General features: G+C 62.3%; 51 protein-coding genes and 1 tRNA gene (1 of these 52 running past the window's edge). 18 read left to right on the top strand and 34 right to left on the bottom strand.

The features are described from left to right. The 5 genes from urtE to HV796_RS19960 all read right to left on the bottom strand — a co-directional run. Positions 1 to 214, bottom strand: partial view of an urea ABC transporter ATP-binding subunit UrtE gene (gene urtE / locus HV796_RS19980; RefSeq protein WP_175228232.1) — the beginning only. Its footprint begins 491 nt before the window's first position; the window shows 214 of its 705 coding nt (coding positions 1-214); its start codon is at positions 212 to 214; its stop codon lies off the left edge, out of view. Between the two features lie 2 nt (positions 215 to 216). After that, positions 217 to 969: an urea ABC transporter ATP-binding protein UrtD gene (gene urtD, locus HV796_RS19975; protein WP_175228231.1), complete on the bottom strand. Its 753-nt coding sequence runs from the start codon at positions 967 to 969 to the stop codon at positions 217 to 219. After that, positions 966 to 2,102: an urea ABC transporter permease subunit UrtC gene (gene urtC / locus HV796_RS19970; protein ID WP_175228230.1), complete on the bottom strand. Its 1,137-nt coding sequence runs from the start codon at positions 2,100 to 2,102 to the stop codon at positions 966 to 968. The genes urtD and urtC overlap by 4 nt, the downstream gene beginning before the upstream one ends. Next, positions 2,099 to 3,685 (bottom strand): urea ABC transporter permease subunit UrtB, encoded by a 1,587-nt coding sequence (gene urtB / locus HV796_RS19965; RefSeq protein WP_175228324.1) that lies wholly within the window; start codon positions 3,683 to 3,685, stop codon positions 2,099 to 2,101. The genes urtC and urtB overlap by 4 nt, the downstream gene beginning before the upstream one ends. 127 nt (positions 3,686 to 3,812) lie before the next feature. Beyond that, positions 3,813 to 5,060, bottom strand: coding sequence for an urea ABC transporter substrate-binding protein (locus HV796_RS19960; RefSeq protein ID WP_246355942.1), 1,248 nt, complete (start codon positions 5,058 to 5,060; stop codon positions 3,813 to 3,815). A gap of 386 nt (positions 5,061 to 5,446) precedes the next feature. Between HV796_RS19960 and HV796_RS19955 the strand changes: the two genes are divergently transcribed. Further along, positions 5,447 to 6,634: a transporter substrate-binding domain-containing protein gene (locus HV796_RS19955; RefSeq protein ID WP_175228229.1), complete on the top strand. Its 1,188-nt coding sequence runs from the start codon at positions 5,447 to 5,449 to the stop codon at positions 6,632 to 6,634. Next, positions 6,631 to 7,233: an ANTAR domain-containing response regulator gene (locus HV796_RS19950; RefSeq protein ID WP_175228228.1), complete on the top strand. Its 603-nt coding sequence runs from the start codon at positions 6,631 to 6,633 to the stop codon at positions 7,231 to 7,233. Before HV796_RS19955 ends, HV796_RS19950 begins: the two co-directional genes overlap by 4 nt. A gap of 28 nt (positions 7,234 to 7,261) precedes the next feature. Here HV796_RS19950 and HV796_RS19945 read toward each other — a convergent pair whose 3' ends face one another. From HV796_RS19945 to HV796_RS19910, 8 genes are all read right to left on the bottom strand, one after another. Continuing rightward, positions 7,262 to 8,050, bottom strand: a complete 789-nt coding sequence (locus HV796_RS19945) for an FRG domain-containing protein (protein WP_175228227.1) — start codon at positions 8,048 to 8,050, stop codon at positions 7,262 to 7,264. 265 nt (positions 8,051 to 8,315) lie between these two features. Continuing rightward, on the bottom strand, positions 8,316 to 9,149 hold the full coding sequence (locus tag HV796_RS19940; RefSeq protein ID WP_175228226.1) for a CmcJ/NvfI family oxidoreductase: 834 nt from the start codon (positions 9,147 to 9,149) through the stop codon (positions 8,316 to 8,318). Between the two features lie 114 nt (positions 9,150 to 9,263). Next, positions 9,264 to 9,530 carry a hypothetical protein gene (locus tag HV796_RS19935; protein ID WP_175228225.1) on the bottom strand — a complete coding sequence of 89 codons (267 nt, stop codon included), beginning with the start codon at positions 9,528 to 9,530 and terminating at the stop codon, positions 9,264 to 9,266. Between the two features lie 310 nt (positions 9,531 to 9,840). Then, entirely contained in the window at positions 9,841 to 11,376 is a 1,536-nt protein-coding gene (locus HV796_RS19930) for a class I adenylate-forming enzyme family protein (RefSeq protein ID WP_175228224.1), read from the bottom strand. Positions 11,377 to 11,381: 5 nt separating this feature from the next. Continuing rightward, the gene (locus HV796_RS19925; protein ID WP_175228223.1) at positions 11,382 to 12,116 is read right to left on the bottom strand and encodes a CoA-transferase subunit beta; all 735 of its coding nucleotides are present in this window, start codon (positions 12,114 to 12,116) and stop codon (positions 11,382 to 11,384) included. Continuing rightward, the gene (locus HV796_RS19920; protein WP_175228222.1) at positions 12,109 to 12,942 is read right to left on the bottom strand and encodes a CoA transferase subunit A; all 834 of its coding nucleotides are present in this window, start codon (positions 12,940 to 12,942) and stop codon (positions 12,109 to 12,111) included. The genes HV796_RS19925 and HV796_RS19920 overlap by 8 nt, the downstream gene beginning before the upstream one ends. After that, entirely contained in the window at positions 12,939 to 13,697 is a 759-nt protein-coding gene (locus HV796_RS19915) for an enoyl-CoA hydratase/isomerase family protein (RefSeq protein ID WP_246355941.1), read from the bottom strand. The genes HV796_RS19920 and HV796_RS19915 overlap by 4 nt, the downstream gene beginning before the upstream one ends. Positions 13,698 to 13,705: 8 nt before the next feature. After that, entirely contained in the window at positions 13,706 to 14,860 is a 1,155-nt protein-coding gene (locus HV796_RS19910) for a CaiB/BaiF CoA transferase family protein (protein ID WP_175228220.1), read from the bottom strand. Between the two features lie 222 nt (positions 14,861 to 15,082). Here HV796_RS19910 and tcuC point away from each other — a divergent pair, with 222 nt between their 5' ends. The 3 genes from tcuC (at position 15,083) to HV796_RS19895 (ending at position 18,582) form a co-directional block, all read left to right on the top strand. Then, on the top strand, positions 15,083 to 16,378 hold the full coding sequence (gene tcuC / locus HV796_RS19905) for an MFS transporter (RefSeq protein ID WP_175228219.1): 1,296 nt from the start codon (positions 15,083 to 15,085) through the stop codon (positions 16,376 to 16,378). A gap of 79 nt (positions 16,379 to 16,457) precedes the next feature. Continuing rightward, the gene (locus HV796_RS19900; protein WP_175228218.1) at positions 16,458 to 17,228 is read left to right on the top strand and encodes an IclR family transcriptional regulator; all 771 of its coding nucleotides are present in this window, start codon (positions 16,458 to 16,460) and stop codon (positions 17,226 to 17,228) included. Between the two features lie 151 nt (positions 17,229 to 17,379). Further along, a complete protein-coding gene (locus HV796_RS19895; protein WP_175228217.1) occupies positions 17,380 to 18,582 on the top strand; it encodes a DUF1444 domain-containing protein in 1,203 nt (400 codons plus the stop codon). Between the two features lie 11 nt (positions 18,583 to 18,593). On the opposite strand, the gene HV796_RS19890 is transcribed toward HV796_RS19895, so the two are convergent. From HV796_RS19890 to HV796_RS19865, 6 genes are all read right to left on the bottom strand, one after another. Next, positions 18,594 to 18,681, bottom strand: a tRNA-Ile gene (locus HV796_RS19890). Positions 18,682 to 18,851: 170 nt separating this feature from the next. Next, on the bottom strand, positions 18,852 to 21,248 hold the full coding sequence (gene rpoD / locus HV796_RS19885; RefSeq protein ID WP_175228216.1) for an RNA polymerase sigma factor RpoD: 2,397 nt from the start codon (positions 21,246 to 21,248) through the stop codon (positions 18,852 to 18,854). A 93-nt stretch (positions 21,249 to 21,341) separates the two neighbouring features. Continuing rightward, on the bottom strand, positions 21,342 to 23,222 hold the full coding sequence (dnaG, locus tag HV796_RS19880; RefSeq protein WP_175228215.1) for a DNA primase: 1,881 nt from the start codon (positions 23,220 to 23,222) through the stop codon (positions 21,342 to 21,344). Positions 23,223 to 23,392: 170 nt separating this feature from the next. After that, the gene (locus tag HV796_RS19875; RefSeq protein WP_175228214.1) at positions 23,393 to 23,839 is read right to left on the bottom strand and encodes a GatB/YqeY domain-containing protein; all 447 of its coding nucleotides are present in this window, start codon (positions 23,837 to 23,839) and stop codon (positions 23,393 to 23,395) included. Positions 23,840 to 24,046: 207 nt separating this feature from the next. After that, positions 24,047 to 24,259 carry a 30S ribosomal protein S21 gene (gene rpsU, locus HV796_RS19870; protein WP_075159061.1) on the bottom strand — a complete coding sequence of 71 codons (213 nt, stop codon included), beginning with the start codon at positions 24,257 to 24,259 and terminating at the stop codon, positions 24,047 to 24,049. Positions 24,260 to 24,327: 68 nt separating this feature from the next. After that, positions 24,328 to 25,545 (bottom strand): BaiN/RdsA family NAD(P)/FAD-dependent oxidoreductase, encoded by a 1,218-nt coding sequence (locus HV796_RS19865; protein WP_175228213.1) that lies wholly within the window; start codon positions 25,543 to 25,545, stop codon positions 24,328 to 24,330. 164 nt (positions 25,546 to 25,709) lie between these two features. Between HV796_RS19865 and tsaD the strand changes: the two genes are divergently transcribed. Further along, positions 25,710 to 26,735, top strand: coding sequence for a tRNA (adenosine(37)-N6)-threonylcarbamoyltransferase complex transferase subunit TsaD (gene tsaD, locus HV796_RS19860; protein WP_175228212.1), 1,026 nt, complete (start codon positions 25,710 to 25,712; stop codon positions 26,733 to 26,735). A 110-nt stretch (positions 26,736 to 26,845) separates the two neighbouring features. Here the strand turns inward: tsaD and folE2 are convergent, their stop codons facing one another. The 4 genes from folE2 to HV796_RS19840 all read right to left on the bottom strand — a co-directional run bounded on the left by folE2 (position 26,846) and on the right by HV796_RS19840 (position 31,000). Beyond that, positions 26,846 to 27,655 carry a GTP cyclohydrolase FolE2 gene (folE2, locus tag HV796_RS19855; RefSeq protein ID WP_175228211.1) on the bottom strand — a complete coding sequence of 270 codons (810 nt, stop codon included), beginning with the start codon at positions 27,653 to 27,655 and terminating at the stop codon, positions 26,846 to 26,848. 153 nt (positions 27,656 to 27,808) lie between these two features. Further along, positions 27,809 to 29,719, bottom strand: a complete 1,911-nt coding sequence (gene dxs / locus HV796_RS19850) for a 1-deoxy-D-xylulose-5-phosphate synthase (protein ID WP_175228210.1) — start codon at positions 29,717 to 29,719, stop codon at positions 27,809 to 27,811. A 103-nt stretch (positions 29,720 to 29,822) separates the two neighbouring features. Then, entirely contained in the window at positions 29,823 to 30,707 is an 885-nt protein-coding gene (locus tag HV796_RS19845; RefSeq protein ID WP_175228209.1) for a polyprenyl synthetase family protein, read from the bottom strand. Continuing rightward, positions 30,704 to 31,000: an exodeoxyribonuclease VII small subunit gene (locus tag HV796_RS19840; protein ID WP_175228208.1), complete on the bottom strand. Its 297-nt coding sequence runs from the start codon at positions 30,998 to 31,000 to the stop codon at positions 30,704 to 30,706. Before HV796_RS19840 ends, HV796_RS19845 begins: the two co-directional genes overlap by 4 nt. A 310-nt stretch (positions 31,001 to 31,310) precedes the next feature. Here HV796_RS19840 and HV796_RS19835 point away from each other — a divergent pair, with 310 nt between their 5' ends. Further along, positions 31,311 to 32,417 carry an aromatic ring-hydroxylating oxygenase subunit alpha gene (locus HV796_RS19835; protein WP_175228207.1) on the top strand — a complete coding sequence of 369 codons (1,107 nt, stop codon included), beginning with the start codon at positions 31,311 to 31,313 and terminating at the stop codon, positions 32,415 to 32,417. Between the two features lie 138 nt (positions 32,418 to 32,555). Then, positions 32,556 to 33,440 (top strand): sulfurtransferase, encoded by an 885-nt coding sequence (locus HV796_RS19830; protein ID WP_175228206.1) that lies wholly within the window; start codon positions 32,556 to 32,558, stop codon positions 33,438 to 33,440. Between the two features lie 66 nt (positions 33,441 to 33,506). Here the strand turns inward: HV796_RS19830 and HV796_RS19825 are convergent, their stop codons facing one another. The 3 genes from HV796_RS19825 to polA form a co-directional block, all read right to left on the bottom strand. After that, a complete protein-coding gene (locus HV796_RS19825; protein ID WP_175228205.1) occupies positions 33,507 to 34,376 on the bottom strand; it encodes a dienelactone hydrolase family protein in 870 nt (289 codons plus the stop codon). A gap of 178 nt (positions 34,377 to 34,554) precedes the next feature. Continuing rightward, positions 34,555 to 35,961, bottom strand: coding sequence for an NAD(P)/FAD-dependent oxidoreductase (locus tag HV796_RS19820; RefSeq protein WP_175228204.1), 1,407 nt, complete (start codon positions 35,959 to 35,961; stop codon positions 34,555 to 34,557). Positions 35,962 to 36,104: 143 nt separating this feature from the next. Continuing rightward, a complete protein-coding gene (gene polA / locus HV796_RS19815; protein WP_343052945.1) occupies positions 36,105 to 38,765 on the bottom strand; it encodes a DNA polymerase I in 2,661 nt (886 codons plus the stop codon). 154 nt (positions 38,766 to 38,919) lie between these two features. On the opposite strand from polA, the gene HV796_RS19810 reads away from it, so the two are divergent. Then, a complete protein-coding gene (locus HV796_RS19810; RefSeq protein ID WP_175228202.1) occupies positions 38,920 to 39,663 on the top strand; it encodes an LOG family protein in 744 nt (247 codons plus the stop codon). Between the two features lie 11 nt (positions 39,664 to 39,674). Here HV796_RS19810 and HV796_RS19805 read toward each other — a convergent pair whose 3' ends face one another. Beyond that, the gene (locus HV796_RS19805; protein ID WP_175228201.1) at positions 39,675 to 40,589 is read right to left on the bottom strand and encodes a transcriptional regulator GcvA; all 915 of its coding nucleotides are present in this window, start codon (positions 40,587 to 40,589) and stop codon (positions 39,675 to 39,677) included. A 174-nt stretch (positions 40,590 to 40,763) separates the two neighbouring features. Here HV796_RS19805 and HV796_RS19800 point away from each other — a divergent pair, with 174 nt between their 5' ends. Then, complete coding sequence (locus tag HV796_RS19800; protein WP_217477949.1) at positions 40,764 to 41,369, top strand: chromate transporter; 606 nt, start codon at positions 40,764 to 40,766, stop codon at positions 41,367 to 41,369. Further along, positions 41,366 to 41,896 carry a chromate transporter gene (locus tag HV796_RS19795; RefSeq protein ID WP_175228199.1) on the top strand — a complete coding sequence of 177 codons (531 nt, stop codon included), beginning with the start codon at positions 41,366 to 41,368 and terminating at the stop codon, positions 41,894 to 41,896. Before HV796_RS19800 ends, HV796_RS19795 begins: the two co-directional genes overlap by 4 nt. 147 nt (positions 41,897 to 42,043) lie before the next feature. On the opposite strand, the gene HV796_RS19790 is transcribed toward HV796_RS19795, so the two are convergent. Continuing rightward, positions 42,044 to 43,570 carry an AMP nucleosidase gene (locus HV796_RS19790; RefSeq protein ID WP_175228198.1) on the bottom strand — a complete coding sequence of 509 codons (1,527 nt, stop codon included), beginning with the start codon at positions 43,568 to 43,570 and terminating at the stop codon, positions 42,044 to 42,046. 197 nt (positions 43,571 to 43,767) lie between these two features. Here HV796_RS19790 and HV796_RS19785 point away from each other — a divergent pair, with 197 nt between their 5' ends. The 5 genes from HV796_RS19785 (at position 43,768) to HV796_RS19765 (ending at position 48,387) form a co-directional block, all read left to right on the top strand. Beyond that, positions 43,768 to 44,178 carry a hypothetical protein gene (locus HV796_RS19785; RefSeq protein WP_175228197.1) on the top strand — a complete coding sequence of 137 codons (411 nt, stop codon included), beginning with the start codon at positions 43,768 to 43,770 and terminating at the stop codon, positions 44,176 to 44,178. Positions 44,179 to 44,397: 219 nt separating this feature from the next. Then, entirely contained in the window at positions 44,398 to 45,393 is a 996-nt protein-coding gene (locus HV796_RS19780; protein ID WP_175228322.1) for a homoserine kinase, read from the top strand. Further along, a complete protein-coding gene (locus HV796_RS19775) occupies positions 45,384 to 46,181 on the top strand; it encodes a BPSS1780 family membrane protein (protein ID WP_175228196.1) in 798 nt (265 codons plus the stop codon). Before HV796_RS19780 ends, HV796_RS19775 begins: the two co-directional genes overlap by 10 nt. 185 nt (positions 46,182 to 46,366) lie before the next feature. Next, the gene (locus HV796_RS19770) at positions 46,367 to 46,822 is read left to right on the top strand and encodes a MarR family winged helix-turn-helix transcriptional regulator (protein WP_175228195.1); all 456 of its coding nucleotides are present in this window, start codon (positions 46,367 to 46,369) and stop codon (positions 46,820 to 46,822) included. An 8-nt stretch (positions 46,823 to 46,830) separates the two neighbouring features. Continuing rightward, a complete protein-coding gene (locus HV796_RS19765) occupies positions 46,831 to 48,387 on the top strand; it encodes a cryptochrome/photolyase family protein (RefSeq protein WP_175228194.1) in 1,557 nt (518 codons plus the stop codon). Between the two features lie 133 nt (positions 48,388 to 48,520). Here HV796_RS19765 and HV796_RS19760 read toward each other — a convergent pair whose 3' ends face one another. Together HV796_RS19760 and HV796_RS19755 are read right to left on the bottom strand one after the other, a co-directional pair. After that, a complete protein-coding gene (locus HV796_RS19760) occupies positions 48,521 to 48,697 on the bottom strand; it encodes a DUF3563 family protein (protein ID WP_175228193.1) in 177 nt (58 codons plus the stop codon). Positions 48,698 to 48,811: 114 nt separating this feature from the next. Continuing rightward, positions 48,812 to 49,960, bottom strand: a complete 1,149-nt coding sequence (locus HV796_RS19755) for an extracellular catalytic domain type 1 short-chain-length polyhydroxyalkanoate depolymerase (RefSeq protein WP_175228192.1) — start codon at positions 49,958 to 49,960, stop codon at positions 48,812 to 48,814. 313 nt (positions 49,961 to 50,273) lie between these two features. On the opposite strand from HV796_RS19755, the gene HV796_RS19750 reads away from it, so the two are divergent. Continuing rightward, positions 50,274 to 50,984: a phosphatase PAP2 family protein gene (locus HV796_RS19750; RefSeq protein ID WP_175228191.1), complete on the top strand. Its 711-nt coding sequence runs from the start codon at positions 50,274 to 50,276 to the stop codon at positions 50,982 to 50,984. A 99-nt stretch (positions 50,985 to 51,083) separates the two neighbouring features. Here the strand turns inward: HV796_RS19750 and HV796_RS19745 are convergent, their stop codons facing one another. Continuing rightward, the gene (locus HV796_RS19745) at positions 51,084 to 51,917 is read right to left on the bottom strand and encodes a TOBE domain-containing protein (protein WP_175228190.1); all 834 of its coding nucleotides are present in this window, start codon (positions 51,915 to 51,917) and stop codon (positions 51,084 to 51,086) included. Positions 51,918 to 51,975: 58 nt separating this feature from the next. Next, positions 51,976 to 53,664 (bottom strand): CHAD domain-containing protein, encoded by a 1,689-nt coding sequence (locus HV796_RS19740; protein ID WP_175228189.1) that lies wholly within the window; start codon positions 53,662 to 53,664, stop codon positions 51,976 to 51,978. Between the two features lie 236 nt (positions 53,665 to 53,900). Between HV796_RS19740 and HV796_RS19735 the strand changes: the two genes are divergently transcribed. Further along, positions 53,901 to 54,695 carry an SDR family NAD(P)-dependent oxidoreductase gene (locus tag HV796_RS19735; RefSeq protein WP_175228188.1) on the top strand — a complete coding sequence of 265 codons (795 nt, stop codon included), beginning with the start codon at positions 53,901 to 53,903 and terminating at the stop codon, positions 54,693 to 54,695. A 253-nt stretch (positions 54,696 to 54,948) separates the two neighbouring features. Here HV796_RS19735 and HV796_RS19730 read toward each other — a convergent pair whose 3' ends face one another. Then, the gene (locus HV796_RS19730; RefSeq protein WP_175228187.1) at positions 54,949 to 55,473 is read right to left on the bottom strand and encodes a GlcG/HbpS family heme-binding protein; all 525 of its coding nucleotides are present in this window, start codon (positions 55,471 to 55,473) and stop codon (positions 54,949 to 54,951) included. 432 nt (positions 55,474 to 55,905) lie between these two features. Further along, positions 55,906 to 56,328, bottom strand: coding sequence for a TIR domain-containing protein (locus HV796_RS19725; protein WP_175228186.1), 423 nt, complete (start codon positions 56,326 to 56,328; stop codon positions 55,906 to 55,908). Between the last annotated feature and the right edge of the window lie 200 nt (positions 56,329 to 56,528).

Genomic DNA, 56,528 nt, shown 5'->3' with positions numbered 1-56,528 from the left:
GGTGGGTGGGTGTGCGGGTAATCGGCTGGCCGTCCAGCGCGATCTCGCCCGCCTTGACCGGCAACAGGCCGACGAGACACTTGAGCAGCGTCGTCTTGCCGACGCCGTTGCGGCCGAGCACGACCGTACAGGCGCCTTCGGCCACTTTGAGCGACACGTCGCGCAGCGTATGGCTGCTGCCGTAATACTGGTTCAGCGATGAAATGGTTAACATGTTCAACGCCCCAGATAGACGCGGATCACTTCGGGATTCGCGCGTACGCTTGCCATCGACCCTTCGCCGAGCAGCTTGCCCTCATGCAGCACGCTGACTAGATCCGCAATCTCGCCGACAAAGTCCATGTCATGCTCGATCACGATCACCGCGCGTTCCGGTGCCTTCAGCCGCGCGATCAACTCGGCGGTACGCGCCGTCTCGTGGTCGGTCATGCCCGCGACCGGTTCGTCGAGGAGGATCACGTGCGGATCGGCGACCAGCAGCATGCCGATCTCGAGCCACTGCTTCTGTCCGTGCGACAGTGTGCCGGCGGTGCGCTGCCCTTCGGTGGCGAGACGGATCGTCTCCAGCACTTCGTCGATGCGTTCGCTTTGCCGCGACGTCAAGCGCGAGCGCACCATATCAGCATAGCCGCGCCCGTTGCGGATCGCCAGTTCGAGGTTTTCGCGTACGTGCAGCGCTTCGAACACGCTCGGTTTCTGGAATTTGCGGCCGATGCCCAGACGGGCGATCGTGGTTTCATCAAGGGCCGCAAGGTTGGTCACCTTGTTCAGGAATACTTCGCCGGCGGCGGGCCGCGTTTTGCCGGTGATCACATCCATCAGCGTCGTCTTGCCCGCCCCGTTTGGTCCGATGATTGCGCGGATCTCCCCGTAGCGGAATTCCATCGACAGGTTGGTGAGCGCGGCAAAGCCCGAAAATGTGACGGACAGTCCGCTGATATAGATCGCCGTTTGCGGGGTCGCGCTCATCGACGCTCACCCTTGTCCGACCCGACTGCGGCTTTGAAAGTGCCCCACACGCCATGGCTGAAACAGACGACGATCAGCAGCGTCGCGCCCGCCAGGATGAACGGCCACACGGCCGGCAATTCGGCGGTCAGCCAGAACTTGATGCCGTTCACGAGAATCGCACCGAGGATCGCGCCGACCAGTGTGCCGCGTCCGCCGATGGCGACCCACACCGCGATTTCGACGGACAGCTGCGGCGACACGATGGTCGGATTGACGATGCCCACTTGCGGCACATACAGCATGCCCGCCAATGCGGCCAGCACCGCGGACAGGCACCACGCGATCAGCTTCAGCGTATGCGTGCGGTAGCCCAGAAAACGCATGCGGGCCTCGTCGTCGCGCACCGCGATCAACGCGCGGCCGAATGCGGATCGCGTCAGATAGCGCACGCCGAGATACGCGAGCACCAGCAGCAGGCAGGACGCGATCGCCAGACCGATCTGCGTGCCGGTATCCGAGATCGGATGACCCGCGAACTGCGTGAAGCCGGTCATCCCGTTGTTGCCGCCCAGGCCGACGTCGTTGATAAAAAGCAGCAGCATCAGCGCATAGGTCAGCGCCTGCGTGATGATCGACAGATACACGCCGTTAATCCGCGAGCGGAACGTGACGAAACCGAATACGCCGGCCACGGCCGCGCTGATCGCAATGGTCGCGACGACGGTCACGTCGAGTCTCGCGAGCAGCGTCCACAACTTCGGAAAATCGTGCGCGCCCATGTACTGCATGAAATCGGGCAGCACGTGAGTCTGCGCATAGGCGCCGTTGAGCAGGTAAATCGCCATCAAGTAGCCGCCGATGCCGAAGAAGATGCCATGACCGAGGCTCAGAATGCCCGCGTAGCCCCACACCAGATCCAGCGCCAGTGCGAGCAGCGCGAAGCACATGATCTGCCCGATCAGGTTGATGCCGAACAGCGACAGATGCAGCACGCTGGACGCCGGCACGACGAAATAGGCGAATGGCAAATACAGTGCGACGAGAATCAGCAGCGGTGCGACGAACGCTTCCGTTGCCGGCCCCATCCATCGGGCGGCAAGCCCCGATAACGTGAAGCGCCTCGCGGCGTGCGGGTCAGGGAGTGTGTTCATACGCGGGTCTTCAACACAAAGAGTCCTTGCGGCCGCTTCTGGATGATCAGCACGATCAGCAGCAGCACCGCGACTTTCGCCGCGACGGCGCCATAAAACGGTTCGATAAACTGGTTGATCTCGCCCAGCGCGAGCGACGACACCGCCGTGCCGACGAGACTCCCCGCGCCGCCGAGCACGACCACCATGAATGAGTCGACCACGAAGCCGGTGCCCATCGACGGATTCACGCTCGCGATCTGCGTGAGCACGACGCCCGCAAGCCCTGCGAGGCCCGCACCGAGGCCAAATGCGAACCGGTCGACGCGTTCAGCGGGCACGCCGAGACACTTCGCCATATCGCGCAACTGGGTGGTCGCACGCATGAGCAGGCCGAACTTCGTCAGGCGAATCACCGCGAAGGTGGCCACGAAAATCAGCAACGCGAGACCGATCGCGAACAGCCGGTTGTAGGTCACGAAGAAACCAGGCGAGACCTGCACGCCGCCATTCAGAAAACCCGGTGTGACAAACTCGAGGTTCTGCGAACCAAATAGCACCTGCACCAGCTTGATCAATGCGATGCTGACCGCCCAGGTCGCGAGCAGGGTCTCGAGCGGCCGACGGTAGAGGAAACGGATCACGCAGAACTCAAGCAGCATTCCACACACCGCGCAGACCGCGAATGCAACCGGAATCGCAACAAAAATGTACGCGTCGAATAGTCCAGGTAAATGCGCTTGCATGAAGCGCTCGACAAGCCACGTCGAGTACGCGCCAATCATGATGAATTCGCCGTGTGCGAGATTGATCACGCCCATCAGGCCGAACACGATCGACAGTCCGAGCGCGGTCAACAGCAGCACGCCGGCATAGCTGAGCCCGCTGAAAAGAATCGACAGCGCCCTGCCGAACGACAACCACGTATCGATATCGCGGATCGCGTTTTGCACGGCCGCGCGCAGTTCAGGATCGGTACGCACCGAATCCTGCGCGGCAAAGTTCGCGAGTGCGGTACGCCCAGTTTCGCTCGGCACTTCCGCGACCGCCTGGATGGCGGCCAGCCGATCGGCCTTCACGTCGCTATTCAAACCGCGCTTGGCCAACGCGAGCGCGAGCGTCGCGGCGATGTCGGGGTCGTGTTCGTGCTTGCTTGCGCGTGCAACGATCGCTGGGTCGAGCAGGCCGAAGAACTTGTCGACCTGGCGGGCCGCCGCTGCACGCTTGTCCACATCGTGCGAAAACAGATTGATCTCCGCGGATGCAACAGCCAGCTTGCGCATCATCAGGATGCCGGGCACATAAGGCGTGTCCGCCGACGATGGGTTACCCGCCGCGGACTGCAGGCTCGCTGCATCGAGTGACGGATTGCCCTGGATCGTCGCATGGCCCTCGGCGCCGCAGATTAGCGCGCCGTTGCGCATCGCATCGACGATCTGTGCCGCCCACGCGCGCTCGCGCGCGTCGGATGACACGCCCCGTTCAACCATCTGGGCGAGTGCGGCGGCTTTGTCGCCGTCCGGTGCACAGAACGCGGCCAGCATGCTCGCGCGTGATGGCCCCGGCGACGCGGCATTCGCGGTGGCGACGCCCACGATAAACATGAGCCCTGCCGTTACTGCTGCACAGAAGATTTGCCTGATGTTGGTCACACGCGTTTCCGATCAATGCTGCCGCAACGGTCCCCGCGCGTTGGCGATGCGCGGCCGTTGCGGACAGGCCTGTGTTGCGTCAAGCCTTGCCGATATAAGGACTGAACGGCACCGGCTTCACGATGTCCTTCGACTTCCACAAGATGTCGAAGCCCTGATTCGCATTGATCGAGCCGATCATGTCGCCGCGCCACAGGTATTGCGTGGTCTCGTCCATCTTCACCGTATAGCCGGCCGGATCCACCATCGTTTCGCCTGCGAGCGCCTTGCGCACCGCGTCGGGGCTCGTTGAATGCGCTTTCGTCGCGGCCTTCGCCCATAGATTGATGCCGACGTAAGTCGACACCATCGGATCGATCACCATGTCGGGCCGGTGCTTGAGGCTGTGCGCGGCCACATAGTTCTTCCAGTCGTTTTTGAACTGGCGGTTCTGCGGTGTATCGACGTTCTGGAAGTAGCACCAGCAGCTCAGATGGCCGACCAGCGGCCGGGTGTCGAGACCTTCGAGGTCGCTGTCCACCACATCGAGCCCGAGGATCGGAATGTCGGTTGCGCGAATGCCCTGGTTGACCGCCTCCTTGAACATCGCCGGAATCGAATCGCCGACCACAGTCATCACGACAATCGCCTGGCCACCGGGTTGCGCCGCGAAATCCTTGATCTCGCGCACGATGGTCTGGAAGTTCGATTGCCCGAACGGCACGTAGTGTTCGCGCCACGCGGTTTCCTGAATGCCTTTGGTCTTCAGATAGCCTTTGAGCATCTTGTTGATCGTGCGCGGCCACACGTAGTCGCTGCCGATCATGTAGAAGCGCTTCGCGCCGCCGCCCTGTTCGCTCATCAGATAGTCGATCGCGGGCAGCACCGAACTGCTCGGCGGCGAGTTCAGATAGACAACGTTCTTCGACTGCTCCTCGCCCTCAAAGTGAAGCGGATAGAACAGCAGGCTGTCCTGCGCTTCGACGACCGGCAAGACCGACTTGCGCGATACCGATGTCCAGCAGCCGAACAGCGCCGCGCATTGGTCGCGCTGGATCAGTTGCTTCGATAGTTGTGCGTACATCGGCCAGTCCGAGCCCGGATCGACGACCACGCCCTGCACCTGACGGCCCATCACGCCGCCTTTTGCATTGATCTGGTCGATCGTCATCAGCGCGGTGTCCTTCAGCAGCGACTCATTGTTCGCCATCGTTCCCGACTGCGAGAACAGCAGGCCGAGCTTGATCGGCTCGCCGCTGCCCGCCGCAAGCGCGGTCCTGGGCAGCGCGGCGCCAGCGGCGGTGACCAACCCCGAGCCGACTGCCGACAGGAAGGTACGTCTTTTCATGTGCTTCACTCCGACGTGAATGTGAAAACCGCAAACGCAAAAAGCCCGAAACCGGATGAACCGGTTTCGGGCTTTTTTGGCCGGTGCCGCACGAGACGCCTTTGTCCCGAACGACGCAAAGAGGTTGGCTGATCCGCTACGCTCGATGAATCAGCGAAAGCTAAAGAGCAATTGGTATGCCAACCATGATCGTGCACGGCGTTCGTTGCACATCGAACCGTTAGCTGACGCGCGCTGCATATTGATCACTTGCGCCGCGCGGTGCGCAGCGGGCATTATCGGAACGCATCTCGCGGCGCGTGCGCATGCCTATGCCGCACGCGGACTGTGCAAACGTGCACCATCGGAGCGCGGCACGCACAAGCAACGGATTTCGATTGACACTCATGACTAGCAACGAGCCGGGCCATGCGTCGGCCCCCATCAAGATCGGCGTGCTGTATTCACGCTCGGGCGTCACGTCCGCTGCCGAGATTACGCAGTTGCAAGCAACGGTGCTGGCCGTCGAGGAGATCAATCAGGCCGGTGGCGTGTCAGGACGCGAAATCGAGCTCGTCCGTCTCGATCCGCAATGCGCGCCGCGACATTACGCGGACCTTGCCAAGCAGTTGATTCTCGAGCATCGCGTGAGGATCATCGTGGGGTGCTATATGTCGAGCACGCGCAAGGCGGTCATTCCGATCGTCGAGCGGCACAATGCTCTGCTCTTCTATGCGACGCCCTACGAAGGTTTCGAATACAGCCGCAATGTAATCTATACAGGCGCGGCGCCGAATCAGAACACGCTGCCGCTCGCCGGTTTCATGCTCACGCAGTTCGGTTCGCGCGTCAGCATGATCGGCTCAGACTATGTGTGCCCGTATGAATCGAATCGCGTGATGAGCGACCTGATTCTCGAACGCGGCGGCGAGAAGGTCGACGAGACTTATCTCGCACTCGATGCGCCCTGGCAAAGTTATCTCGATGCGGCAAAGCGCATCAAGCAACGGGCGCCCGACTTCATTTTCTCGACCGTGGTTGGCGAAGGCATTCCGCATCTGTATCGCGCGTTCGCGCATGTCGGGCTCGACCCGTACCGGATGCCGATCGCGAGCCATATGACGAGCGAAGCCGAAATCGCGGTGATGGGCAACGATCTGGCAGAAGGGCACATTACGTCGGCCGCTTATTTCCAGAGCATCGGGACGCCGGCGAACCTCGCGGCGGTGCGCCGCTACGAGGCCCGCTTCGGCAGCGACCGGCCGGCCAACATGTGCTGGGAAGCGGCGTATTTCCAGATGCATCTGCTCGCGGACGCGATCCGCCGCGTCGGCTCGGACGATCCCACGCTGTTGCTGCGTGTGCTACCGGGCCTCGAATACGACGCGCCGCAAGGACGCGTTCGCATCGACGAGCACAACAATCATACGTATCTGCATCCGCTGATCGGCCGCGTCAATGCGCGCGGCCAGTTCGACATCATCGGCCGCGCGCCGGGCCGCGTGAAGGCAGACCCGTATGTCGTTTCGCATACGACGCCCGAATGGACCGCCGCCGCGCATCCCGAGTTCGCGCGGTCAGGAGCTGCCCGATGAAGCGCATAACCGGGACGCCCTCGATTCTTCGTGATCTGCGCTCGCTGAAAGTCGCGGTGATTCATCCGCAGGACCAGGATGGCGAAGAGCTGCTCGCGCAATTGCAGCGTATCGGCTGCGACGTCGAAGTGTTCTGGCCGCGCCTCGACAGTTTGCCGTCGGGCACCGGCCTCGTCGTGATGGCGGTACGGCCGGAGACACTCGCGATCACCTTTCCATGGCTCGGCGCGAACTCCGCACCGCCGGTCATTCCGGTCGTCACGTATGAAAACCCGATCACGATCGAAGCCGTATTACGTCTGAACGCGTTCGCGACTATTCCGTCGCCGGTCCGTTCGTTCGGCCTGCTCACTGCAATCGCCGTCGCGCTCACCCAATGCAAGGCGTTGCGAATGCGCGAGCGCTATATTGAACGGCTCGAGCAGAAGCAGGCGAATCTGCGTTTGATCCAGCAGGCGAAGCGGATTGTGATGGACGCGCGCAAAGTGTCGGAAGACGAGGCGTATCAGTTGCTGCGCTCGCAGGCGATGCTCAAGCGCGAACAGATCGAGACGATCGCCGGCGAGATCGTCAAGGCACATGAAACGCTCAGCTTCTGAGAACGTCGAAAAACCAACACCGCTATGCTCAGGAACCGAACGTCAGGCTTGGCCAGACCATCTCGAGTTCAACCGCGATGGATTTCGCCAGCCCATCAAGATCCGGAAACAGCGACGCATTCGTAATGTTCATCCGATATAGCCAGCGCATCGCATCGCTGCGCAAGACGGGCGGCAGGACGATTTTGCGCAGCAGTTCCGCATCGCTTTCATAGCCGTCCAGAATTTCGTGCAGCGGCCGGTCAATCACGCCCGGCACAACGAACGTGCCGGATTGCGCAATCAGGCGGCCGTCCATTTCCGAAGGTTCGCCGAACCAGATGACTTCGTTCTCGTTGCTGAGGAAATACTTCTCCAGATTGCCTTTCACGCGCGGATCGAGTTCATCGCGCGTCAGCATCGGCGCGGACTTCGGGCGCGCGCTATTGCGCCACAGGGCGGGCGTGTTCAATGCGAAAATCGCGGCATCCGTGGTGGTTCGTTCGAGCGCGAAAAACGCGGCGACGAAGGGCGACTTCGTGAAATCGAGCAGCCGCGTTGGCGCGCCATGGTGCTGCATCAGGCTCAGGCACCGCAGGTCATCGTTGAGCAGCTCGGGATTCGCAAGGTAGTTGTGCGCTTTGCGCCGAAAGATACGGATCGCACGCGCTTCGCGTGCCGGCCATTCGGCGCGGTCAGAGACATAAGCGAGCAGATAGCGCGACAACGAGCTTTGCAGATGCCAGCGAGCGTCCTGCTGTCCCCGAAATGCCCAGCCATCGAGGGACGAACACAGGTCCACGAATGCGCTCCAGTTTGAGATAACCTTCGTTTCCATCGCGCCGCTTGCCTCCCCCAAAAACAATCACTGGATTCAGGCTGGTCGGTTCAGCCCGTTTTGGCGGGAGTATAGAAGGCATTTGTTGCGTTCGTGTAACGACGAGGCGGGAGAGACGACGCCGGGCAAAATCGGCGCAGATCGGGCCACGACATGCGCAAGAAGCAGCGGGCTCGCGCGTAGACCGCGCGCGACGCCCGTGCCTGCTTGCGCCTTCTTTTGCCCGCGAATGCGAGCGGTGACTGAGATAACCCGGAGTGTGCGCCTAGAAGAGCAGTAACGTGCGCAATTCAATGCTCTGCCGCGGACGGGCATCCGCAGGCGATGTCGGATCGTCGAATGCGGTATGCGCTGTCAGTCGTGCAACACCGTCACCCGCGGAATCGTAGATTTTCAGCAGCAGCACTTCGTCAGGCGTCATCTGCGGGAAGTAGTACCAGCGGTGCTGTGCGCTGAACGCGAACGCATAGACTTCGCCCACTCCGCCATCCTGGCGGATCAGATCCATGGGGACCAGATCGTTCGGCGCAATGCTGCGCGAATCGCACATCGCGAGCGGCGACGATTCGATCGGCGCGCCGATCGGACGCCACAGATTGACGATCGCGGTGCGCCCCTTGAGCCATTCGTCCGCTTCGTCCGCCGGTACATGGTCGCGCACGCGGCGCGGACCCGACACGAAAGTCTGATCGTTGTGAATCGCTCTGACCGGCTCCTGAACGCCGCTTGTGCGCGTCGCGCCTGCGTCGCGCAGCGTGTGATCGAAAATGACGACACGGCGCGCGCCCGTCAGACGCTTGATCAGCTGCTCGGACTCCGGATAGTAGACCGACCTGATTGAGATCGGGTCCGAAAAGTCGTCGAGCGCGCTGGTGTGCACGTGCAGTTCGAAGCCGTTGCGGTCGAGCGACAGGCCACCCGGCGGCGCGGCGACGCGCGCGTTGACGATCGGCATCCGGTGCGCGTCGAAGGTGCCAGTTTGCGCCGATGCGTCAGGCGGTGGGTCGTACATATAACGCGACGGTTTGTCGCCGGTCGAGACGAGATACTTCAGGTCGGCTTCGACCATCACGGGTTGATCGATGACGATATCGCTCATGGGTTTGACTCCGCACTTCCGGGAAACAGATGCTGCACGCGCGGCGCAACGTGACGCGTTGTCCGTTACCTGGTGCCCAGGTGTGGGACGGCCGCGCGCGATTGCCGCCGGCGCTCACTCCGGCGGGAGTTCCGCCGCGAGATGAAACATGTCGTACGTGTATCCGAGGTTGAAATAGCCGGCGCGCGCGTACATCGCGATATGTTCGAGCCGCTCGGCGCTGGTGCGACTCCACCGGTCGCGCGCCGTCGCTTCATCGTCCGGCGGATCCGGCGGCACGTTGGCGCGGCCGGTCGTATGCTCGGACGGTCGCAGCATTGCGCCACGGCGAGATGCGTCACTGAACAGCGTGCGGCGAAAAAACGATGCAGGACCCGGCATGACATGCCTCCGTCTTCGAGGTGCTTCCGTTCAATCTAGCCAGTACGCGATGCGTGCGCAAACAAGCATTTCTGCAATGCTTCACACACGTGAATTGAATGCGTGCCTAAGTCTGAATAATCGAATTGTTTATGTCGATTGGCTAGTTAAACTTCGACGAGACAGAAGGGGGATGTCATTCCACCCTTGCCGAAATACGCAAGCGCGTTGCGTAAGCGGTCATAAGCGGTCGTAACCGGTGAATTTGACGTGGAATGCGAAGCGCGTTCGCAAGCGCAACGACGTTTGCATTGCACTTGCCCTTCAGAAACTAAACCACGGCTTGCAGGAGGCCGTCTCGCACGAGACCGGCGAGCGACTTGCGATCGACCTTTCCGACCGCTGTTTCTGGAAGCGCGTCTACAAAGTAAACTTCGTGCGGCACGTAAATGCGGGACAATCTGCGGCGTACCGAATCGACAATGTCTTGCGCCTGAAGTGTCGAATCGCTTCCCGTCACGACCACCGCCACCGGCACTTCGCCCAGATCGTGATCAGGCTTGCCGACCACGCAACAGGCCCGAACATGCGTTTCGCTGACAATCACGCTTTCAATCAGAAGCGGCGACAGATTCTCACCGCCGCGGATAATCACGTCCTTGATGCGTCCCGTTACATACAGGTAGCCGTCTGCGTCGAAGCGGCCGAGGTCCCCGGTTCGCAGCCAGCCGTCGCTGACCGTGCGCGCCGTGGCATCCTCCGCGCCCAGGTAGCCTGTCATCACACTTCGTCCAGCAATAGATATTTCGCCTTCGACACCAGGGGCATCCGTCATCGCGCCGTCGGCCTGCCTCAGTTGAACCGATTGCCCGCGCAGCACCGTGCCGACCGAGCCGATCCGGCGTGCGTGCGGTGGGTTCATCGTGCTCGTGCAGGTGGCCTCCGACAGTCCGTACGACACCACTAGCGGACAGCCAAGCCTGGCTTCGACTTCGCGATGCAGCGCTTCCGTAATCGGCGCGGAGCCGCATCGCGCCATCCGCAGCGATGCAAGCATCGCGGGACTGAACGACTGCGACAACATCCGCGAGTACATTGTCGGAACGCCGGTGATGATGGTCGGGCGATGGCGTTCGATCAGCGCCGGCATGTCTTCGGCGCGAAAGCGCTCGGCAAATATGATGGTTGCGCCGGCAAGCAATGGCGCGAACAACTGATTGTTCACCCCATTCGTGTGGTAGATCGGCATTACGTGTAGCAACCGGTCCTGCCTGGAAAGCGTCGTGTGCTCAATGACGCCGAGCGCATTGTTTAGCAGCGCGCATTGCGTCAGTTCGACCGCTTTGGGTCGCCCCGTGCTGCCCGATGTAAAGAGTAGCAATGCGGGAGATTGGGTGTCGATCTTGTACTGCCTCGCAGCGTCAATGGGCTTGTTCAACTGTGCGACGTCAATAGCGAGCGCGCCGTTTCCGGGCTCAAGCTCAAGTGCCTGCACGAGTTCGCCATTGGCTGCATCGAATACCAACCCTTTTGCGGCCACTAAAGCGAGCCGCTCGCCGATTTCTTCCGGTGGCAATTTGGGTTCGAGCACGCAAGGACATAGACCGCACCGGATCGACGCAAGCAGCACGATCACGGCGTCAAGCGAACGTCCCATTGCGATGGCCAGCGCGTCTCCTTGCTTGAGACCTTGCGCGAACAGGTTCGCAGCCACTTTCGCGGTCATGTCCGCCAACTGGGCGTAGGTCAGCGAGCGGTCGCCGTCATCCAGCGCCGTCAGCGTTCCGACTTGCGGCTCGCTCCAGAAGGCACACAAAGCATCAGCAAGACTTTCCGCGCGACTTGCCGGGTCTGATTTTTTCAGCATGATGGCTACCTCAGGCGAATGGCCGCGTCACGTTCAAACTGACCATCCGGATCGAGGCCACGCAAAGCGTCCTGTTCACGCTGACTGGGCGGCTGGGTGGGCTCGGCACCGGTCGCATCGAACTCGAAGCCGGTCCGTTCGCGCACTTCATCGACGCTCGATTCGGGATGCCACGACTGAAGCGCGAGCCGGTTGTCACGTTTCACGAACACGGCAATCGGGGTGACGACGCCGTGCATGCCGCCCCATGACGTGACGAAATCCAGCTTCTGTACCAGCGTCCGACGCGAATGCTCGGTACGCCATGTACAGGCGCGCCGTGCGGTCGGCAACATCACCGCGCCACCGCCGCCGCCGGGCAGACGAACTTTTGGATGATCCCATTCCCCAATGCAGGAGTTGTTTGCGCAACCGCTTCCATCGAGCTGGGCGGCGCCGAGAAACGTGAGATCCATGCGCCCACGCGCGCACAGGTCGTAAAAATCTTCGTTAGCGAAGATCGATGCAGAACCTTCGGCGAGCACCGGGTCCGAACTCGAAAGCGGAATGGACGACGGCGTCGGGTTCACGCCGCCAGCGACGTTGATATAAACGAAGTCCCAGTCGTATGCGCGTTTAGCCATCAGGCATGCGAGCATCGGCAGTGTCGAATTCACGCCACTGAACGTGATCTCGTTGGGCCGGATAAACCGTGCGAGATTGGTGACGATATAAGAAAAACCAGACCACTGTTCATGCATGTTGCGCGCTCCTTTGTTCCGGTGCGGCCGAAAGATGCGCGTCGAGCACGTCTTCGCCAGGGGCGAGATAGGCCTCCACCGCGGCATAGTCGACCGCGTAGTTCGGCCAGCACGACCCCGGCCATGCGCCGTTCGGAACGATCGCGTACGCCTCGACCATGAAGTATGGAATAACGGTCAGTTCCGGTTGAACCGCGAAATCCTGGTCCGAGATGGCTTCCGCAACGACAAGTACGCTTTTCGAAGCACGGCTGATGATACGGTCCCAGTGATACGTTCCCGCAATACGCACGTTGCCTTGCCGGTCGACGCTAGACGCGTGGATAACGGCGAAGTCTGGCGCGATAGCGGGAATCACCCACGTCGCGACGCCGCTGCCGTACGGGTCTTCAATGCACTTCCAGTTGTTGATTCGCGTCAGGTCGCTGCCATGCAATCCCGCGCACGGCTGGAACGGCACACCGAAAGCGGCGGCGCGCAGTCCGGCGGTCAGACTTGCGCACGCATGCTCCTCGAGCTTCAGCGCGCCGCTTTCGACCGCTTTCCGATAGTACGGAGCCAGGCCGAAATTGCCTTCCATCGCGACGATCCCGCAACGCGCGCGGTTCGCGACACCCGCGCGGCACAAGATGTCGATGTCGTAGCCGGGCGACTGTTTGACCACTTCGATACCGCGTTTTTTCTGTCGGATCAGTTCTCGCACGAATGCGAATGGGCCGCGATGCAGGAAGCTACCGCCGAGGCCTAGCGAAGCGCCGTCGGGCACACGCGCGACAAGGTCAGAAAGCGATACGCATTTGTCGATATTAGGGAAGCCTGAATTCATAACGTCTCCTTCTGCGGATGCTCACTCCGCGTGCTGGACGCAGGGTTTCGATACGCATCGATGCGGCGCTTGAGCCCGGGTTCGGCTGCCGAGCGCACCAGCGCCGCGAGGTCCGCGTCCGCATGGTCGTCGCGCAGCGCGTCGCGGAGCAGCGCACGGCTCGCGGCCGGCAACGACGTGGCTCGCGCAACGGCGTCCGCAATGACCTTGTCGCGTTGTTCGAACGGTGCGACACATTCGACAAAGCCGTTCCCGAATGCTCGGTCCACGTCGAAGACCTCCGACGTTTCAAGGATGCGTCTGGCTTCGTGCGACCCGACGATGCGCGCGAAGCGGCCGGTACCCAGCACAAGCCCAAACTGCAGGCCTGGCATTCTGAACGTCGCGCCAGGTGTCGCCACGCGCAGATCACAGGCCGCGATCAGGTCGACACCCGCGCCGAAGTTTTTGCCGTGCGCGAACGCGACCGTCAACGCGGGCGACGCGGCGACACGCTGCAACAGCATTTCGATGCGCACAAAACGAAGCAGCAGGTCTCCTTCGCTCGATGATTCGACATCGGTCATGTCGAATCCCGCACTGAAGCAGCGCCCTTCGCCTTGCAGGACCACGACCGGCACCTTCGCTATTTTCACTTCGTCGAATACGTTGATCAACTGTTCGACGAGTTCGGTGGACAAAGCATTGTGCTTCTCCGGCCGATTCAATGTCACGGACCAGTATTCGGCGCGCTTGTCTATCGTTAGAAGATTCATACCTGAATTCATGCGTCCACCTCGCTTGCCGCACGAGCCAGCAGTTCGCCGTTGTGTTCTCCCAGCGCGGGGGGGCGCATGCGGATGGGCGGCGTCTGACCGGAGAACCGCACCGGCGACCCGAACGTGCGGGTTTGCACACCGTTCGGCAGTTCGAGCGGCTGCACCCATGTCATATGCTCGACCTGTTCATCCGCGAGCACCTGCGAATACGTGTTGATCGGCGCGCACGGCACGCCCGCGGTGCGAAAGCGCGCGATCCACGCTTCAGCGTCCGCGGACGCGAAAATGCTTTCCAGAATGTCGCGCAACTCGACTTGATGCCGCGCCCTCAAAGTCGGCGAAGCGAAGCGCTCGTCGCCTTCCAGGTCCTCTCGCTCGACAACCTTGCAGACCGAACGCCACAGCGCGTTGTTCCCTGCCGCCATGCCGAACCACGTGTCGCGGGCCTTGAAGGCCTGGTACGGAGCGTTGCGCGGGTGCGCGGACCCAAGCTTGACTGGATCGCGCCCGGTTCCAAAGTATTCAGACGTCTGCAACGCGGCAATCGCGAGCGTGGCACCGAGCATCGGCACGTCGATGTGGGTTCCCTCGCCCGTGCTCGCGACACCGCGCAATGCCGACGCGATCGAGAACGCGGCGTACAGTCCAGCGGAAAAATCCGCGAGCGGCACGCCGCATTTAACGGGTGGGCCATCCGGCTCGCCCGTGATGCTCATGATGCCGCTCATCGCCTGCACCGTGAGATCGAAACCCCCTTCCTGCGCCCGTGGCCCGCTCTGGCCGTACGCGGAAATCGAGCAATAGACGAGGTGCGGGACAAGCTTGCGAATGTCCTCATAACCCAGGCCCAAGCGATCCATCACACCCGGCCGATTGTTTTCGATCAGTACATTGGCGGTGCGAATCAGTGCTTTTGCCTGTTCGATGTCGTGCGCCTCTTTCAGATTCAGCGTGACGGATCGCTTGTTGCGATTCAGTGATGCGAAGTTCTCGCTGTAGCCATCCGAAATAGGCGGCCACGCACGCAGCGTGTCTCCCCCCTCCGGATGTTCGACCTTGATGACGTCCGCTCCCATATCAGCAAGCAGCATCGCGCAATAAGGTCCGGCCGCGACATTGCAGAACTCGATGACCCGGACTCCGTGAAGTGGCAATTCCATCTCAACCCCTCGCTGATTCGCTCAATCTTCGTGCCGCGTCGCGGCACCCCAATTCATGCCATGGCGGACGCGCTACCGCGCATGCTGTTTGCGTCAGGGAATTCCCTTGGATGCCGCATCGCCGCTTGACCCCATTGTGCAGCGGTGCGAGCATCAAGTAAACCAAAATTTGAGAATCGATTCCTGAATTATAGGAAATATGATCTGACCTTGGAGACGAAGATGGCGACGCACACAGCAGTCGATGCGCGGGCGGGAACCGTATTTCGCGTAGTAAGCGGAAATTTTCTCGAGATGTATGACTTCATGGTCTACGGCTTCTACGCGTCGTCGATCGCGAAGGCGATGTTTCCGGGCGATAACGAGTTCATCTCGCTGCTGCTGTCGCTGGCGACGTTCGGCGTGGGTTTTTTAATGCGCCCGCTCGGCGCCATCGTGCTGGGCTCGTATATGGACAAGCACGGCCGGCGAGCCGGTTTGATTGTCACATTGACCTTGATGTCGATTGGCGTGCTGCTGATTGCAGTGACGCCCAGTTACGCGTCAATCGGTTTGCTCGCGCCGGTGCTGGTGATTGCGGGCCGCCTGCTGCAAGGGTTCTCGGCGGGCGCAGAGTCGGGCGGCGTGTCGGTCTATCTGTCGGAGATTGCGCCGCCCGGACGACGCGGGTTTTATGTGTCGTGGCAATCGGCGAGCCAGCAGATTTCCGTGTTGATCGCGGCCATTCTGGGCGTCGTGCTGCGCTTCACGCTCACCGGTGAACAGATGGACGCATGGGGATGGCGCATTCCGTTTCTGTTCGGCTGCTCGATCATTCCGGTGTTGTTCTGGATCCGGCGCTCGGTTCAGGAATCGCATGTATTCAAGGCGCAAAAGCCGCAGTCGGTCGGCGATATTTTCCGGTCGCTTGCGGCCAACTGGAAAATCATCTTGTGGTCGACCATGCTCGTTACGCTGACCAGCATCATGTTTTATCTGATCACCGCGTACACGCCGACCTATGGACGCGCGGTGCTCGGCCTTAAGCCGATCGATACATTCTGGGTGACGATCGGCGTCGCGATGACCACCTTCGTGATGATTCCGGTGATGGCCGCGGTATCCGACAAGGTCGGCCGCAGACCGATGCTCGCCGGCTCGTCACTGATCATTGCACTGGTGTCGTATCCGGCGCTGAGCTGGCTAGTGACCGCGCCGTCGTTCGGTACGCTACTCGCGGTCGAGGTGGGGTTTGCGGTGCTCTATGCGACGTATCAGGCGTCGCTGGTCGTGACGCTCACCGAGATCATTCCGCCGAACGTGCGCGGTACCGGATTTTCGCTGGCGTATAGCCTGTCGCAAGCGATCTTTGGGGGCTTTACGCCCGCGATCTGCACAGTGCTGATTCACATCACGGGGAACAAGGCGGTGCCGGGTGTGTGGCTTTCCGTGGGCGCCGTGCTTGCGCTCGTGGCCACGCTTGCGGTCGTGCGCAGCGACAACATGAGGGTCGGGAAGGTATCGACGGTGGCGTCGTGAAGCGGATTTTCGTCGTGCCGGTTGCGCGGATTTTTCAGCCAGGTCACGTGATAGACTTCCTATCATTTAGGAAGTAACTATGGACAAGACACTGCTGAAGGGGCTCGTGGTTCTGGAGGCGGTGACCGACCTCCAGAACCAGCCCAAGACGATCGAAGAATTAGCCACGCGCGTCGGGCTGACGCGCAGTAACGCGCATCGCACGTTGCAGACGCTGATTCACGCCGGATATGTCGAAAAGGATGAAGACGCAGGCGGCTATCGAGGCACGATCCGCCTGTTTGAATTGGGCGCGCGTCAATTGGCGCAACTGGACGTACGAAGGATTGCGTTGCCGCTCATGCGAGCATTGGCTGAGCGAACGGAAGAGACAGTGCATCTGTCGGTGCTCGATGGTCTGGATGTCGTGTATGTCGAGAAGATCGATAGTGCGCAGCCCATTCGGGCTTATTCAATGGTCGGGGGACGCGGACCGGCTTACGCGGTTGCGACGGGCAAGGCACTGCTCGCGTATCAGCATGATGGATATCTGGATGGCTACGCGAAGCAGTTGATGAAACATACCGCGGCCACTGTCACGTCGCTGTCAGCGCTCAAGGACGAATTGCAGAAGGTTGTGCGTGTTGGCTATGCGGTCAATAACGGGGAATGGCGCGAAGGAGTCGGCGGTGTTGCCGCGGCGGTATTCAATGGACTCGATCAGCCGATCGCGGCAGTCGGGATTTCAGGGCCGCTCGAGCGGCTGACTACGCGAAAAATGAAGGAGTTTGCGCCGGATGTGCAGGCGTGTGCGTTGAAGATCTCGCGCGCGATGGGGCATCGAGGAGCGGGAAAGACTTCGACCCGGTAAGCGCTCTCCAGCAGGGCTTGTTTCAGGATCTCGCTAAAGTCGACGTGGCGGCTGCCGATAAACCAGAAGGGGAGGCAGTCCGCCACCCGCACGTTCAAAGGTGCTTTCGTTGGCGCACCCTTACAAGAACAAACGCGACGATCCATTCCACATGAAATTCTTCGACCGTTTCCGCGCGCCACCTAACGAGAAAAAGTACGCCGAGTTGTATATGTCCGCGCTGAAATCGTTAGGCGATACGCGCGCGTGGAAATACGAGGAGAACCGCAACCGGCTGGTATGCGGCGATGCGGGCGTGGTGAATCTGCATAACATGTATCGCGAGTTTATCGCGGTGAGCAAACCGGAGCGGGCCGATGCGCTCGCGCGTCAGGCGCGCGCGATGATGCAGCATTACATCCCGTCTGATCTGGCTGAGGCACGTCCGCGCCTGCGTCCGGTCATTCGCAGCGCGACCGAGCGTGCGGTGACCTTCCTGCAACTCGAAGATAGTCCGACGAGACAGGAAATTGCGTTTCGGCCGCTGTGCGACAACATCGAAATTGGCATCGCCTACGACAATGAATTCAGCATTGCGCGGCTCTCCGAATCGAAGCTCAGGGAATGGAACGTCACGTTCGATGAGGTGTACGACATCGCCATCGACAATCTGCGCATCGAGTCCAGCAAGCCGTTCCTGAGGCTGAAGAATGGTGTGCTCGCTTCGCAATATGGGGACCACTATGATGCGTCTCGCTTGCTGATCCCTGACCTGCTGTACAGACAGGGTATTTCAGGCGAGCCGGTGGTGATGGCGCCCAACAGGACGACGCTGCTGCTGACCGGCGACACGAATACCGCAGGCTTCGAAACCATGTTGCAGATCAGCGAGGAAGCGCTGGCCCAGCCTCGCCCACTGCCACCGCTGATGCTTCGCTGGGACGGTCGGCGCTGGCAACGGTTTATCCCGGATGGCTTGGCGTCAAAGCTGCATGAGCTTCGCGTTCGTGACCTGGCGGCGGACTATCAGGATCAATTGGCCTATCTGAACGAACGCCATCAGAAGAAGGGGATCGATATCTTCTCGGCGCAGTTCATGATGTTGAAGAAGCCGTCGGGAAACCTGACCAGCGCGTGCGCGTGGACGAAAGGCGTGCATTCGCTGATTCCGGAAACGGATATTGTTGCGCTCGTTCAGCTGGAACCGGCTCAGTCCGCTCTTGTGCCCTGGTCAGAGCTGGTTCGCGAATGCGGACATCTGATGCGGCGCACGGAGCATGTGCCGGTGCGTTATGAAGTGAGCGGATTCCCGGACGATGCGGTTTTTCAGTCGTTTTGCGAACGGTATCCGCGCAAGGAGCATGCGGATAGTTGAGCTTGCGGGGTTGGTGGGCCGGGTGGGATTCGAACCCACGGTGTCCTTTCGGAGGCGGATTATGAGTCCGCTGCCTGCAACCAGCACGGCGTCCGGCCCAAGAAGAAAAAGACCCGGTCGCAAGGCCGGGCCTGATCGCTGATTGGCCGACATACTACACGAAATCGGGGCTTCCGGGACCGCTTCGCGTACCACACGAAACAACCCTGAAGCCCCGCATGAAGTCGACGGCCTGACCGCTTCTACAGCGGCCAAGCGGCATGTTCGGATCAGTTTCCTTCGAGGAATGACTTCAGCTTGTCAGAACGGCTCGGGTGACGCAGCTTGCGCAGCGCCTTCGCTTCGATCTGGCGAATCCGCTCACGCGTGACGTCGAACTGCTTGCCCACTTCCTCAAGCGTGTGGTCGGTGCTCATCTCGATACCGAAACGCATGCGCAGCACCTTCGCTTCGCGCGGCGTCAACGAATCGAGCACGTCCTTCACGACGTCGCGCATGCTCGCATGCAGCGCGGCATCGGCCGGCGCGACCGTGTTCGTGTCTTCGATGAAGTCGCCCAGATGCGAATCGTCGTCGTCCCCGATCGGCGTTTCCATCGAGATCGGTTCCTTCGCGATCTTCATGATCTTGCGGATCTTGTCTTCCGGCATCTCCATCTTCTCGGCCAGCGTTGCCGGATCCGGCTCAAGGCCGGTTTCCTGCAGAATCTGACGTGAGATACGGTTCATCTTGTTGATCGTCTCGATCATGTGAACCGGAATACGGATCGTGCGCGCCTGGTCCGCGATCGAACGCGTGATCGCCTGGCGAATCCACCACGTCGCGTACGTCGAGAACTTGTAGCCGCGACGATATTCGAACTTGTCCACCGCCTTCATCAGGCCGATGTTGCCTTCCTGGATCAGGTCGAGGAACTGCAGACCGCGGTTCGTGTACTTCTTCGCAATCGAGATCACGAGACGCAGGTTCGCTTCGGTCATCTCGCGCTTGGCCTGACGCGCCTTCAGTTCGCCCGCCGCCATCTGGCGATTGGTTTCCTTCAGGTCCTTCAGCGGCAGCACCACGCGCGCCTGCAGGTCCAGCAAACGCTGCTGCTGTTCGCGAATGGCCGGAATGTTACGCGTGAGGATCGCGCTGTACGAATGACCCTCGGCGACGATCTTCTCGGCCCATTCGAGGTCCGTCTCATTGCCCGGGAAGCGGGCGATGAACTCCGCGCGCGGCATGCCGCACTTGTCGACCACCGTATGCAGAATCTGACGCTCGACCTGGCGCACCTCATCCACTTGCGCACGCAACGTGTCGCACAAACGCTCGACGGTCCGCGCGGTGAAGCGGATGGTCATCAGCTCGTTCTGGATGGTTTCCTGCGCCTTCAGGTACGACTTCGACTTGTAGCCTTCCTTCTCGAACGCGCGACGCATCTTGTCGAACCATTCGCTGATCAGCGCGAATTTCTCAAGCGACATGCGCTTGAGCGCCTCGAGCTGCGCGGCATTCGCCGTCGCCTGTGCGGCGCCGTCGTCGTCTTCTTCCTCTTCTTCTTCGTCCTCTTCGACTTCCTCGTCTTCGTTCTCGATCGCTTCCGCTTCCTGCTCCGAGAATCCGTCTGCGTCTTGCGCGTTTTCGTCGATCAGACCGTCGACCAGCTCGTCGATACGGATCTCTTCGTTCGCGACGCGCTCAGCCATAGCGAGGATGTCCGCGATCGTGGTCGGGCACGCGGAGATCGCCATCACCATATGCTTCAGGCCATCTTCGATCCGCTTCGCGATCTCGATTTCGCCTTCACGCGTCAGCAGTTCGACCGTACCCATCTCGCGCATGTACATACGCACCGGGTCGGTCGTGCGGCCGAATTCGGAATCGACCGTTGACAACGCAACTTCCGCTTCCTCTTCGACTTCGTCGTCCGACGACGCAGCGGGCGCATTGTCATTCAGCAGCAGCGTCTCGGCATCGGGCGCCTGCTCGTAAACGGCGACGCCCATGTCGTTGAACGTGCTGATGATGCCTTCGATCGCCTCGGTTTCCGCGAAGTTGTCCGGCAGATGGTCGTTGATTTCGGCGTACGTCAGGAAGCCGCGTTCCTTGCCGAGCTTGATCAGCGCGCGCAGCTTCGAGCGGCGTTCCTCAAGCTCTTCCGCGGTGCCCGGTTGCGTCGACGCGAACGCGTCCTTCAGCAGCGCTTTCTCCTTCGCGCGGCGGTCGCGTGCCTTCGCCTTTTCGCCTTTGCCCTGAGCGGGAGTGGCGGGTTCTTCGCTCTGGGTTGCGTCGTCATCGACGGATACTTCGTTCAGCTTTTTCGTCATGGAGTTCGCCGTACCGGCTGTAGTCTCGACTCGCGGCTGGTGGACAACAGCCGGTTGAACCGTGGATACTGGAGATTCGCGCACTACCGCATCGTCCTGCGCGGCAGCCGCGTCCCTTGCGCCTTCCTTTGCGCTACGGGCATTCGGCCGCTTCGTAACCGCTGCGACAGCTTTCGCCGCCTGCACCGGGGCCGCTCGCGCGGCGGAAACGGTCGAGGCCCGCTTCCGGGCCGGCGTGGCGCGCTCGGTAGACGTTTTTGTCGCGGAAGACGCGGACCTGGCCTGGGTGACCTTCGTGGTCGGCTGCTCTGAGCCTTTGCCTGTCGCTTTCTTTCCGCCTGTAGTCTTTACCATTGCAATCGCCTTTCGCCTTTGCCTGGAAAATAGAACCGCTGAAAACCTTTTATTATAGCACCTGCGTTTCAGCCCTTCCCTTGCACTTCCTGTTCACAGCCCGAGCTGGCGCTTCATGTCGGCGCACCTTTGACTCAAACCGTTGAATTCCGCCAGTTCTTCCGGCGTATGTCTGGATTGACGAGCCAACTGATCAAGGCGTTCACGGGACGCGTCGTAACGCATCTTGAGAATCGCCGCCTTCAGCTCCTCGCCGGCGAGGCGCTCATGCTCAAGTCGCTCTTCGGCGACACTTGCTTCCTCCGGGTTCTTCAGCAACAAATCCCGAACGTTTTCATCATAGTCCAGAATTTCGCGAAAGATTTCCTCGTAGGTTGGGGCGTTCGCGCCGTTGCGCAATAGATCGGACAGCAACTGAAATTCGGCTGTCTCACCCAACGCCCTGGCATGCGTCAGCACTTCCTCAAACAGTTCGCCATGGTGCGCAACAGCCAGCAACTCATGCTCCGCCTCATCGTCAAGCATCGCGACGATGCGTGGATGCATCACGAGGTTGCGCAGCGCCCGTTGCTCGATACCGGTTACGCGTCGCCGATCCTTGCGCGCAGGCGCCGCCCGCGCCGCGACCGCGATCCGCGCATCGACTTCGCAAAGCGCCGCGACTTCTTCGAACGGCACGTTCAGGCGATCCGCGAACAGATGCATGATCTGTGCGCGCAACGCGTTGGCCGGCAACGCCTGCAACAGCGGTTTCGCATCGAAGAGCGCACGTGCGCGGCCTTCCGGTTGATCCAGTTCCTTGCCGGCCAGCACTTCATTCAGCAGGAACTGCGAGAGTGGCATCGCCCGCTCAACCTGCCCGGCAAACGCGTCAGTACCGAACTCGCGCACATAGCTGTCCGGGTCATGCTCGGTCGGCAGGAACAGAAACCGGATCGTCCGGTTGTCCGCCGCATGCGGCAAGCACGCATCCAGTGCGCGACGCGCCGCGCGGCGGCCCGCCGCATCGCCATCGAAGCTGAAAATCACCGTGTCGGTCTGGCGCAGCAATTTCTGCACATGAATCGCCGTGCAGGCAGTGCCGAGCGTCGCAACCGCGTTCTGAAACCCCAATTGGGCCAGCGCGACGACGTCCATGTACCCTTCCACCACCAGCACGTACTTTTGTTCCCTGATCGCAAGCCGCGCCTCGAACAGCCCGTATAGCTCGCTTCCTTTGCTAAATAAGGGTGTTTCAGGCGAATTCAAATACTTCGGCTCGCCGCCATCCAGTACGCGTCCACCAAAGGCAATGACCTGCCCTTTCACGTTCCGGATCGGGAACATGACCCGCTCACGAAACCGGTCGTAGCGACGATTCTGACCCTGCGCATCGGACTTTTCACTAACGATCACAAGCCCGGCTTCGACCAGTGCGTCGTCCCGATAATTGGGAAATGCGACCTCGAGGTTCTGCCAGCCATCCGGGGCATAACCCAGCCCGAAGCGAGCGGCAATTTCGCCGGTCAAGCCGCGCTTTTTCAGGTACTGAATCGCATTCGGTGCGCCACGCAACTGCTTGCGGTAAAAATCACAAGCGATTTGCATCACCTCCGACAGCGCGGTCGTGACCGCCTTCGATGCCGCCGGCGCATACCCTTCACCGCCGCTGCCCGGTGCGCCCCCGCCACGCATCGCCGAAGGCTCGTGCGGCACCGTCAGGCCCACCGATTGCGCCAGTTCGTTGACCGCCTCCGGGAAGGTCAATCCCGCATGCTCGATCAGAAAACCGATCGCCGTACCGTGCGCGCCACAGCCGAAGCAATGATAGAACTGCTTAGTCGGACTAACGGTAAACGAAGGGCTCTTCTCGTTGTGAAACGGGCAAAGTCCCATGAAGTTCGCGCCGCCCTTTTTTAACTGCACGTACCGCCCGACCACGTCGACAATATCGATGCGGTTTAGCAGATCCTGCAGGAAAGAGTGCGGAATCACGATATCAGCGTTGCCTTCAAATGGACCGGATACGTCGGCCGTGCGTTCTGACCGTTATAGGACGCGCGGACGAAATCGGAAACGGACAAAAGCGGACCCAGGCAACGACATGAGAGTAAACGTCAGTCAAACGACGTCATTCCCGCGCCACTCCTGTCCGCGGGAAACCCCTATTTCGCCAGCGCCGCCTTGACCTTGGCCGACACCGCCGTCATGTCGGCCCGGCCGGCGAGTTTCGGCTTGAGCACGCCCATCACCTTGCCCATCTCCTGCGGGCCGGCGGCGCCCGTCTGCGCGATGGCCGCCTGCACTTCGGCGTCGATTTCGGCTTCGGACAGTTGCGCGGGCATATACGCGGACAGCACCTCGAGCTCAGCGTTTTCCTTCGCGACGAGATCGGCGCGCCCCGCGGCTTCAAACTGGCTGATCGAGTCTTTACGCTGCTTGATCATTTTGTCGACGACCGCCGTCACGCTGGCGTCATCGAGTTCGATGCGTTCGTCGACTTCACGCTGCTTGATTGCCGCAAGCAGTAGCCGTATCGTGCCGAGGCGCTCCGTTTCGCGCGCGCGCATCGCGGCTTTCATGTCGTCGTTGATCCGAACCTTAAGACTCATCGTTCACCTGCCGTACGTTGATAAGGTGTTGTCGGGAATTGATCAGCCATCAGCCGACCGCTGTATACAACACAAAAACCCGCTTGAAGCGGGTTTCTCAAGCGGGTTCGCGCGAATGACAGCCGGCCACTTGGGTTTGGACCATACTGCCCTGGCTCGAAGCGCTTTTCGCGTCGCCTACTGAAAACGCCTGATTGAACGCTGTGATCAGTAGAACTTTTTCGGCAGCATCTGGCTACGTAGACGCTTGAAGTGCCGCTTGACGGCCGCCGCTTTCTTGCGCTTGCGCTCGGACGTCGGCTTTTCGTAAAACTCGCGCGCGCGAAGCTCGGTCAACAGGCCGTTCTTCTCAATCGTGCGCTTGAACCGGCGCATGGCGACTTCAAAGGGCTCGTTTTCTTTTACGCGAATGGTCGTCATCTTTCAATAACGGTTTTTGGCAAAGGGATCGAAGTATAGCAGACGTTCTGCACAAAAGCACGAACGAGTCAAGCCCCACGGACGAAATCAGCCGCAGCCTGCCCCGCCGCCACGCCGGATGCCCACGCCCACTGGAAGTTGTAGCCGCCGAGCCAGCCGGTCACGTCGACCGCCTCGCCGATGAAATACAGGCCCGGCACCCGCGCGCTCATCATGGTCGACGACGACAGCTCGCGCGTATCGACGCCACCGCGCGTCACTTCAGCCTTCCGATAGCCCTCGGTGCCGTTCGGCACGAGCGTCCAGCGCGACAGCGCGTCGCCGATCTTGCGCAGCGTCTTGTCCGGCAGATCGGCAAGGCGCGCGTCCGGTGGCACGCCATGCGTGTCGAGCCAGACGTGCGCGAGCCGCGCCGGCACCCAGTCGCCAAGCAGGTTCGCGATGTGGCGCTTGCTGCCCGCCTTCGCTTCGAGCAGCGCGGACGCGGCGTCGCGTTCGGCAAGCAGATTGACGTGAACCGGCTCGCCCGGCTGCCAGTAGCTCGAAATCTGCAACACAGCCGGCCCCGACAATCCGCGATGGGTCAGCAGCAGATCTTCGACGAACTGACCACCGGATTGCTTCGCGCCGGTCGCGAGATGCACCTCGAGGGACACGCCCGAGAGCGCCGAAAACGGCGCCCAGTCGGCCGCCGCGAAGGTCAGCGGAACCAGCGCCGGACGCGTGTCGATCAGCTTGTGCCCGAACTGCTTCGCGAGCCGATACGCAAAATCCGTTGCGCCGATCTTCGGAATCGACAGTCCGCCGGTCGCGACGACCAGCGCGCGGGCGACGATCCCGCCCGATTGCGTGCCCAGTGTGAAACCGCCGTCCGGCGCCTGGCTCACCGCGTCGACGACGACCGGCCGGCGCCATGCGACCTGGCCCGCATCGCATTCGCGTGTCAGCACGTCGATCACCGCGTCGCTCGACTGGTCGCAGAAGAGCTGCCCTTTGTGCTTCTCGTGCCACGTGACGCGATGGCGCTTAAGCAGTGCGATGAAGTCGCGCGGCGTATAGCGTGCGAGTGCCGACCGGCAAAAATGGGGGTTCGCCGACAGGTAGTTGGCAGGCCCCGCATAGAGATTCGTGAAGTTGCAACGGCCGCCGCCCGAAATGCGGATTTTCTCCGCGAGCCTGGGGGCATGATCGATCAACGCGACGCGCCGCCCGAGCTGACCGGCCACCGACGCGCACATCATGCCGGCCGCGCCCGCGCCGATTACCGCGATATCGAAAGATTCCATGGCGCGCATTGTAACTGTCGTAACAGCCGTAACCGCGGCAACGGCCCGGGCCGGCGGGCGGTGTAACGCACTGCTATACTGGTAAGTTCAGTTTTTACTGGCATTTTCTTCAGTGCGCGACGCGTGCAAACCCCGCTGCGCTTCGCCCACCCACCCTCCGACCCATGCTCGTTCTCGGCATAGAAAGCTCCTGCGACGAAACCGGCCTCGCGCTCTACGACACGGAACGCGGCCTGCTTGCGCACGCGCTGCATTCGCAGATCGCGATGCATCGCGAGTACGGCGGCGTCGTCCCGGAGCTGGCATCGCGCGATCACATCCGTCGGGCGTTGCCATTGCTCGAGCAGGTGCTCGAGCGCTCGGGCGCCGCGCACGCCGACATCGACGCCATTGCGTACACCCAAGGACCTGGGCTTGCCGGCGCACTGCTCGTCGGCGCGAGCATTGCGAACGGCCTCGCGATGGCGTGGGGCAAGCCGACGATTGGCATCCATCATCTGGAAGGGCATCTGTTATCGCCGCTGCTGGTCGATGCGCCACCGCCGTTTCCGTTCGTCGCGCTGCTCGTGTCGGGCGGTCACACCCAGCTGATGCGCGTGACCGACGTCGGCGTCTATGAAACCCTCGGCGAAACGCTCGACGATGCCGCCGGCGAAGCGTTCGACAAAACCGCCAAACTGCTCGGCCTTGGCTATCCGGGCGGTCCGGAAGTCTCGCGGCTCGCGGAATTCGGCACGCCGGGCGCCGTCGTGCTGCCGCGTCCGATGCTGCATTCGGGCGACCTGGACTTCAGCTTCAGCGGTCTCAAAACAGCCGTGCTCACGCAGATGAAAAAGCTCGGCACGAATGTCTGCGAGCAGAGCAAAGCGGACCTGGCGCGCGCCTTCGTCGATGCGGCCGTCGACGTGCTCGCCGCGAAATCGCTGGCCGCGCTTAAGCGTACGAAATTGAAGCGGCTGGTGGTGGCGGGCGGGGTCGGCGCGAACCGGCAGTTGCGCGAGGCGCTGTCGGAAGCCGCGAAAAAACGCGGCTTCGACGTGCACTATCCGGACCTGTCGCTATGCACCGACAACGGCGCGATGATCGCGCTCGCCGGCGCATTACGGCTGCAACGCTGGCCCGCGCAGGCCGATACCGATTATGCATTCACCGTCAAACCCCGCTGGGATCTCGCGTCGCTCGCGCGCTGAAGCGCCACGTCACACAACCCTCACCGCACAAACACAAACGGCCGCATCGAAGCGGCCGTTTGCACATCTACGCGAAAGTCTGGCGATCGCGCCTAACGTTGCATCAACAGCTATTGCGCTGCGCGCTTGTCGTTCTCTATCACCGCATACGCGCTGTGATTGTGAATCGACTCGAAGTTTTCCGCTTCGAGTACATACGCGACGATCCGCTCGTCCGCATTCAGCCGCTGCGCGACGTCACGCACAAGATCTTCGACAAACTTCGGGTTCTCATACGCGCGCTCCGTGACAAACTTTTCGTCCGGTCGCTTCAGCAGCCCCCACAACTCGCACGATGCCTCTTCCTCGGCAATGCGGATCAGGTCCTCAATCGCGATATCGCCGGCCAGCTCCGCGTGGATCGTCACATGCGAGCGCTGGTTGTGCGCGCCGTACTGCGAGATCTTTTTCGAGCACGGACACAGGCTCGTGACCGGCACCAGAACCTTCAAAAACACACGCGTCACGCCGTCGCACAGCTCGCCCGCCAGCACCACTTCGTAGTCGAGCAGGCTCTGTACGCCTGACACGGGCGCGGTCTTGTTGACGAAATAGGGAAACGACACTTCGATGCGTCCTGCGCGCGCTTCAAGCTTCTCGAGCATCGCGGCCAGCATGGTGCGCAGCGTGCCGGCGTCCAGCGGCCCGGCCTGCTCTTCGAGCAACGCGACGAAACGGGACATATGGGTGCCCTTCTGTTCCGCCGGCAGATGAACATCGAGGTTCCACGTGCCGATGGTCGGCTGTATTGCGCCGTCTTGCGTGCGAACCGTCAATGGATAACGCACCGCCTTGACGCCCACCCGCTGAATCGGAATCTGCCGGGTATCGGCCGTGCTTTGCACGTCGGGCATCACAAAAGCGGGGTTCATCTGGTTCATCTTGTTTGTCCTCACGGGCACGCGCGAACGCGTGCGTGCAAATGGCGACCTGCAAAAGGCAACCGCCGGCCTCGGCCGGCGGTTCCGGATGGGCTCTACGGCCCATCGACTCAATTTGGACAATGCCGCCAAACAGGGACGGCGAATACGCCGTCAGGCGACGCGCTTCACCGACTTCCCGGCCGACGCCGCGCTGACCTGATCGATGAACCGTTCGCGGATCGACTTCGCGATGCCAGCGCCATCGAGACCACATTCGGCGAGCAGCTTGGCCGGGTCCCCATGATCGATAAAGTGATCGGGGAGTCCCAATTGTAGTACGGGCTTGATAACCCCACTTGCCAGCAGGGCTTCGACGCAGGCGGAACCCGCGCCGCCCATCACAGAGCCTTCTTCGATCGTGACGAGCGCATCGTGCGTTTCCGCCAGCTTGCGGATCAGATCCGCATCGACCGGCTTCACAAAGCGCATGTTGGCGACGGTCGCATCGAGTTGCTCGGCGGCGGCAAGCGCCGGCGCGACCATTGTGCCGAACGCGAGAATCGCGATGCGCTTGCCCGCAGGCTGCGACGTTTCACGGCGAATCTCGCCCTTGCCGAGCGGCAGCGCGGCCATCTGTTTGACGGTTGCGACCCCCGTGCCCGCGCCGCGCGGATAACGCACCGCAGTCGGGTTCGGCTGCTGGAGCGCGGTGTACAGCATCTGCCGGCATTCGTTTTCGTCGGAAGCGGCCATCACTGTCATGTTCGGAATGCAGCGCAGGAACGCGAGGTCATACGCGCCCGCGTGTGTCGCGCCGTCCGCGCCGACCAGACCCGCGCGGTCGATCGCGAACACGACCGGCAGGTTCTGCAGGGCGACGTCGTGGATCAGCTGGTCATAGGCGCGCTGCAGGAACGTCGAGTAGATCGCTACGACCGGCTTCATGCCTTCGGCCGCCAGACCGCCTGCGAAGGTCACCGCGTGCTGTTCGGCGATGCCGACGTCGTAGTAACGGTCCGGATAGCGCTTTTCGAATTCGACGAGACCCGAACCTTCGCGCATCGCGGGCGTGATACCGACCACGCGTGCATCGAGTTCGGCGGCATCGCACAGCCACTCGCCGAACACTTGCGTGTACGTCTTCTTGCTGGGCGCCGTCGACGGCTTGATGCCCTCGGCCGGGTTGAACTTGCCGGGTCCGTGGTACAGCACCGGGTCAGCCTCGGCGAGCTTGTAACCCTGACCTTTCTTCGTCACCACGTGCAGGAACTGCGGACCGCGCAATTCCTTGATGTTCTGCAGCGTCGGGATCAGCGAATCGAGATCGTGGCCGTCGATCGGGCCGATGTAGTTGAATCCGAACTCCTCGAACAGCGTCGCGGGGATGATCATCCCCTTCGCGTGTTCTTCGAGCTTGCGCGCGAGATCGAGCATCGGCGGCGCCACGCGCAGCACGCGTTCGACACCTGCGCGCGCGGCGGCGTAGAAGCGCCCTGACATCAGCCGCGCGAGGTGGCGGTTCAGCGCGCCGACCGGCGGCGAGATCGACATGTCGTTGTCGTTCAGGATCACGAGCAGCGGTACGTCGTCGGCGACGCCGGCATTGTTCATCGCTTCGAACGCCATGCCGGCCGTCATCGCGCCGTCGCCGATCACGGCGATCGCGAAACGGTCTTCATGTTGCAGCTTGCTTGCGATCGCCATGCCAAGCGCGGCGGAGATCGAGGTGCTCGAATGCGCGGTGCCGAACGTGTCGTACTCCGACTCCGAGCGGCGCGGAAAGCCCGAGATGCCGCCCAGCTGACGCAGCGTGTGCATCTGCTCGCGACGGCCGGTCAAAATCTTGTGCGGATAGGTCTGATGGCCGACGTCCCAGACGATGCGGTCGCGCGGCGTGTCGAATACGTAGTGCAGTGCAATCGTCAGTTCGACGGTACCGAGGTTGGACGACAGATGCCCGCCGGTCTGCGACACGCTGTCGAGCACGAAGGCACGCAGCTCGTCGGCGAGCGGTTGCAACTGGCGGCGATCGAGGCGGCGCAGGGTGGCCGGGTCGTCAATGGTTTTCAGCAAGTCGTACATCGTCGTTCCATTGTAGGAAAACTTACGCGCCCGCACTTCATTCGCGCTTACCCCTTCTGGTCCCTGGCGTGGCGGCGGGCTTTCGCGTTGATTCTTCGCTTCTTCAGCTGACCCGGTTCACCACCAGGTCCGCAAGCTCGGCGAGACGCTGTGCGCGCGCGCCGAAGGGCGCGAGCGCCGCGTGTGCGTCGCTGCGCAGTTGCGCCGCGAGCGCGCGCGATGCGTCGAGCCCGATAATCGATACATAGGTCGGTTTGCCGTCCTTCGCGTCCTTGCCCGCGGTCTTGCCGAGCGTGGCCGAATCGGAAGTCGCGTCGAGGATGTCGTCGACCACCTGGAAGGCGAGGCCGACGGCCGCCGCGTACGCATCCAGCGCACTCAGCGTGTTCGCATCCGGCGTCTCGCCAGCCAGCGCGCCCATGCGCACCGACGCGCGCAACAACGCGCCGGTTTTCATCCGGTGCATCGTCTCGAGCTGGTCGCGCGTGAGCTGCTGGCCCACGCTTGCAAGGTCGATCGCCTGCCCGCCGGCCATGCCGATCGAGCCGATCGCGAGCGCCAGCTCACGCGTGAGCGCCGCTTGCTGGATGGGAGCAAGCGCGGCGCCTTCGGTCAGCGCGACGAACGCCTGCGACTGCAGCGCGTCGCCGACGAGCAGCGCCATCGCTTCATCGTATTTGACGTGCACCGTCGGCTTGCCGCGGCGCAAAGCATCGTCGTCCATGCATGGCATGTCGTCATGCACGAGCGAATACACATGGACCATTTCGAGTGCGGCCGCGGCGGCCTCGAGGGACTCGGTCCGCGCGGCGGTCAACTCCCCTGCGGCATGGCACAGCAATGGACGGACCCGCTTGCCGCCACCCAGCACCGCGTAGCGCATCGCGTCATGCAGGCGCGCCGGGGCGGTCGATGTGGGCGGCAAGTAGCGCTCGAGGGCCTGTTCGACGCGCTCGAGCACCGTGCGCATCCATTGTTCAAAAATCATAGATCGTCTTCTCCGCTGTCAGCGGCGGTTGTGGGGAGCGGTTTCAGCGTCTCGCCATCGAGCACGCGAACCTGCTGTTCAACTTTTTCTAACTGCTGCTGGCAGAACGCCACGAGGGCGGCACCGCGCCGGTACGCGGCAAGCGACTCCTCAAGACTCAGACTACCGCCCTCCATCCGCCCGACGAGCCCTTCGAGCTCCGCCAGCGCCGCCTCGTACGTTTCAGGCAGTGGCGCGCCGGCGGCTTCCTCGGGGGACGTATCAGCGTTCTGGGTCGATGCGGTCTTCGCCATGAATCCGTCGCAAAATTAAAACAAGTCGGACATTCTACGGCAAAAGCGACATTTCCGAGCCCACGACCGGCTCCCAGCCCGTTGCGCAATGGGCACACCGAATGCGAAAAACAGCGCTAGCGCGCGTCACGTCCCTCAAAAAACTCTAGCGCCGATGGCGCAAAAACGCGAACTTCCGAGACAATTTTGACCCAAATCAGATACTTAACGGTCCCCAAGGAGGGGGAAACAGGTATAATCGCGGGCTCCCTAAATCGAATCTTCGATGGTTGGGTTGTTCACTGCTTTCACGTCTTCATCGGGAGTGGGAATGTCCAATCTGAGCAATGCATTGCAGCTGAGGTCCATTCATAGTCAGCTGCCAGTCACGGCTTACTTTGACGAAGCGCTTCTGACGCGCGAAATCGACACCCTTTTCAGGAAAGGTCCTCGTTATATCGGGCACGAATTGATGGTGCCCGAAGCGGGAAACTATTTTGCCCTGCCGAGCGAAAGCGAGGGGCGGGTGCTCGTCCGTAACCAGCAGTCGCACATCGAACTGCTATCGAATGTATGCCGGCACCGTCAGGCCATCATGCTGAACGGCCGCGGCAGTGCGGAGAATATCGTCTGTCCGTTGCATCGCTGGACCTACGATCTGAACGGCGAGCTGCTCGGTGCGCCGCATTTTGCGGACAACCCCTGTCTGAACCTCGGCGCCACGCCGCTGCAGAACTGGCATGGGCTGCTGTTCGAGTCGCAGGGCCGCAATGTCGCGAAGGATCTTGCACGCCTCGGCACCGAGGGCCACTTCGACTTTACGGACTACATGTTCGATCACGTCGAAGTCCACGAGTGCAACTACAACTGGAAGACCTTTATCGAGGTCTATCTGGAGGACTATCACGTCGTGCCGTTCCATCCGGGCCTCGGCAGCTTCGTGAACTGCGACGATCTCAAGTGGGAATTCGGCGACTGGTACAGCGTGCAAACGGTCGGCGTCCATAACGGCCTCGCGCGCGCGGGCAGCCCAACGTACGCGAAATGGCATGACGAAGTCCTGCGTTTCCGCGACGGCAAGCCGCCTGAGTTCGGCGCGATCTGGATGGTGTACTACCCCGGCATCATGATCGAGTGGTATCCGCATGTGCTTGTCGTGTCATGGCTGATTCCACGTGGTCCCCAGAAGACCACCAACGTCGTCGAGTTCTATTACCCTGAGGAAATTGCGTTGTTCGAACGGGACTTCATCGAGGCCGAGCGTGCCGCCTACATGGAAACCGCCCGCGAGGACGACGAGATCGCCGAGCGGATGGACGCCGGTCGCCGCGCGCTGATGCAGCGCGGCGAATCTCAGGTGGGTCCTTATCAGAGTCCGATGGAAGACGGCATGCAGCACTTCCACGAGTTCCTGCGCCGCGAACTGGGCGCAATCTGAACGCGGCACGGGCGCGACGCGTCGTTGCGTGACACGATGGAAAGACGGGTGACAAGCTTCCGGCTTGCACCCGTCTTTTTTGTTTAGACTAGGAACATCGTCCGGCAACGCCCGGCCTCGTTTGCTTCAGGAGCCGTCATGTCCCAGAACGCCACACCTCACACGCACTACACGACGCTGATCTCCGCTGCGAACCTCGCCGAACGCCTCGCATCGGCACCAGGTAGCGTTTTCGTCGTGGATTGCCGTTTCGATCTGATCGATACCGACGCGGGCGCCAAGGCATACGCAGCCGGCCACTTGCCGCAAGCGCATTATCTACATCTCGATCGCGATCTGTCGGGAACGAAAACCGGCGCCAACGGGCGTCATCCGCTGCCCGATCGTCAACAACTGGTCGATCGACTGGCCGCACTCGGGTTGAAGCAAGGCCAGCAGGTGGTGGCCTATGACGCGCACGGCGGCATGTATGCGGCACGTCTGTGGTGGCTGTTGCGCTGGCTAGGACACGATTCGGTCGCGCTGGTCGACGGCGGCCTGCAAGCGTGGGAGGTGGCCGGTCATCCGCTGACGCAAGAGGCGCCCAAAGCCGCGCGCGGCGACTTCAAGGCCGGCAAGCCGATGGCGGTAACCGTCGACGTGCAGGCGGTCGTGCAGAACCTGAACACCCACGAGCGCACGTTGCTCGATGCGCGCGCCGCGGATCGCTACCGCGGCGAGAACGAAACGCTCGACCGCGTCGGCGGCCACATTCCAGGCGCGCTGAATCGCTTCTTCAAGGACAACCTCACCGCCGACGGTCGCTTCAAGTCCGCGCATACGTTGCGTGAGGAATTCGGCGCCGTGATGCCTGGCATCGCCGCCGATCGTGTCGTGCTGCAATGCGGTTCCGGTGTAACCGCATGTCATAACGCGCTGGCGATGGAGATTGCCGGTTTGCACGGCGCCGCGTTGTACCCTGGCTCATGGAGCGAGTGGAGCGCGGACCCGGCACGGCCGGTCGCGACCGGCGCGAAGCCGTAAGTCATTTGCGGGCGACGGCGACGGCAAGCGGCCCTTGCGCCGCCGACCGCGATCCATCGTTCCCGCTTAGACGCCGTGCTGCTTGAACCACGCAAGCGTGCGGCGCCAGCCGTCTTCCGCGTCGGCCTTCCGGTAGCTCGGCCGATAGTCGGCAAAAAACGCATGCCCCGCATCGTCATAGACGATGAACTGTGAACCGCGCGCCTGCTGCGGCCCCTGCGCGATCAGCGTTTTCATCTGGTCGAGCGTGTCTTGCGGAATGCTTTGATCCTGCCGGCCGTAGAGTCCCAGCATCGGCACCTTCAGCTCGCTGACGTGATCGATCGGATTGGACGGCTGCAGCGTCGTCGGTGTCCCGACAACGCGCCCATAGAACGCAACCCCCGCCTTCAGACGCGGATTGTGCTCCGCATAAAGCCACGCAATCCGCCCGCCCCAGCAAAAGCCGGTGACGCCGACACGGTTCAGATCGCCGCCATGGTCGCCCGCCCATGCGAAGGTCGCATCGAGATCTTCCAGCACCTGCTCGTCCGGCACCTTGCTGACCAGCTGCTCGTTCAACTGCTGCATGCTCGTATAAGCGGACGCGTCGCCCTGCCGCACATACAGGTCAGGCGCGATCGCCAGATAACCTGCCTTCGCGAAGCGCCGGCATACGTCGGCGATATGCTCGTGCACGCCAAAAATTTCATGCACGACGATGATCACCGGCAGATGCGTCTTGCCCTTCGGCTGCGCGCGATAGGCCGGCACCAGCGTGTCGCCCGAATGGATACCGACTTCGCCTGCATCGAGCCCTTCGCTGTCGGTGTGGATGGTTTGCGCGGAGACCGGCAGCACGGAAGCCGCGAAGCCGGTGCCGATCGCGGCCTTGATGAATGTTCGGCGATTGAAAGGGACGTGTGGAATGAGACTGTCGATTTCAGGCTTCAGCATGCTGCGCTCCTCGATAAGCGGCAAGGTTGAACGGCCGATGATGAACAGCGGTGAATGGCGGACGGCCAGAAAGGCAACAGGATACGCCTGCCGCGCGCGCTGTTGCACAAGCAACCAATGCGTCGAAAGTCGAGCTGCGAGGTGCGCCGCGGTGCCGGCCGGCAGCCGGCCATGTCGGTCAGTGCAGCTTCACACGAGGCGAAGTCGTGCGACGCAGCCAATGGGCGAAGGTATCGAGCACCATCCGCGGATAGCCGTGTAATGCGGCGTTATGCAGCCGATATAACGACATGTACATGAAGCGCGCGAGCAGCCCTTCGATCAGCATATTGCCGCCGACCAGTCCACCCATCAGATTGCCGACCGCGCTAAAGCGGCCGAGCGAAACCAGCGAGCCGAGATCGCGATAGGTGAATTCGGGCAGCGGGCGGCCCGCGAGCCGGTCCGCGATTGCCTTTAGCAGGAAGCTCGCCTGCTGGTGCGCGGCTTGCGCGCGCGGCGGCACATTGCGCTCGTTGCCCGGCCACGGGCATGCGGCGCAGTCGCCGAGCGCGAAAATGCTGTCGTCGGTTTCAGTTTGCAGCGTGCGGCGCACCACCAGTTGGCCGAGGCGATTGACCGGCAGACCTTCGAGTTCACCGAGCACGGCAGGCGCCTTGATGCCCGCCGCCCAGACCGTCAGGTCGGCGCGCACGCTTTTGCCGCTCGCCGTGCGCACGACGCCCGGCGCGACTTCGGCCACGGTTTCGCCGACCATCACCTGCACGCCGAGCTTGTGCAGCAAGTCGGTGGTCGCCGTCGACACACGCTCCTGAAGCGCAGGCAGTATGCGTGGGCCGGCTTCGATCAGCACGATGCCGATGTCGTGGCGCGGATCGAGTTTGTGCAGCCCGTAAGCGGACAGCACATGCGCGGTGTTGCGCAGTTCGGCGGACAATTCGACGCCGGTCGCACCGCCGCCGACAATCACTACCTGAACGCGTGGCCCGGCGGCCGGCACGGCGCCCGCGCCCTGCTCTGCTGGCTCGGCCGGCTCGCTCGGCAGATACGCCGCCTGTGATCCAGCGTTCTGGTCACTGCGCTGGTCAGTGCGATATTCGGCACGCACGCACGCCGCAATCAGCCGCTTGCGAAAGCGCTCTGCCTGAGGGACCGTATCGAGCGCAATCGAATTCTCGGGTGCGCCTGGTACGCCGAAAAAATGCGTCGTACTGCCAATCGCGATCACCAGTGTGTCGTACTCAAGCTCGCGTTGCGGCAACAATTCGGCGCCTTCATCATCTGTCACGGGGCTGAGCGTGAGACGTCTTGCCGAACGGTCAAGCTTCCTGAATTCTCCTTGCTGGAAGTCGAAGCCATGCCAGCGCGCCTGCGCCGCATACGGCAGCTCTTGCATGAACGGATCGAAGCTGCCCGCCGCGACTTCATGCAGTAGCGGTTTCCAGACATGAGTCGGATAACGATCGACCAGTGTGACATGGACACCCGCGCCGCCGGCGTTCTTACTCCGGCCGTAGCGGTCACCCAGACGCGTGGCAAGCTCCAGCCCGCCCGCTCCCCCACCCACGACGACAATACGATGCATCGAGACTCTCCGGTTTCTGATCCATGAATTTGAACGTCGCAGGCGCAGCCGCGGGCCTTGTGGCCATGTCCGATCGGAACGTCGCGAACGGCGCAGCGTGCTGCGCCCGAAGAGGCCGGGGCCAACGCCCGTTCAGGGCGCCTTCAGTGCGCTTCTTCCCAGTTCGCGCCGGCGCCGACCTCCGCAACGAGCGGCACCTTCAGCGACGCGACGCCGCACATCAGTTCCGGCAAGCGCACGCGAACCTCGGACAGTTCCTCGTCGGGCACTTCGAGTATCAGTTCGTCGTGTACCTGCATGATCATTCGCGTGCCGATGCCCGATTCGTCGAGCCACTGCTGCACGGCGATCATCGATAGCTTGATCAGATCGGCCGCGGTGCCCTGCATCGGCGCATTGATCGCCGCGCGCTCGGCGGCCTGCCGGCGCGGCCCATTGCCGCCGTTGATCTCGGGCAGCCACAGCCGGCGCCCGAACACTGTTTCGACGTAGCCCTTCTGTTTCGCGCTTGCGCGCGTATCGTCCATATAGCGCGCGACACCCGGATAACGCGCGAAGTAGCGGTCGATATAGAGCTTCGCCGCATCGCGCGTGATGCCGAGGTTCGATGCGAGACCAAACGAGCTCATCCCGTAGATCAGGCCGAAGTTGATCACTTTCGCGATGCGGCGCTGATCGGCGGAAACTTCGATCGGCGTCACGCCGAAGACTTCGGACGCGGTCGCGCGATGGATGTCTTCACCTTGCGCGAACGAATGCAGCAACGACTCGTCGCCGGAGATGTGCGCCATGATCCGCAATTCGATTTGCGAGTAATCGGCTGATACAAGCTTGTGCCCCGGCGGTGCGATAAACGCTTCGCGGATGCGCCGCCCTTCGCCGGTGCGCACGGGAATGTTCTGCAGGTTCGGATCGTTCGATGCGAGCCGACCCGTTACCGCAACGGCCTGTGCGTAGTTCGTATGGACCCGGCCGGTACGCGCATTGACCATACGCGGCAGCTTGTCGGTATACGTCGACTTCAGCTTGGACAGGCCACGATGCTCGAGCAGCAGCTTTGGTAGCGGGTAGTCTTCGGCGAGCTTTTGCAGCACTTCTTCGTCGGTGGACGGCGCACCGCTCGGCGTCTTCTTGATGACCGGCAATTGCAGCTGCTCGAAGAAAATCTGCCCGATCTGTTTCGGCGAGCCCATGTTGAATTCGCCGCCCGCCAGCTCGTACGCCTGCTTTTCAAGCTCGATCAGGCGCACTGCGATCTCGTTGCTTTGCTTCTGCAGCTTCGCCGCGTCGATCAGCACGCCGTTGCGCTCCATCTTGCGCAGCACGCGCGCGGTCGGCATTTCGATGCTGCGGTAGACGAACTCGAGGCCGTCTTCCGCCTTCACCTGCGGATACAGCGCGTGATGCAGCTGTAATGTGATGTCTGCATCTTCGGCCGCATATTCGGCGGCCTGCGTGAGCGCCACTTCGTCGAAGCCGATTTGCTGCGCGCCCTTGCCCGCGACGTCTTCGTATTTGATCGTCTTCAGGCCGAGATGACGCAGCGCGAGGCTGTCCATGTCGTGCGAGCGATGCGACTCGAGCACGTACGACTGGAGCAGCGTGTCATGCTCGACGCCGTCCATCGCGATTCCGTAGTTTGCCAACACCTGTTCATCGTACTTCAGATGCTGGCCGACCTTTTTCCGATCCGCGCTTTCGAGCCACGGCTTGAGCTTCGCGAGCACCTGATCGCGTGGCAGCTGGACCGGCGCATCAGGGCCGCGATGCGCGACCGGAATATAGGCCGCGTGCCCCGGCTCGACCGATATCGACAGGCCGACCAGTTCCGCGGTCATCGGATCCAGCGACGTCGTTTCGGTATCGAACGCGGTAAGCTCCGCCGCGTTGATCTTCGCGAGCCACTCGTCGAACTTCTCCCACGTCTGCACGGTGTCGTAGTGGCGCACACCATTGATGACCGGCGCGGGCGTCTCGCCGGCACCCGGCCCTTCGACCACTTCGGCCACCTCCACTTCGCGCAGCCACGTCTTGAAACCGTGCCGGGTAAACAGGTCGCGCAGTTCGTCTCGCGCTTCTTCGCGCGACACGAGCGACGCTTCGATCGACACCACGTGCCCGCTCAGATCGCATGCGGTATCGACGGTCACGAGCTTGCGCGCCATCGGGAGAAAGTCGAGCGCACGGCGCAGATTGTCTCCTACCGCACCTTTGATCTCGCCCGCATGTGCGACGATGCCATCAAGCGTTTCGAACTGCGTGAGCCATTTGACGGCCGTCTTCGGGCCGCATTTCTCGACGCCGGGCACGTTGTCGACGGTATCGCCGATCAACGACAGATAATCGACGATCCGCTCGGGCAGCACGCCGAACTTGGCGAGCACGCCGTCGCGATCGAGCGTCTCGTTCGTCATCGTATTGATGAGGGTGACATGGTCAGTCACGAGCTGCGCGAGGTCTTTGTCGCCGGTGGAGACGATCACGTTCATGCCGCGCTGCCCGGCTTGCGTGGCCAGCGTGCCGATGACATCGTCGGCCTCGACGCCTTCGATCATCAGCAGCGGCCAGCCGAGCGCGCGCACCGCGACGTGAATCGGCTCGATCTGCCGGCTCAGGTCCTCCGGCATCGACGGGCGGTTCGCCTTGTACTGCGGATACCAGTCGTCGCGAAACGTCTTACCCTTCGCATCGAACACGCACGCGCTATACTCTGCGGAGACTTCTTTGCGCATACGGCGCAGCATATTGATGATGCCGTACAGCGCGCCCGTCGGCGCTCCGTCCGGGCCGCGCAAATCTGGCATCGCATGATAGGCCCGGTACAGATAACTCGAACCGTCGACCAATAGCAGGGTCTTACCTTCCAGTGCTGCTCCCGGCCCAGACTTTCCAACGGCTACCGGTTTGGCTTGCAGGTCGGTGTTCAGCCCAGCTTCCAGATCATGTTCTTCAGGCATTATGACTAAGAGAAAAGTGATTCCGAGTCTGCGTTCACTCGCAGATCAAGAGCGCGCAACAGCCAAGAAGGCGCGCGCGTCGTGGCAGATGTTCACGATTATGGCAGAGTTTATCGAGGCGACCGAGTACCTGTCGGAGATCCGGCCGGCGGTCAGCATCTACGGTTCGGCCCGCCTGAAACCGAACTCGCCCTACTACAAACTCGCGATGCAAATCGCCCGCAAACTATCCGACGCAGGCTTCGCGGTGATCTCTGGCGGCGGCCCCGGCATCATGGAAGCAGCCAATAAAGGCGCGCATGCGGGCAAGGCGCCGTCAGTGGGTCTGAATATCGAATTGCCGCACGAGCAATCGGGCAACCAGTGGCAGGACATCTCGCTGCGCTTCCGGCATTTCTTCACGCGCAAAGTGACTTTCGTGAAGAATTCGGACGCGGTGATCGTAATGCCCGGCGGCTTCGGCACGCTCGACGAACTGGCCGAAGTGCTCACGCTCATCCAGACCAAGAAGTCGCGTCACGTGCCGATCATCCTGGTCGGCGGCGAGTTCTGGAAGGGGCTGCTCGGCTGGTTCCATGAAGCGCTCGTGCCGATGGGCCTGATCAATCCGGAAGACATGAACCTGATGCAGGTGATCGACGATCCGGACCAGGTGCTCGAAGCGGTGCTGGCATTCTACGAAGAACGCGAAGAACTCGAAGCGCACCCGGCGAAATCGGACGAAGACCGGATGTTCTATCTGTAACGCGGCATGTGTTATTGAGCATCCTTACGGGTGGGCTGCGGTGTCAATTGCGGTGTCGACTGCGCTTCGAGCCAGCGGCAAAACTGCGTGACAAGGGGCGCGTCCGCCACCTCGCGCCGCGCCACCCACCAATAGCCGCGCAAATCGATGCGCGGCCCTTCCAGCGGCATCACGAGACGCCCGGACGCGAGTTCGTCATCGAGTAGCGGCAGCGGGCCGAGCGCCACGCCGAGGCCATCGACCGCGGCCTGCAGCGCCAGATAGAAATGGTCGAACGACTGCTTCTTGCGGCACTTCGCCTTCACGCCCGCCGCGCTCAGCCATTGACGCCATGCATCCGGCCGCGTATCGGAATGCAACAGCACGTGACGGGCGAGATCGTCGGCGACACGAATCGGCAAACGCTGCAGCAGCGCCGGACTGCAAACCGGCACTTCGCTTTCATCGAGAAAGTGGCCGCTCACGCAGTTCGGCCAATGCGCGGGGCCGCGCCGCACCGCGACGTCGAATCCGTCGATCGATTCGACCGGCGCATTGGAGGTTGCGAGCCGCAGTTCGACGTTCGGCGCGATGCGCTGGAACTGGCTCAGACGTGGCAACAGCCATTTCATTGCGAACGTCGGCAGTGCATTGACACGCAGCACATGCACGACGCCCGTGTCGCGCAACTGTTCAGTCGCCGATGCGATGTTGTCGAAGGCCGCCTGTACCTGCGCGAGATAACGACGGCCGCTGTCGGTGAGCCGGACACGCTTGCCGATGCGATCGAACACCTGCATGCCGACCCATGCCTCGAACGCCGCGACCTGGCGGCTGATCGCACCGTGCGTCACATGCAGCTCGTCAGCGGCGGCGCTGAAACTGTTGTGGCGTGCGGCGGCTTCGAACGCCCGCAGCGCGGGAAAAGGTGGCAGTTTGCGAGTCATCAGCCGATTATGCTTGTGAGCTGAAGTCACAAGCAAGCCTCGCAAAAATCGTTTTGCAGCGCTCGCGAACAGCGCTACGCTCCGTAGCCTGTACTGGATGGCGACAGCAAAATGAATCAACACTCCTCTTCTTCTGCGCCGGGGTCGCCGGAAACGTCCGTTGCGCCAGCCTCGATGTCGGCGTCGTCGGCCGACGCATCGCGCGATGCGGCCGCAGCAGGCCCCGTGCCGACCGTCATCGAGATCTTCAAAGGATTCCTCGGCTTGGGCCTCACATCGTTCGGCGGCGCGCTGCCGCTCGCGCGGCGCACCGTCGTCGAACAGCACCGCTGGCTCAACGCCGCCGAGTTCACCGATCTGCTCGGGCTGTGCCAGTTCCTGCCGGGCGGCAACGTGATCAACCTGTCGGTGGCGATCGGCATGCGCTTTCGTGGATGGCGCGGCGCGCTGGCGGGCCTGCTCGGGCTGATCGCCGGGCCGTCGCTGATCGTGATCGCGCTCGGCGTGCTGTATGAGCACACGCAGAACGATCCGCACGTGAAGCATCTGTTCGCGGGCCTCGCGGCCGCCGCGTCGGGCCTGCTGATCGCGATGGCGGCAAAGATCCTGATGCCGCTGCGGCGCAACCCGGTGGCGGCGTGCATTGCGGCGCTCGGCTTCGTCGCGATTGCGGTGCTGCGCTTTCCGTTGCTGCCGACGATGCTGGTGCTGACGCCGCTTAGCATCGCGCTCGCGGCGCACGCGGCGAGGTCCGCGACCGGAAGAGGAACACCGCAATGATCGCCACGCTCGTCGCGCTTGCGCTGATTTTCAGCCAGCTATCGCTGCTCGCGTTCGGGGGCGGCAATACGATTCTGCCGGAGATGCAGCGGCAGGTCGTCGACGTGCATCACTGGATGCCGGCCAGTGAATTCAGCGCGCTCTTCGCGCTCGCTCAGGCAGCGCCGGGGCCGAACATGATGGTCGTCACGCTGGTCGGCTGGCATGTGGCCGGCTGGGCCGGCGTGCTCGTGACGTCGATCGCGAAGTTCGGGCCGTCGTCGCTCGTCACAGCGCTTGCGCTGCATGCGTGGGAGCGTTTCAAGGACCGGCCGTGGCGCAGCATCGCGCAGAAGGGGCTCGTGCCGGTGACCGCAGGGCTGGTTGCGGCGAGTGCGCTGCTGATAGCACGTGCTTCCAATACGAGTTGGCTTGCGTGGAATATCACCGGGGTGTGCGCGGCGCTTGCGTTCACGACGCGGATTCATCCATTGTGGCTACTGGCCGCGGGAAGTGTGATCGGGTTGGTTGGGCTGAGTCTCTTTTAGATTCTTCGCGCCGGCTAAGCGAACCAACGGAATCGCACAATTCTTGACAGTTCAATACGCCCACGCTCTGATCACCGCTGTTATCCCAGGCAGCAGCCTACGCTCGCTAGCATCGCGGCTTCAACCGCTGCCTGGGCAATCGTCGCGCTATTGAAACGCCACCTCCGCAAAACTCCTCAGCTTCCGGCTATGCAGCCGATGCAATCCATCGGCCCGCAGCAGTTCCATCGCCGCGACACCGATCTGCAAATGCTGATCGACCTGCGCGCGATAAAACTGATCCGCCATGCCCGGCAGCTTCAGTTCGCCATGCAATGGCTTATCCGACACGCACAACAACGTCCCGTACGGCACCCGAAACCGGAAACCGTTCGCGGCGATCGTCGCGCTTTCCATATCGAGCGCAATCGCGCGGCTTTGCGACAGCCGCTGCACCGGCTCGCGATGATCGCGCAATTCCCAGTTGCGGTTATCGACACTCGCCACCGTTCCGGTGCGCATCACACGCTTCAACTCCGCGCCTTCGAGCTGCGTCACCTGCGCGACCGCACGCTCGAGCGCGACCTGCACTTCGGCGAGCGCAGGAATGGGCACCCATAGCGGCAGATCATCATCAAGTACGTGATCTTCGCGCACATAGCCGTGCGCCAGCACGTAGTCGCCAAGACGCTGCGTATTGCGCAGCCCCGCGCAGTGGCCAAGCATGATCCATGCATGCGGACGCAGCACCGCGATATGGTCGGTGATGGTCTTCGCGTTCGACGGCCCGACGCCGATATTGACCATCGTGATGCCGCCGCCGTCCGCGCGCTTCAGGTGATACGCCGGCATCTGCGGCAGCCGCGGCGGCGGCGTGCCTTCGGCTTCCTGCTCGCCGAGATTCGCGTTGTACGTGATCACGTCGCCTGGCTCGACGAACGACGTGTACTCGCTGCGATACGCACGCAGTTCCTCGTCGTCGGTATGCGTCATCATCGTGCGGCCGAGCTTCACGAACTCATCGATGTAGAACTGATAGTTCGTGTACAGCACATAGTTCTGGAAATGCGTCGGCGCCGTCGCGGTGTAGTGCTTCAGCCGATGCAGCGAGAAATCGACGCGTGCCGCGGTAAACAGCGCAAGCGGATGCGGTTCGCCGGGCATCGGTTCATACGTACCATTGACGATGCGGTCGTCGAGCAGCGCGAGATCCGGCGTATCGAACACGTCGCGCATCATGAACAGACGGTCGCGGTCGAGATCGCCTTCGAGATGAATACCCTCGGCGAACGCGAAATGAATGGGAATCGCCTGGTCCGATACGCCCACTTCGATCGCCACGTGATGGTTCTTCGCCAGCAGCCTCAACTGTTCGCGATAGTAATTGCCGAACAGATCGGGCCGTGTCACCGTGGTTTCGAACACACCCGGACCCGCGACGAAGCCGTATGAACGGCGCGAATCGATCTGCGTGTTGACTTCGGTTCGTACGCGCACAAACGGATAGCAGGCGCGCACGCGGCGCTCGAATGCTTCGTTGCGCCGATAGCGCGCAAACGCGTCGCGCAGAAATGACGTGTTCGCTTCATAGATCGCGGAAAGACGCGTGACAGCCGCAGTGGCATCTTCGAACGCCTCGGTCTTGTACGCGCTGGCCGGTGTCTGTACCAGGCGCTGATTGGTCTCATAGTTCATGTTCACGTGCCTCGGTTGATGGAATCACATTACCACGGAACCCGCGTCATCTGACCGCTCGGCACGCGCCGAACAGGCGGCGAATGCGGGGCCGCCCACGCGTTGCGCACAATCCGCGAAAGGGGCGCAAAATAAGGCGTAGACGGCCGTCGGCCGAACCTATTTGTTAGAATGCGTCACCCATTCGGAGAATCATCATGAAGCCGCTCCTTTCCGTCGCCGCCGCGCTGGCCTTCGCCGTGTCCGGCGCCGCGCTCGCGGCGCAGCCGGCTGCCGACCAGCAGGCTCCCGCGCAGCAGCCGGCCCCCGCGACCATGTCCGCGAACGAGCGGGCGGGCCTGCCGGATCTGGACGCGATCAACCGTCCGGCGGCGGAAGTCAGCTCGAAGGTCGAGATCAACGTGCCGCGCACGCCGAGCTTCTATGAACGCAGCGGCAACGGCACCGAGATCACGGAGTTCCGCGACCGCGGCAAGCCTGTCGAGATCGACGTCCGTTCGAACTTCGGCACGCGCTACCAGATGAGCGCGTCGCCCGATACGTCGCCGCAAGTCCACGACAGCGCTCGCCCGACCACGCGCCTGCCGTCCGTGAACCTGCACTACTGAACGAATGATGCGCGGGGCGCGGCGGGCGCCGGCGGTTCCAGTTGACCGGCACGCCGCTCAGGGAACACCTCAGGTACACCCTCAGGTACACCCTCAGGCACCCCGCAGGCGCCACGCACGGATTTGCGTCACGCAGCACCCGCACCCAGCTTGTCATCCCCAACCACGCTACTGGCGGCCAGACGGCGCCAGCCGACCAACCCGACCGATGTTTCCCGCATGGCCGTCTTCACTGCTGTCACCGAAGCCCAACTCGCGCAATGGCTGCGTCATTACGATCTCGGCGAGGTCGTCGAATTTCGCGGCATCACGTCCGGCATTGAAAACAGCAATTTCTTTCTGACCACGACACGTGGCGAATACGTCCTTACGATCTTCGAAAAACTGACCGCCCATCAGTTGCCGTTCTATCTGGATCTGATGCGGCATCTGGCCGCGCATCGGGTGCCGGTGCCGGACCCGGTGCCGCGCGACGACGGCGCACTGTTCGGCATGCTGCACGGCAAGCCGACGGCCATTGTCACCAAACTGGAAGGCGCGCCGCAGCTAGCACCCGGCGTCGAGCATTGCGTCGAAGTCGGTCAAATGCTCGCACGCATGCACCTCGCGGGCCGCGACTTTGCGCACCGTCAGCCGAATCTGCGCAGCCTGCCGTGGTGGGAAGAAACCGTGCCGACGCTGCTGCCGTTTGTCGACGACGCACAGCGTTCCCTGCTGAGCAGCGAACTCGCGCATCAGCACGCGTTCTTCACGTCCGCCGACTACGCGGCCATGCCCGGCGGCCCATGCCACTGCGACCTGTTCCGCGATAACGCGCTGTTCGCGCATGCGGCGCCCGGTACCGGGCATCAGGTGCGTCTCGGCGGCTTCTTCGATTTCTATTTCGCCGGCTGTGACAAATGGCTGTTCGATGTCGCGGTCACCGTCAACGACTGGTGTGTCGATCTGCCGACCGGGCGCCTCGACGACGCGCGCGTCGAAGCGCTGCTGCGCGCGTACCAGACCGTCCGCCCGTTCACGGCCGAGGAAAATCGCCACTGGGGCGATATGCTTCGTGCGGGCGCGTACCGTTTCTGGGTCTCGCGCCTGTATGATTTCCATTTACCGCGCGCGGCCGAACTGCTGACGCCGCACGACCCCGGCCATTTCGAGCGCATTCTTCGCGAGCGCCTGCAGGGCGTCACACTCCCTGGTATTCAACCCTCATGCAACTGATCGAAGTCCCCGCGAAGACCGGCTATATATGGTTCCGGCAGGGCATCTGGCTGTTCCGCAAGAACCCGCTCGCGTTCCTGACGCTGTTCTTCGCGTACCTGCTCGCGATGACGCTGATCTCGCTCGTCCCGGTGATCGGCGGGGTACTGCCGCTCGCGTTGATTCCGGGTGTCGCGGTCGGCTTTATGGCCGCTTGCCGCGACACGATTGCCGGCAAGCCGGTGTTTCCCACCATCCTCGTCGACGGCTTCCGCTCGTATGGCGCGACGGTCGCGAGGCGCCTGCTACTGTTGGGCGGTCTCTATATCGTGGCGATGGCGCTCGTGCTGGCCGGCTCCGCGCTTGCCGACGGCGGCGTGCTACTGCGCCTGATGCTGAACGGCGAATCGATGCAGCAGGAAACGCTCGCGAACAGCAACCTGCCGTTCGCTATCCTGACCGCGCTCGCGTTCTACGTGCCAGTCGCGATGCTGTTCTGGTTCTCGCCGGTACTGTCCGCGTGGCACGACGTGCCGCCGGTCAAGGCGATGTTCTTCAGCGTCGTCAGCTGCTGGCGCAATCGCGGCGCATTCGTCGTGTATGGCGCACTGTGGTTTGCTGTCGCGATCACCGTGTCGCTCGGGTTGTCGGCGCTGCTGCAGGCGCTCGGCGCCGGCGATCTCGCGCTGATCGTGCTGATGCCGGCATCGATCATCGTCACGACTATGCTCTATTGTTCCTTCTACGCAACTTATCGCGGCTGCTTCGGCGTGCCGGGGCCGGAGCAACCCGCGCCGCCCACGGCCTGATCGCGGCGCTCGGCCTGCGGGCGGGCTGTGCCGCCGCAGGTTGCCTCGCTGCAAATCCACCGACGTTTGCCGGCGCCTGCGTGCAGCGCCCGTACCGTGGGTCGGCTCGCCAGCGCGATGCAATTGCGGGACAATGATTTGCACGCGATCGATTCGCGCGCGCTTCTATTCTCGGCGAGAGCATCATGACCCCGCGCCCTGTCTTACCTCTTACACTCGACGAACAGTTGTGTTTCGCGCTGTACTCGACATCGCTGGCGATGACGAAGGCCTACAAGCCGTTGCTCGACAGGCTCGGTCTCACCTATCCGCAATATCTCGCGATGCTGGTGCTGTGGGAGCGCGACGACATGACGGTCAAGGACATCGCGGCGCGCCTGAATCTCGATTCGGCGACGCTCACGCCGTTGCTCAAGCGCCTCGAAGCACAGGGTTACATCGCGCGCACGCGCGGCATCGACGATGAGCGGCTGGTCTACATCCGCCTGACAAAAGCCGGCACATCACTCAAGCGCGCCGCGCGTGACGTGCCCACTGAAATTGCCAGTGCGACCCAGCAAACGCCCGAATTCCTCGTGCGCCTGCGCGAACACCTGACGCGGCTGCGCGGCACGCTCGACGAGCATCTTGAAGGCCGTTGAAGGTCGACATGACCCAGGCGCGCGAACTCGACGCTTACTTCGACAACGGTCTCGTCTGGTTCCGCCGCGACCTGCGCACCGGCGACCATGCCGCGCTCTACTACGCGCTGAAGCACTGCGGGCGCGTCTGGTGTGTGTTCGTATGCGATACGACGATCCTGCAGCCGCTGATCGATCGCGCGCATACCCAGCATCCGGGTCGCAAGCCACAAGACCGGCGCATCGAATTCATCCTCGCTTCGCTCGCCGAACTGGATCGTTCGTTGCGCGATGGGGGCGGTGGGTTGATCGTCGCGCATGGCGATCCGCGCGAACTCATTCCGCGGCTGGCGGACCAGTTGAAGATCGACGCGGTTTTCACGAATCACGACTACGAGCCGTCCGCGATCGAGCGCGATGAGGCCGTCGCTAAGAACCTGCACGGCGCGCGGCGCGAGCTGATCACGTTCAAGGACCAGGTGATATTCGAGCGCGACGAAGTGCTGACGGCGCAACACAAACCATTCACGGTTTTCACCCCGTACCGCAACGCGTGGCTCAAGCAGCTCACACCGTTCGACCTGAAGCCCTATCCGGTCGAGCGATACGCCGCGAGTCTGTCGAAGCCGCCAGCGCATCTCGACCCTGGCCTGCCGCCGCTTAGCCGGTTGGGCTTCACACCCAGCGATCCCGGCGACCTGAACTTGCCCCCTGGCATGAGCGGCGCACAACAATTGCTCGAAGACTTTCTGAGCCGTATCGACCGCTACGCCGAACGACGTGATTTTCCGGCCGACGCCGGGCCGAGCTACCTGTCCGTGCATCTGCGCTTCGGCACCGTATCGATTCGCACACTGGCGCGTCTCGCACACGCGTTATCGCTGCAACCCGACGGCACCGGCGCGGCGACGTGGTTGACCGAACTCATCTGGCGCGACTTCTATTTCATGATCCTTGCGCATCATCCACGCGTAGCGAGCGGGGCACCGTTCACGGCTGAGTTCGACAGGATTCGCTGGGCACGCGGCCGCGATGCGGACGTGGCCTTTGCCGCGTGGTGCGAGGGACGAACCGGCTATCCGCTGGTGGATGCGGCGATGTTGCAGATCAACAGTACCGGCTATATGCATAACCGTCTGCGCATGGTCGCCGCGAGCTTTCTGGTGAAGGATCTCGGCGTCGACTGGCGGCTCGGCGAGCGCTATTTCGCCGATCTGCTGAACGACTTCGATTTCGCCGCGAACAACGGCAATTGGCAGTGGGCGGCATCGACTGGTTGCGACGCGCAACCGTGGTTCCGTGTCTTCAATCCGGTCACGCAGTCGGAGAAGTTCGACCCGCAAGGGCGCTTTATCAAGCGCTACCTGCCGCAATTGCAGAAGGTGCCGTCGAAATGGATTCACGCGCCGTGGCTCGCCACCGAGGAGCAACTGGCGGCTTGGGGCGTGGTCCTGGGAGAAAACTACCCGCGGCCCATCGTGGACCACGCACACGCAAGGCAATTGACGCTTGCGCGATTTGGGATGCCGATGCCCGGGCTCGGCGCCCGAGCTGGCGTACACCGCACGCGTATCAAAGCCCGCTAAGCGCCGCGCTGCCGAAACGACGGCGAACGGCCCGCGAACGGCGGATCAAGCTGGGGCCGATCAAGGGAGGCCAATCAATCCGGCCGATCACGCGCCGACCGCGCGACCTGCACCGCGCGCTCAAATCACGCGCTTAATGCTGGCTCATCCACGACGGTTGACGGCGCTGCGCTTCGCGATCGAGCTTGCGCATGCGGAATTCGAGATCGTACAGATCGGTCGCTTCCGCGAGATAAGCGTCATAGCGCTCTTTGGCGATATCGTCGGAAGACTTCGTCAGGAACAGGAAAAGGCGGCTCAGCAGGTACATAGTTCAACCCCTATATTTAGCGCTAAGGGATTACCCTTAGTTGTTGCATTGCATTATAGGGAAAACCCTAGCCGAGCGCCAGCTTTTCATTAAAGAGAACCGACTAGCCACACATCAGCGCGAAGCGGCCTTGCCGACCACCTCCGGCGCCGGGTTGCGACGCTGGTATCTGAAAAACTCCCACAGCAGGCTGCTCGCGTCCGGTCCGTTCGATGAATGGAACGGCACCGCGTCGTCGCCGCCGCTCCACGCGTGGCCGAGCCCCTGCACGCGACACAGGCGCACGACACGCCGACCGCCACGAACATAATCGCGCGTCACCACCGCCGCCCTGCGCTCTTCTTTCATATCGCCTGCTTTGCGCGCCCCGCTCGCGTCGACCAGCCCGTTGAGCCGCAAAAACTGGGTAGCCAGTTGATCAGCATTGACCGGCGCGACGACGCGGTCGCCCTCGCCTTGCAAGATGATCGCCGGCATGCCGGGGTACGCATCGATGTCAGCGGCGCGGTCGACCAGCGCGACCGGGTCCTGGCGTGTGCCACGCCGCATCACATCCATCGCGGAGATGCCCGAATGCGCTTCGCCAAACGCTGGACCTGAATGCAATGCGACGGCTGCAAAGCGCTCCGGATAGCGCAGCGCGATCAGCGACGCGAGACCCGCACCCGCTGACAAGCCCGCGACGTACACACGCTCCGCGTCGAAACCGTACTCGTCGACGAGCGCATCGACGAGCGACACCACGGCGCGAGCCTCCGCGCCGCCGGCACTATCGGAATCGTCGTACCAGTGCCAGCAACGGTGCGCATGCGCGTGCTTCGACTGCTCCGGATAGACGACCGCAAAGCCGTAGCGGTCGGCCAGCAGGTTCATCCGCGTGCCTTCCGCAAACTCGTCGATGGTCTGTTTGCAGCCGTGCAGCATCACGACCAGCGGCGCGCCGCGTTGCGGCTTGCCGGCCGGCAGGTAAAGGCCGTATTGCAGATGATTGACGAGGCGGCCCGGCGCCGCCGGCGCCGAGTGAAACGAGCGCGTCCACGTGCCGCTCGCCCACGCGGCCGCGCGCGGGCGCACGCGGGATTCACGCATGCCCGGATGCTGCGCGTCGCGCGCGGTCTTGCGCACCTTGACGGGAGGCCGCGTCGATACCGGCCGGCCCGGCCGGGCTGGCGTGCGTTTCAACGTTGCGCGCGCATGCTCTTTCTGGATGGCGATCAACCGTTTCAGGCCGCCGAGCCATATTTTTGTCAGACTTTTTGCCATGAACTCCTCGCAAAAAGGGATCGGTGTCTGCCTAGATGAGGCCACTTGTGCATTGCACAATAACATCAATCCCGCTGCGATGCTGTCGGCGAAACAGGTGTCTGATCCGTTTAACCGAACATGAGTGGGCCGCGAGGCGGCAGCAATCCGCAAGCGAACGTGGTAGACGCGCCTGGCGCCGTACATACCGGGCGATTCGGCGCTTTTATACTTATAAAATACGTGCCTCGCCTCAGCCCAACGGCCGGTTCCACACGCCTGCGGCCCAGAGTCTGTTCAAGCGCATTTCACCCGATTTTGTTGCATTTTTGCCATGTCCGACCTGCCACTCCATTTCTGGTACATGACCAGCAGCCTCGGCGGCGTTAGCGTGACGCTGCCGTTGACGCTGGCAATCGCGCTCTGGCTGGCGGTCGGCTATTCTTCGCGTCTCGCGTTCGGGTGGGTGGCGTTGATCGCCTGCTCGGCGTCGATTGTGATTCTCACGAAGCTCGCGTTCGTCGGCTGGGGCATCGGCGTGCGCGACTGGGACTTCACCGGACTAAGCGGCCACGCGATGATGTCGACCGCGATCTACCCGGTCGCGTTTTTTCTCGTGCTGCTGCCGACGCGGACGGCCATCCGCGTCGCCGGTATCGTGGTGGGATTTTGCGTCGGCATCGCGATCAGCTTTTCGCGCGTGATGGTCGAAGCGCACTCGCCGTCAGAGGCGATCTTCGGCTGCGTGATGGGCGCGGCCACCGCGCTCCTGTTCATTCGCATGGCGTGGCACACCACGCACAGCCGCAATCCGCTATCGATCTTGCCGGTGATGATGAGTCTCATCGTGCTGATCGCCGCGTTCCACAACATTCATATCCCGACGCACCGCTGGGTCGAGCACATCGCGCTGAAGGTGTCCGGACACACGCGACCCTTCGTCCGCGCGCGCTGGAAGTCCTCGCATCACCACAGTCAGGTGATCAGCGCGCCGCTCTCGCACACGCATGACGCCATCGCGCCACCGCGAATCACGTCTGTTTGAGCGTCGCTTTGCCCGAAGGAAGTGGCGACGGCAGCTACGCGCGGCACACCTCCTGACGCCTACGATACCGGTGGACGCGAAACGTCGCGCAGCGCGGCCTCATCCGGTCACACCGAGAATCACACTCGATGCCTTGAACGCGGCCACCACCGGCTGTCCTTGCGCGAGGCCAAGCTGGTCGACGCTCTCATTCGTAATGACCGCGGTCACCACCGTGGTCGCGTCGAGCGCCACCGACACCTCCGCGTTCACCGCCCCGCGCGTCACCGCTGACACCGTGCCGCGCAACTGGTTGCGCGCGGACAGTTGCACCGGCCCGCGGCCGTCATCGACCAGCAGAATCACCCACGATGCCTTCACGAGCGCAAACGCGGCAACGCCTTCGGTGAGCCCGAGCGTCTCGGTGCTTTCATGCGTCAGTACGGCAACGATGATCTGGCCGCCCGGCAACGCGAGCGACACCTCGTCGTTCACGGTGCCGCGCAAGATCGACGCCACCTTTCCGTATAGCTGATTGCGCGCGCTCGTCTTCATGCCGATTCGGCCGATCATCGCCCAGTCGCCCGCGAACCCCTCAATCGCCGCGCCCGCGCGTTCGAGGAACTTGCGATGCTCGCGTTCGACTGCGCGAAACGTGTCGATCAGGCTCAAAGCGCGACGCGTGAGCGTCGTGCCGCCGCCGCCCTTACCGCCCGTCGAACGTTCGACGAGCGGCTCGCCCGCGAGGTTGTTCATCGTATCGATCGCATCCCACGCAGCCTTGTAGCTCATGCCGACCGCCTTCGCCGCACCGGTGATCGAGCCGGTTTCATGAATCGCGGCGAGCAGCGCGATGCGCGAGGCGCCGCCGAGCGTCCGTTCGCCGGACTTGAACCATACTGAGCCGGCGAGTTCCAGCGGTTCGCGAGCCGCTTCATCTGGGGACTGGGTCATGGTTGTGAATGCAACTACTTGAAGAGAGTCGACGCATTATAGCGGCGGGACCTGGCATTCAGCCCGCGCCGCCGCTCGCAATCTTCGGCTTGTGCAGATCGCCGAGCAGGCGCTCGCCCTCCTTCGCGGTGGCGCGCTTGAGCGCCTCGCACCAGCCTCGCGCGAAGCCAAGCTGATACGGCGGCACATCCAATTGCTCGAGAAAATGCAGCGCGACGACCGCGTCATTGCCATCGCCGAGCACGCTTTGCACCCGCGATAACGTCCTGACCACATCACGGCGCGTCTTGTGCGAAACGATCGGTTCGAGAAACTCGAGCGTATAGCGCAGCCGCTTCGCCTGAATGCGAACCCGATGGCGCGTCGCGGCATCGAGCGCGGTCAGTTTTGTTTCGCGGGTCATGCGGGCGTAGTGTTTCGCGATGCGCTTTTTTGCATAGCCGCGCAGCGAGCGGCCGCGTACCGCCTCGGGTGTGCCGCGCACCGTGAGATCGCTCATCCATTCCAGCCAGGCGAGCACGAGTTCCGCATAAGCGGGCGAGCGCAGCGCCTGTTGAATCTGGGCGCGCGCGCCGGCGCGCCGCTGGTCAGCCGCGGCGCGCGTCGCATTCCAGGCGGCTGCATCGACATCCGCTTGTGCGAGGTCGGGCAGCGTCGAATCGGTGAAGACATCCCAGTCGCGCGCCTCCCCTAGCAGGTCGCTCAGCCATTTGAGACGCGGCGCGACACGCAGGGTCCATACGCCGTCGACCCACGCGGGAAAAATCTTTATCACCGTTTTCAAGCGGCGCTGCGCGACCCGCATCTGATGAATGAATTCGACGTCGGGCGCATCGCGCACCGCCGCTTCGTTGCCGAACCATTGGTCAGCGATGTTGCGTTCGATCGCACGCAGCGCCCGATGCGGTGTGCGCGCGCCGTCGAGATCGATGGGCTGCGCGCGCACCGGTGCGTTGTCGCGTGCGACATCGACACGGCATACGCGGTCGATCGCATCGGCTAGCACCGGAAAAGCCGGCAATGCGGTAACCAGTTCGTGGGCGACCGCGAAGAGCGCCGCCAGCGCCGATTCGGCGGTCTGCGCCGGGCGCGCGATTGAAGCGGCTTCGCGCTCGGCATTGTCTTCAGATCCGCATGGTGCGCTAACGGCGTCGGCGGTCAATTCCGCTTCGTTGTCCTCGTCATCCGGCCATTGTGTCGTGATGCGAAGTTCGCGCAGCGTGAGAGACGGATCGGTGTCCGGACGGTTGCAGTACACGATCGCCAGCGCGACGTCGACGTCCACGCCTTGCGCCGTTTGTCGCCGCCATTCAATGCGGCGGCCAGTCTCCACCGTCGCGACCGTCGTCAGTTCGCCGGCCTCCGCCAGTAGATCCACGAACGCGGCAGGTGCGTTGCCGAATGCGGCATCTAGCGGCGCATCTGGCTCGAGCGCCACATCGCATACGACGCTGCAAATCGTCACGCCCGGCGCGTGTGGTTCCCGCTGCGACGCCATCGCGCGCCGTCCGCCTTCCGACGTTTCGGTGGTCACGCGCCAGCCGGCATCCGCAAGTTTGCGCTCGGCGTCGAAGCTAACCAGCTGGCGAGGCGCGGCGTCATCGCGGACGCGCTCGAAGCCAGGCAGCGCCTCAAGTGTTTCGGCGAGCGCGCTGTCGATTCGCTCGGGCAATTGCCCCTGTTGGTCGAGCCACACGAGAACCGTCGGCTCCGGAAGATTCAGCACGATTTCCAGCACACGAACCATGGACACTCCGAACGTGGCGAATGGTGAGGACGGCCGCGAATGCCGCGTCCGGCGTCCGCCCTTGGTGCGTCATCGATAGTACACGCGCAGCGCGACGGCCGTCATGCCGCATTGCACGTCCGTATTCTGACAAACAGCGTACGCCAGACATAGAATGATTTTCGGTCAATCGAGCGATGTGCTTGACGTACGTTAAGTTCAACCGGCCAACCCCCATTTTGGAGGAGACAATATTTATGCAAATCGATCTTTCCGGCAAAACCGCGGTCATCAGCGGATCGACTTCGGGCATCGGCCTCGCGATCGCGACGGGCATCGCGATGTCCGGCGCCGACACGGTGATCAATGGCCGTAATCAGCGCACCGTCGACGAGGCACTCGACACCATCCGCGGTCACGCGGGAGGTGCGACAGTGCGCGGTGTGGTCGCGGACCTCGGCACCCTGATCGGCTGCGAAGCGCTGAAGAAGGCTGTGCCGGACGCGGATATCGTGGTGAACAACCTTGGCGTGTATGGCCCGAGCGATATCTTCGCCACTGGTGACGACGAGTGGGAGCGGTACTTCCAGGTTAACGTGATGTCGGGCGTGCGTATGACGCGTGCGTATCTGAGGGGGATGATGGAGCGCCGCTGGGGACGCGTGGTGTTCGTTTCATCGGAATCGGCGCTAAACATTCCGGTGAACATGCTTGCATATGGGTTTACGAAGACCGCGCAGTTGTCTATCGCGCGTGGCGTCGCGAAGTACGCGGCGGCGAGCGGCGTGACCGTGAATGCGGTGCTGCCCGGTCCGACGCTGACCGACGGCGTGCGCGACATGCTGAAAGAGACCGCGCAAAAGGAGCACAAGCCGATCGAGCAGGCCGCCGACGAATTCGTGGTCGCCCACCGTGCGACGTCGATCATTCGACGCGCGGCGACGCCGGAAGAGGTCGCGAATATGGTCGTGTATATCTGTTCGCCGCAGGCTTCCGCCACGACTGGTGCGGCGTTGCGGGTGGATGGAGGTGTCGTTGACACGATTGCGTGAGGGCGAGGTTGCCGGTTGCGGTTGCGGCAGCGGGTGGTGGGCGGGCCTGCTGCCGGGAGGTGCTCGATGGAGCGTCTTGCGAAAATCGATCGAATACTTGCGGGACCCCGTGGACGCGTGGGAGTTCAGCCAGTGTCGGCCGTTGGCAAGCGCCTTCTCCTAGACGTTCGTACGTTGTGTTCGCCTGGATAACAGACCTTCACAAGCCGTTCTTTCCATTGTGTCTCGGTCTGCTGCAGCGAGTCGCGCCGTACTATATGATCGTATCGGCGGCAGCTTTGCACACGAAAGCGTCCTGATCGCCCGTGCCGCCGCTACAGCCGATAGCGCCAACAAGCTTTCCTCCTTCCACGAGCGGAAATCCTCCCGGCGACGCGACCAGCCCCGCGTCTAGCGTGCTCACGTATGCATGCCCGGTCTCGAACTGGTTGTAGAAGACCCGGGTTTCGCGACGAAATCGCGCCGACGTGCGCGCTTTGTTCTGCGATATCGCAATCGACGCGTACTGTGCGCCGTCCATTCGTTCGAACGCGAGCAGGTCGCCATGCGTGTCGACAACAGCGATGTTCATTTTCCAGTCGTGCTTCTTCGCTTCGGCTTCTGCAATCGCGAGCAGCCTCTTCGCCGTGTCCAAGCCAATTGCAGTGCCGTAGGGAATGTCGAATGGCATCTTGTCGGGCGTCCCGCCCGCGGGGGGTTGTGAGGCTGGGGTTTGCGCCGTCGCAGCGGTGGCCACGACGAGGCAGGCTATGCATGCGATCTGGAGGAGGTTTTGCATCGCACCATCTCCTGTTGGGTGGCCGAAGGCTCGCTGTAGCGGGAGCGCTTTTCACGGCGGTCCGCCTGGTTGCCAACATAACGTGAGGAGGGGCGGTACGCCAGTGGCATTTGCTCGTCACAAGCGCAAGCGAAATGCGTACCGTCCTTAAGCTTGCCGCTTCCGTCGACGACGTTGAATTCTGCTTCGGATGCGTGTGAACGGCTGCCCCAGGTTGACTTCCGCCAATCATATTGGATGGACAGTAGCCGGCCAGTTTCAGCCGTTCGACACCGACGCTCAGATCGTTGACAATCGACCGACGAACCCGCGTGCACCAGCAATGACTGTTCGCCTCCCAGTCATTGCGCGTCAATGCGCCCCTGCAGGAACCGAAGTAGTCGACTAGTAACTGCAGGAGCGGCTCGTCTTCAACCGCTTAGGCTGAACGGGCTAGCTTGACGCCCGTGTGATTGCTTCGGGATTCAAATCGAAGCCGGCAGCCCGCAGCCGGTCGACTAGTTTCGGTACGACTTCCTTTACGTGATCGTTGAAGGAAATATAGAGAATGCCTTGGGCATCGGACGGAATTTCGAGATGTTGTTTTTTTAGAATCGCGACGTTCTTGCGTCCCACCGCTGAAATAAGCATACCCATTTCCAGCACCACATTCTGTCGAGCGCGCGGCTGCGCCTCCTTCTCGCCAGCGTTCTTTGAATAACCGATATCGTCAGGCGTCAGCAGCACAATGCCAAATTTTGCTGCCTTGTCGTGAGGAGCCACTCGACCGATGCACGAAGATTGGCGACAATCGTCCCGCCAACCATCATCGGAGTTTAGATGGGTCAATATATTTGCGTGTGGGCCTAAGTCCATCAGTCCATCCGCAATCGAATGCAATAGAAACTATGCCTATCACGCTGCGATTAATGTCTATCGCCGAACTTCAGGCCATTGCGAATGCCACTCAGTCTGACGGGATTGAGGTAGGCACGGAAGCCGATGGACTGCCTCCGCCTTTCGTTGCGATGCGTTCTTTGGACCATATTCAGGCCGGCAAGCCGGCAGACTGGTGC

Origin of the sequence: Paraburkholderia humisilvae (assembly GCF_902859855.1) — a bacterium.
In the GTDB taxonomy this organism is placed as follows: domain Bacteria; phylum Pseudomonadota; class Gammaproteobacteria; order Burkholderiales; family Burkholderiaceae; genus Paraburkholderia; species Paraburkholderia humisilvae.
Note: the sequence above shows the minus strand (reverse complement) of the source record. Positions and strands in the feature narration are given on the sequence as shown.

What these genes read in the sequence shown, in the direction of transcription:
- folE2 (WP_175228211.1), bottom strand. Translation starts at nt 27,655, where the DNA reads ATGAACCAGATGAACCCCGCTTTTGTGATGCCCGACGTGCAAAGCACG.
- HV796_RS19865 (WP_175228213.1), bottom strand. Translation starts at nt 25,545, where the DNA reads ATGGAATCTTTCGATATCGCGGTAATCGGCGCGGGCGCGGCCGGCATG.
- HV796_RS19770 (WP_175228195.1), top strand. Translation starts at nt 46,367, where the DNA reads ATGACCCCGCGCCCTGTCTTACCTCTTACACTCGACGAACAGTTGTGT.
- HV796_RS19755 (WP_175228192.1), bottom strand. Translation starts at nt 49,960, where the DNA reads ATGGCAAAAAGTCTGACAAAAATATGGCTCGGCGGCCTGAAACGGTTG.
- HV796_RS19810 (WP_175228202.1), top strand. Translation starts at nt 38,920, where the DNA reads ATGACTAAGAGAAAAGTGATTCCGAGTCTGCGTTCACTCGCAGATCAA.
- urtD (WP_175228231.1), bottom strand. Translation starts at nt 969, where the DNA reads ATGAGCGCGACCCCGCAAACGGCGATCTATATCAGCGGACTGTCCGTC.
- rpsU (WP_075159061.1), bottom strand. Translation starts at nt 24,259, where the DNA reads ATGACGACCATTCGCGTAAAAGAAAACGAGCCCTTTGAAGTCGCCATG.
- HV796_RS19955 (WP_175228229.1), top strand. Translation starts at nt 5,447, where the DNA reads ATGACTAGCAACGAGCCGGGCCATGCGTCGGCCCCCATCAAGATCGGC.
- HV796_RS19940 (WP_175228226.1), bottom strand. Translation starts at nt 9,149, where the DNA reads ATGAGCGATATCGTCATCGATCAACCCGTGATGGTCGAAGCCGACCTG.
- HV796_RS19725 (WP_175228186.1), bottom strand. Translation starts at nt 56,328, where the DNA reads ATGGACTTAGGCCCACACGCAAATATATTGACCCATCTAAACTCCGAT.
- HV796_RS19910 (WP_175228220.1), bottom strand. Translation starts at nt 14,860, where the DNA reads ATGGAATTGCCACTTCACGGAGTCCGGGTCATCGAGTTCTGCAATGTC.
- HV796_RS19780 (WP_175228322.1), top strand. Translation starts at nt 44,398, where the DNA reads ATGGCCGTCTTCACTGCTGTCACCGAAGCCCAACTCGCGCAATGGCTG.
- HV796_RS19925 (WP_175228223.1), bottom strand. Translation starts at nt 12,116, where the DNA reads ATGCATGAACAGTGGTCTGGTTTTTCTTATATCGTCACCAATCTCGCA.
- HV796_RS19795 (WP_175228199.1), top strand. Translation starts at nt 41,366, where the DNA reads ATGATCGCCACGCTCGTCGCGCTTGCGCTGATTTTCAGCCAGCTATCG.
- HV796_RS19790 (WP_175228198.1), bottom strand. Translation starts at nt 43,570, where the DNA reads ATGAACTATGAGACCAATCAGCGCCTGGTACAGACACCGGCCAGCGCG.
- urtB (WP_175228324.1), bottom strand. Translation starts at nt 3,685, where the DNA reads ATGTTTATCGTGGGCGTCGCCACCGCGAATGCCGCGTCGCCGGGGCCA.
- HV796_RS19895 (WP_175228217.1), top strand. Translation starts at nt 17,380, where the DNA reads ATGAAATTCTTCGACCGTTTCCGCGCGCCACCTAACGAGAAAAAGTAC.
- HV796_RS19730 (WP_175228187.1), bottom strand. Translation starts at nt 55,473, where the DNA reads ATGCAAAACCTCCTCCAGATCGCATGCATAGCCTGCCTCGTCGTGGCC.
- HV796_RS19915 (WP_246355941.1), bottom strand. Translation starts at nt 13,697, where the DNA reads ATGAATCTTCTAACGATAGACAAGCGCGCCGAATACTGGTCCGTGACA.
- polA (WP_343052945.1), bottom strand. Translation starts at nt 38,765, where the DNA reads ATGCCAGATTTGCGCGGCCCGGACGGAGCGCCGACGGGCGCGCTGTAC.
- HV796_RS19745 (WP_175228190.1), bottom strand. Translation starts at nt 51,917, where the DNA reads ATGACCCAGTCCCCAGATGAAGCGGCTCGCGAACCGCTGGAACTCGCC.
- rpoD (WP_175228216.1), bottom strand. Translation starts at nt 21,248, where the DNA reads ATGGTAAAGACTACAGGCGGAAAGAAAGCGACAGGCAAAGGCTCAGAG.
- HV796_RS19920 (WP_175228222.1), bottom strand. Translation starts at nt 12,942, where the DNA reads ATGAATTCAGGCTTCCCTAATATCGACAAATGCGTATCGCTTTCTGAC.
- HV796_RS19960 (WP_246355942.1), bottom strand. Translation starts at nt 5,060, where the DNA reads ATGAAAAGACGTACCTTCCTGTCGGCAGTCGGCTCGGGGTTGGTCACC.
- HV796_RS19935 (WP_175228225.1), bottom strand. Translation starts at nt 9,530, where the DNA reads ATGCCGGGTCCTGCATCGTTTTTTCGCCGCACGCTGTTCAGTGACGCA.
- urtC (WP_175228230.1), bottom strand. Translation starts at nt 2,102, where the DNA reads ATGAACACACTCCCTGACCCGCACGCCGCGAGGCGCTTCACGTTATCG.
- HV796_RS19945 (WP_175228227.1), bottom strand. Translation starts at nt 8,050, where the DNA reads ATGGAAACGAAGGTTATCTCAAACTGGAGCGCATTCGTGGACCTGTGT.
- HV796_RS19840 (WP_175228208.1), bottom strand. Translation starts at nt 31,000, where the DNA reads ATGGCGAAGACCGCATCGACCCAGAACGCTGATACGTCCCCCGAGGAA.
- HV796_RS19735 (WP_175228188.1), top strand. Translation starts at nt 53,901, where the DNA reads ATGCAAATCGATCTTTCCGGCAAAACCGCGGTCATCAGCGGATCGACT.
- HV796_RS19825 (WP_175228205.1), bottom strand. Translation starts at nt 34,376, where the DNA reads ATGCTGAAGCCTGAAATCGACAGTCTCATTCCACACGTCCCTTTCAAT.
- HV796_RS19820 (WP_175228204.1), bottom strand. Translation starts at nt 35,961, where the DNA reads ATGCATCGTATTGTCGTCGTGGGTGGGGGAGCGGGCGGGCTGGAGCTT.
- HV796_RS19845 (WP_175228209.1), bottom strand. Translation starts at nt 30,707, where the DNA reads ATGATTTTTGAACAATGGATGCGCACGGTGCTCGAGCGCGTCGAACAG.
- tsaD (WP_175228212.1), top strand. Translation starts at nt 25,710, where the DNA reads ATGCTCGTTCTCGGCATAGAAAGCTCCTGCGACGAAACCGGCCTCGCG.
- HV796_RS19775 (WP_175228196.1), top strand. Translation starts at nt 45,384, where the DNA reads ATGCAACTGATCGAAGTCCCCGCGAAGACCGGCTATATATGGTTCCGG.
- HV796_RS19930 (WP_175228224.1), bottom strand. Translation starts at nt 11,376, where the DNA reads ATGCTGAAAAAATCAGACCCGGCAAGTCGCGCGGAAAGTCTTGCTGAT.
- HV796_RS19760 (WP_175228193.1), bottom strand. Translation starts at nt 48,697, where the DNA reads ATGTACCTGCTGAGCCGCCTTTTCCTGTTCCTGACGAAGTCTTCCGAC.
- HV796_RS19785 (WP_175228197.1), top strand. Translation starts at nt 43,768, where the DNA reads ATGAAGCCGCTCCTTTCCGTCGCCGCCGCGCTGGCCTTCGCCGTGTCC.
- HV796_RS19740 (WP_175228189.1), bottom strand. Translation starts at nt 53,664, where the DNA reads ATGGTTCGTGTGCTGGAAATCGTGCTGAATCTTCCGGAGCCGACGGTT.
- HV796_RS19900 (WP_175228218.1), top strand. Translation starts at nt 16,458, where the DNA reads ATGGACAAGACACTGCTGAAGGGGCTCGTGGTTCTGGAGGCGGTGACC.
- HV796_RS19800 (WP_217477949.1), top strand. Translation starts at nt 40,764, where the DNA reads ATGTCGGCGTCGTCGGCCGACGCATCGCGCGATGCGGCCGCAGCAGGC.
- HV796_RS19875 (WP_175228214.1), bottom strand. Translation starts at nt 23,839, where the DNA reads ATGAGTCTTAAGGTTCGGATCAACGACGACATGAAAGCCGCGATGCGC.
- HV796_RS19830 (WP_175228206.1), top strand. Translation starts at nt 32,556, where the DNA reads ATGTCCCAGAACGCCACACCTCACACGCACTACACGACGCTGATCTCC.
- HV796_RS19805 (WP_175228201.1), bottom strand. Translation starts at nt 40,589, where the DNA reads ATGACTCGCAAACTGCCACCTTTTCCCGCGCTGCGGGCGTTCGAAGCC.
- HV796_RS19835 (WP_175228207.1), top strand. Translation starts at nt 31,311, where the DNA reads ATGTCCAATCTGAGCAATGCATTGCAGCTGAGGTCCATTCATAGTCAG.
- tcuC (WP_175228219.1), top strand. Translation starts at nt 15,083, where the DNA reads ATGGCGACGCACACAGCAGTCGATGCGCGGGCGGGAACCGTATTTCGC.
- HV796_RS19765 (WP_175228194.1), top strand. Translation starts at nt 46,831, where the DNA reads ATGACCCAGGCGCGCGAACTCGACGCTTACTTCGACAACGGTCTCGTC.
- dxs (WP_175228210.1), bottom strand. Translation starts at nt 29,719, where the DNA reads ATGTACGACTTGCTGAAAACCATTGACGACCCGGCCACCCTGCGCCGC.
- HV796_RS19950 (WP_175228228.1), top strand. Translation starts at nt 6,631, where the DNA reads ATGAAGCGCATAACCGGGACGCCCTCGATTCTTCGTGATCTGCGCTCG.
- HV796_RS19750 (WP_175228191.1), top strand. Translation starts at nt 50,274, where the DNA reads ATGTCCGACCTGCCACTCCATTTCTGGTACATGACCAGCAGCCTCGGC.